General features: G+C 37.0%; 63 protein-coding genes (1 of these 63 running past the window's edge). 35 read left to right on the forward strand and 28 right to left on the reverse strand.

Translation table 11 applies throughout. The annotated features are described in order from the left end of the window. Positions 1-186: 186 nt before the first annotated feature. Together serS and ES948_RS05270 are read right to left on the reverse strand one after the other, a co-directional pair. The gene (gene serS / locus ES948_RS05265; protein WP_152183901.1) at positions 187-1,440 is read right to left on the reverse strand and encodes a serine--tRNA ligase; all 1,254 of its coding nucleotides are present in this window, start codon (positions 1,438-1,440) and stop codon (positions 187-189) included. Positions 1,441-1,456: 16 nt separating this feature from the next. Further along, entirely contained in the window at positions 1,457-2,368 is a 912-nt protein-coding gene (locus ES948_RS05270; protein WP_152183902.1) for a methylenetetrahydrofolate reductase, read from the reverse strand. A 54-nt stretch (positions 2,369-2,422) separates the two neighbouring features. On the opposite strand from ES948_RS05270, the gene serB reads away from it, so the two are divergent. From serB to ES948_RS05285, 3 genes are all read left to right on the forward strand, one after another. After that, entirely contained in the window at positions 2,423-3,046 is a 624-nt protein-coding gene (gene serB, locus ES948_RS05275) for a phosphoserine phosphatase SerB (protein WP_152183903.1), read from the forward strand. Continuing rightward, a complete protein-coding gene (locus ES948_RS05280) occupies positions 3,046-3,366 on the forward strand; it encodes a hypothetical protein (RefSeq protein WP_152183904.1) in 321 nt (106 codons plus the stop codon). Before serB ends, ES948_RS05280 begins: the two co-directional genes overlap by 1 nt. A 76-nt stretch (positions 3,367-3,442) precedes the next feature. Continuing rightward, complete coding sequence (locus tag ES948_RS05285; RefSeq protein WP_152183905.1) at positions 3,443-3,781, forward strand: cytochrome C; 339 nt, start codon at positions 3,443-3,445, stop codon at positions 3,779-3,781. Here ES948_RS05285 and ES948_RS05290 read toward each other — a convergent pair. The 4 genes from ES948_RS05290 to rpsF all read right to left on the reverse strand — a co-directional run bounded on the left by ES948_RS05290 (position 3,778) and on the right by rpsF (position 6,883). After that, positions 3,778-5,502, reverse strand: a complete 1,725-nt coding sequence (locus ES948_RS05290) for an OmpA family protein (protein ID WP_152183906.1) — start codon at positions 5,500-5,502, stop codon at positions 3,778-3,780. The two genes, ES948_RS05285 and ES948_RS05290, sit on opposite strands and share 4 nt — an antisense overlap. A gap of 76 nt (positions 5,503-5,578) precedes the next feature. Continuing rightward, the gene (rpsR, locus tag ES948_RS05295; RefSeq protein ID WP_152183907.1) at positions 5,579-5,842 is read right to left on the reverse strand and encodes a 30S ribosomal protein S18; all 264 of its coding nucleotides are present in this window, start codon (positions 5,840-5,842) and stop codon (positions 5,579-5,581) included. 27 nt (positions 5,843-5,869) lie between these two features. Further along, positions 5,870-6,433, reverse strand: coding sequence for a single-stranded DNA-binding protein (locus ES948_RS05300; protein ID WP_152183908.1), 564 nt, complete (start codon positions 6,431-6,433; stop codon positions 5,870-5,872). A gap of 30 nt (positions 6,434-6,463) precedes the next feature. Continuing rightward, complete coding sequence (gene rpsF, locus ES948_RS05305) at positions 6,464-6,883, reverse strand: 30S ribosomal protein S6 (protein WP_152183909.1); 420 nt, start codon at positions 6,881-6,883, stop codon at positions 6,464-6,466. Between the two features lie 231 nt (positions 6,884-7,114). Here rpsF and ES948_RS05310 point away from each other — a divergent pair, with 231 nt between their 5' ends. Together ES948_RS05310 and ES948_RS05315 are read left to right on the forward strand one after the other, a co-directional pair. Next, positions 7,115-8,098 (forward strand): divergent polysaccharide deacetylase family protein, encoded by a 984-nt coding sequence (locus tag ES948_RS05310; RefSeq protein WP_152183910.1) that lies wholly within the window; start codon positions 7,115-7,117, stop codon positions 8,096-8,098. 2 nt (positions 8,099-8,100) lie between these two features. Beyond that, entirely contained in the window at positions 8,101-8,889 is a 789-nt protein-coding gene (locus tag ES948_RS05315; RefSeq protein WP_152183911.1) for a DNA-processing protein DprA, read from the forward strand. Here the strand turns inward: ES948_RS05315 and queA are convergent. From queA to hemW, 4 genes are read right to left on the reverse strand one after another with little or no spacing between them, the layout of a single operon-like run. Further along, positions 8,873-9,904 (reverse strand): tRNA preQ1(34) S-adenosylmethionine ribosyltransferase-isomerase QueA, encoded by a 1,032-nt coding sequence (gene queA, locus ES948_RS05320; protein ID WP_152183912.1) that lies wholly within the window; start codon positions 9,902-9,904, stop codon positions 8,873-8,875. The two genes, ES948_RS05315 and queA, sit on opposite strands and share 17 nt — an antisense overlap. A gap of 2 nt (positions 9,905-9,906) precedes the next feature. Then, positions 9,907-10,722 carry a twin-arginine translocase subunit TatC gene (gene tatC / locus ES948_RS05325; protein ID WP_152183913.1) on the reverse strand — a complete coding sequence of 272 codons (816 nt, stop codon included), beginning with the start codon at positions 10,720-10,722 and terminating at the stop codon, positions 9,907-9,909. After that, complete coding sequence (tatB, locus tag ES948_RS05330) at positions 10,715-11,146, reverse strand: Sec-independent protein translocase protein TatB (RefSeq protein WP_152183914.1); 432 nt, start codon at positions 11,144-11,146, stop codon at positions 10,715-10,717. Before tatB ends, tatC begins: the two co-directional genes overlap by 8 nt. A gap of 60 nt (positions 11,147-11,206) precedes the next feature. Beyond that, positions 11,207-12,262: a radical SAM family heme chaperone HemW gene (gene hemW / locus ES948_RS05335; protein ID WP_152183915.1), complete on the reverse strand. Its 1,056-nt coding sequence runs from the start codon at positions 12,260-12,262 to the stop codon at positions 11,207-11,209. Positions 12,263-12,338: 76 nt separating this feature from the next. Here hemW and ES948_RS05340 point away from each other — a divergent pair, with 76 nt between their 5' ends. Genes ES948_RS05340 through folP form a run of 5 tightly spaced genes read left to right on the forward strand, consistent with a single transcriptional unit; the run spans position 12,339 to position 16,323 of the window. Then, a complete protein-coding gene (locus tag ES948_RS05340) occupies positions 12,339-12,809 on the forward strand; it encodes an RNA pyrophosphohydrolase (protein ID WP_152183916.1) in 471 nt (156 codons plus the stop codon). Beyond that, a complete protein-coding gene (locus ES948_RS05345) occupies positions 12,810-14,021 on the forward strand; it encodes an aspartate kinase (RefSeq protein ID WP_152183917.1) in 1,212 nt (403 codons plus the stop codon). A gap of 4 nt (positions 14,022-14,025) precedes the next feature. Next, positions 14,026-14,577 carry a HobA family DNA replication regulator gene (locus ES948_RS05350; RefSeq protein WP_152183918.1) on the forward strand — a complete coding sequence of 184 codons (552 nt, stop codon included), beginning with the start codon at positions 14,026-14,028 and terminating at the stop codon, positions 14,575-14,577. Continuing rightward, positions 14,564-15,184 (forward strand): DNA polymerase III subunit delta', encoded by a 621-nt coding sequence (locus ES948_RS05355; RefSeq protein WP_152183919.1) that lies wholly within the window; start codon positions 14,564-14,566, stop codon positions 15,182-15,184. The genes ES948_RS05350 and ES948_RS05355 overlap by 14 nt, the downstream gene beginning before the upstream one ends. Beyond that, complete coding sequence (gene folP / locus ES948_RS05360) at positions 15,181-16,323, forward strand: dihydropteroate synthase (RefSeq protein ID WP_152183920.1); 1,143 nt, start codon at positions 15,181-15,183, stop codon at positions 16,321-16,323. Before ES948_RS05355 ends, folP begins: the two co-directional genes overlap by 4 nt. On the opposite strand, the gene ES948_RS05365 is transcribed toward folP, so the two are convergent. The 10 genes from ES948_RS05365 to ES948_RS05410 form a co-directional block, all read right to left on the reverse strand. Continuing rightward, positions 16,318-17,961, reverse strand: coding sequence for an inorganic phosphate transporter (locus ES948_RS05365; protein WP_152183921.1), 1,644 nt, complete (start codon positions 17,959-17,961; stop codon positions 16,318-16,320). The two genes, folP and ES948_RS05365, sit on opposite strands and share 6 nt — an antisense overlap. 42 nt (positions 17,962-18,003) lie before the next feature. After that, the gene (locus ES948_RS05370) at positions 18,004-18,546 is read right to left on the reverse strand and encodes a peptidylprolyl isomerase (RefSeq protein ID WP_152183922.1); all 543 of its coding nucleotides are present in this window, start codon (positions 18,544-18,546) and stop codon (positions 18,004-18,006) included. Between the two features lie 5 nt (positions 18,547-18,551). Beyond that, entirely contained in the window at positions 18,552-18,941 is a 390-nt protein-coding gene (gene msrB / locus ES948_RS05375) for a peptide-methionine (R)-S-oxide reductase MsrB (protein WP_152183923.1), read from the reverse strand. Continuing rightward, positions 18,922-20,427, reverse strand: a complete 1,506-nt coding sequence (locus ES948_RS05380) for a hypothetical protein (RefSeq protein ID WP_152183924.1) — start codon at positions 20,425-20,427, stop codon at positions 18,922-18,924. Before ES948_RS05380 ends, msrB begins: the two co-directional genes overlap by 20 nt. A gap of 51 nt (positions 20,428-20,478) precedes the next feature. Then, positions 20,479-20,763, reverse strand: a complete 285-nt coding sequence (locus ES948_RS05385; RefSeq protein WP_152183925.1) for an HU family DNA-binding protein — start codon at positions 20,761-20,763, stop codon at positions 20,479-20,481. A 61-nt stretch (positions 20,764-20,824) separates the two neighbouring features. After that, a complete protein-coding gene (locus ES948_RS05390; RefSeq protein ID WP_152183926.1) occupies positions 20,825-21,055 on the reverse strand; it encodes a hypothetical protein in 231 nt (76 codons plus the stop codon). Further along, a complete protein-coding gene (locus ES948_RS05395; protein ID WP_152183927.1) occupies positions 21,055-21,297 on the reverse strand; it encodes a helix-turn-helix domain-containing protein in 243 nt (80 codons plus the stop codon). Before ES948_RS05395 ends, ES948_RS05390 begins: the two co-directional genes overlap by 1 nt. 209 nt (positions 21,298-21,506) lie before the next feature. Further along, entirely contained in the window at positions 21,507-23,171 is a 1,665-nt protein-coding gene (locus tag ES948_RS05400; protein ID WP_152183928.1) for a flagellar assembly protein A, read from the reverse strand. Between the two features lie 4 nt (positions 23,172-23,175). Beyond that, on the reverse strand, positions 23,176-23,880 hold the full coding sequence (locus tag ES948_RS05405) for a hypothetical protein (protein WP_152183929.1): 705 nt from the start codon (positions 23,878-23,880) through the stop codon (positions 23,176-23,178). Between the two features lie 27 nt (positions 23,881-23,907). Next, positions 23,908-24,558: a hypothetical protein gene (locus ES948_RS05410; protein ID WP_246153824.1), complete on the reverse strand. Its 651-nt coding sequence runs from the start codon at positions 24,556-24,558 to the stop codon at positions 23,908-23,910. A gap of 121 nt (positions 24,559-24,679) precedes the next feature. On the opposite strand from ES948_RS05410, the gene fbaA reads away from it, so the two are divergent. Beyond that, a complete protein-coding gene (fbaA, locus tag ES948_RS05415; protein ID WP_152183930.1) occupies positions 24,680-25,759 on the forward strand; it encodes a class II fructose-bisphosphate aldolase in 1,080 nt (359 codons plus the stop codon). 2 nt (positions 25,760-25,761) lie between these two features. Here fbaA and ES948_RS05420 read toward each other — a convergent pair whose 3' ends face one another. Then, positions 25,762-26,115 carry a hypothetical protein gene (locus ES948_RS05420; protein WP_152183931.1) on the reverse strand — a complete coding sequence of 118 codons (354 nt, stop codon included), beginning with the start codon at positions 26,113-26,115 and terminating at the stop codon, positions 25,762-25,764. A gap of 65 nt (positions 26,116-26,180) precedes the next feature. Here ES948_RS05420 and cmoA point away from each other — a divergent pair, with 65 nt between their 5' ends. Beyond that, positions 26,181-26,897, forward strand: coding sequence for a carboxy-S-adenosyl-L-methionine synthase CmoA (gene cmoA / locus ES948_RS05425; RefSeq protein ID WP_152183932.1), 717 nt, complete (start codon positions 26,181-26,183; stop codon positions 26,895-26,897). 8 nt (positions 26,898-26,905) lie between these two features. Next, positions 26,906-28,246 (forward strand): hypothetical protein, encoded by a 1,341-nt coding sequence (locus ES948_RS05430; protein WP_152183933.1) that lies wholly within the window; start codon positions 26,906-26,908, stop codon positions 28,244-28,246. Between the two features lie 11 nt (positions 28,247-28,257). Here the strand turns inward: ES948_RS05430 and ES948_RS05435 are convergent, their stop codons facing one another. Further along, on the reverse strand, positions 28,258-28,485 hold the full coding sequence (locus ES948_RS05435) for a hypothetical protein (RefSeq protein WP_152183934.1): 228 nt from the start codon (positions 28,483-28,485) through the stop codon (positions 28,258-28,260). A 25-nt stretch (positions 28,486-28,510) separates the two neighbouring features. Next, positions 28,511-29,152 carry an endonuclease III gene (gene nth / locus ES948_RS05440; protein ID WP_152183935.1) on the reverse strand — a complete coding sequence of 214 codons (642 nt, stop codon included), beginning with the start codon at positions 29,150-29,152 and terminating at the stop codon, positions 28,511-28,513. 66 nt (positions 29,153-29,218) lie between these two features. On the opposite strand from nth, the gene ES948_RS05445 reads away from it, so the two are divergent. The 4 genes from ES948_RS05445 to ES948_RS05460 all read left to right on the forward strand — a co-directional run bounded on the left by ES948_RS05445 (position 29,219) and on the right by ES948_RS05460 (position 35,648). Beyond that, positions 29,219-31,168: a response regulator gene (locus ES948_RS05445; protein WP_152183936.1), complete on the forward strand. Its 1,950-nt coding sequence runs from the start codon at positions 29,219-29,221 to the stop codon at positions 31,166-31,168. Positions 31,169-31,237: 69 nt separating this feature from the next. Continuing rightward, positions 31,238-32,068, forward strand: coding sequence for a peptidylprolyl isomerase (locus ES948_RS05450; RefSeq protein WP_152183937.1), 831 nt, complete (start codon positions 31,238-31,240; stop codon positions 32,066-32,068). Positions 32,069-32,074: 6 nt separating this feature from the next. Then, positions 32,075-32,938 carry a pyridoxal-phosphate dependent enzyme gene (locus ES948_RS05455; protein WP_152183938.1) on the forward strand — a complete coding sequence of 288 codons (864 nt, stop codon included), beginning with the start codon at positions 32,075-32,077 and terminating at the stop codon, positions 32,936-32,938. A gap of 130 nt (positions 32,939-33,068) precedes the next feature. Further along, positions 33,069-35,648: an ATP-dependent Clp protease ATP-binding subunit gene (locus ES948_RS05460; protein WP_152183939.1), complete on the forward strand. Its 2,580-nt coding sequence runs from the start codon at positions 33,069-33,071 to the stop codon at positions 35,646-35,648. Here ES948_RS05460 and ES948_RS05465 read toward each other — a convergent pair. The 3 genes from ES948_RS05465 to ES948_RS05475 are packed head-to-tail and all read right to left on the reverse strand — an operon-like array spanning position 35,645 to position 39,354. Then, positions 35,645-37,633 carry a bifunctional diguanylate cyclase/phosphodiesterase gene (locus ES948_RS05465; RefSeq protein WP_152183940.1) on the reverse strand — a complete coding sequence of 663 codons (1,989 nt, stop codon included), beginning with the start codon at positions 37,631-37,633 and terminating at the stop codon, positions 35,645-35,647. The two genes, ES948_RS05460 and ES948_RS05465, sit on opposite strands and share 4 nt — an antisense overlap. A gap of 8 nt (positions 37,634-37,641) precedes the next feature. Next, complete coding sequence (locus ES948_RS05470) at positions 37,642-39,084, reverse strand: DUF3373 family protein (RefSeq protein ID WP_152183941.1); 1,443 nt, start codon at positions 39,082-39,084, stop codon at positions 37,642-37,644. A gap of 3 nt (positions 39,085-39,087) precedes the next feature. Next, positions 39,088-39,354: a hypothetical protein gene (locus tag ES948_RS05475; protein ID WP_152183942.1), complete on the reverse strand. Its 267-nt coding sequence runs from the start codon at positions 39,352-39,354 to the stop codon at positions 39,088-39,090. 154 nt (positions 39,355-39,508) lie between these two features. Between ES948_RS05475 and rpmH the strand changes: the two genes are divergently transcribed. Genes rpmH through ruvX form a run of 7 tightly spaced genes read left to right on the forward strand, consistent with a single transcriptional unit; the run spans position 39,509 to position 44,472 of the window. Next, positions 39,509-39,643 (forward strand): 50S ribosomal protein L34, encoded by a 135-nt coding sequence (gene rpmH / locus ES948_RS05480; RefSeq protein ID WP_152183943.1) that lies wholly within the window; start codon positions 39,509-39,511, stop codon positions 39,641-39,643. A gap of 41 nt (positions 39,644-39,684) precedes the next feature. After that, positions 39,685-39,972 (forward strand): ribonuclease P protein component, encoded by a 288-nt coding sequence (gene rnpA / locus ES948_RS05485; RefSeq protein ID WP_246153829.1) that lies wholly within the window; start codon positions 39,685-39,687, stop codon positions 39,970-39,972. After that, entirely contained in the window at positions 39,926-40,276 is a 351-nt protein-coding gene (gene yidD, locus ES948_RS05490) for a membrane protein insertion efficiency factor YidD (protein WP_246153825.1), read from the forward strand. The genes rnpA and yidD overlap by 47 nt, the downstream gene beginning before the upstream one ends. Before the next feature lie 3 nt (positions 40,277-40,279). Next, positions 40,280-41,881 carry a membrane protein insertase YidC gene (gene yidC, locus ES948_RS05495; protein ID WP_152183946.1) on the forward strand — a complete coding sequence of 534 codons (1,602 nt, stop codon included), beginning with the start codon at positions 40,280-40,282 and terminating at the stop codon, positions 41,879-41,881. A 2-nt stretch (positions 41,882-41,883) separates the two neighbouring features. Next, positions 41,884-42,738 carry a Jag N-terminal domain-containing protein gene (locus ES948_RS05500; protein WP_152183947.1) on the forward strand — a complete coding sequence of 285 codons (855 nt, stop codon included), beginning with the start codon at positions 41,884-41,886 and terminating at the stop codon, positions 42,736-42,738. Continuing rightward, positions 42,738-44,081: a tRNA uridine-5-carboxymethylaminomethyl(34) synthesis GTPase MnmE gene (mnmE, locus tag ES948_RS05505; protein WP_188109461.1), complete on the forward strand. Its 1,344-nt coding sequence runs from the start codon at positions 42,738-42,740 to the stop codon at positions 44,079-44,081. Before ES948_RS05500 ends, mnmE begins: the two co-directional genes overlap by 1 nt. 1 nt (position 44,082) lies before the next feature. Next, a complete protein-coding gene (gene ruvX / locus ES948_RS05510; protein ID WP_152183949.1) occupies positions 44,083-44,472 on the forward strand; it encodes a Holliday junction resolvase RuvX in 390 nt (129 codons plus the stop codon). 1 nt (position 44,473) lies between these two features. Here ruvX and ES948_RS05515 read toward each other — a convergent pair whose 3' ends face one another. Beyond that, positions 44,474-45,211, reverse strand: coding sequence for a hypothetical protein (locus ES948_RS05515; protein ID WP_152183950.1), 738 nt, complete (start codon positions 45,209-45,211; stop codon positions 44,474-44,476). Next, positions 45,212-45,865 (reverse strand): hypothetical protein, encoded by a 654-nt coding sequence (locus ES948_RS05520; protein WP_152183951.1) that lies wholly within the window; start codon positions 45,863-45,865, stop codon positions 45,212-45,214. 295 nt (positions 45,866-46,160) lie between these two features. On the opposite strand from ES948_RS05520, the gene ilvC reads away from it, so the two are divergent. The 11 genes from ilvC to lysA form a co-directional block, all read left to right on the forward strand. Then, positions 46,161-47,183 carry a ketol-acid reductoisomerase gene (gene ilvC, locus ES948_RS05525; protein WP_152183952.1) on the forward strand — a complete coding sequence of 341 codons (1,023 nt, stop codon included), beginning with the start codon at positions 46,161-46,163 and terminating at the stop codon, positions 47,181-47,183. Between the two features lie 173 nt (positions 47,184-47,356). Next, positions 47,357-48,004: a dethiobiotin synthase gene (gene bioD / locus ES948_RS05530; RefSeq protein WP_152183953.1), complete on the forward strand. Its 648-nt coding sequence runs from the start codon at positions 47,357-47,359 to the stop codon at positions 48,002-48,004. Positions 48,005-48,024: 20 nt separating this feature from the next. After that, positions 48,025-48,894, forward strand: a complete 870-nt coding sequence (locus ES948_RS05535; RefSeq protein ID WP_152183954.1) for an aspartate carbamoyltransferase catalytic subunit — start codon at positions 48,025-48,027, stop codon at positions 48,892-48,894. A 6-nt stretch (positions 48,895-48,900) separates the two neighbouring features. Then, positions 48,901-49,839 carry an aminodeoxychorismate synthase component I gene (locus tag ES948_RS05540; RefSeq protein ID WP_152183955.1) on the forward strand — a complete coding sequence of 313 codons (939 nt, stop codon included), beginning with the start codon at positions 48,901-48,903 and terminating at the stop codon, positions 49,837-49,839. A gap of 14 nt (positions 49,840-49,853) precedes the next feature. After that, positions 49,854-51,161 (forward strand): sensor histidine kinase, encoded by a 1,308-nt coding sequence (locus tag ES948_RS05545; RefSeq protein WP_246153826.1) that lies wholly within the window; start codon positions 49,854-49,856, stop codon positions 51,159-51,161. Positions 51,162-51,213: 52 nt separating this feature from the next. Beyond that, positions 51,214-52,194 (forward strand): transaldolase, encoded by a 981-nt coding sequence (locus ES948_RS05550; RefSeq protein WP_152183956.1) that lies wholly within the window; start codon positions 51,214-51,216, stop codon positions 52,192-52,194. Further along, on the forward strand, positions 52,191-53,384 hold the full coding sequence (locus tag ES948_RS05555; protein ID WP_152183957.1) for a type IV pilus twitching motility protein PilT: 1,194 nt from the start codon (positions 52,191-52,193) through the stop codon (positions 53,382-53,384). The genes ES948_RS05550 and ES948_RS05555 overlap by 4 nt, the downstream gene beginning before the upstream one ends. Before the next feature lie 54 nt (positions 53,385-53,438). Then, positions 53,439-53,975, forward strand: a complete 537-nt coding sequence (locus ES948_RS05560; RefSeq protein ID WP_152183958.1) for a 50S ribosomal protein L25/general stress protein Ctc — start codon at positions 53,439-53,441, stop codon at positions 53,973-53,975. A gap of 2 nt (positions 53,976-53,977) precedes the next feature. After that, on the forward strand, positions 53,978-54,553 hold the full coding sequence (gene pth, locus ES948_RS05565) for an aminoacyl-tRNA hydrolase (protein WP_152183959.1): 576 nt from the start codon (positions 53,978-53,980) through the stop codon (positions 54,551-54,553). Then, positions 54,547-55,617 carry an LptF/LptG family permease gene (locus ES948_RS05570; RefSeq protein WP_152183960.1) on the forward strand — a complete coding sequence of 357 codons (1,071 nt, stop codon included), beginning with the start codon at positions 54,547-54,549 and terminating at the stop codon, positions 55,615-55,617. The genes pth and ES948_RS05570 overlap by 7 nt, the downstream gene beginning before the upstream one ends. A 53-nt stretch (positions 55,618-55,670) precedes the next feature. Next, on the forward strand, positions 55,671-56,501 hold the 5' portion of the coding sequence (lysA, locus tag ES948_RS05575; RefSeq protein ID WP_188109456.1) for a diaminopimelate decarboxylase. It continues 381 nt past the right edge of the window; 831 of the gene's 1,212 nt are visible here — the first part of the coding sequence; its start codon is at positions 55,671-55,673; its stop codon lies beyond the right edge, outside the window.

Below are 56,501 nucleotides of genomic sequence, written 5' to 3' on the forward strand. Positions count from 1 at the left end.
TTCTTCAAGAAAATTGCATTTATGATTTGAACTTAGGATGTTATAGAGCTTTGGCTTGAAAACAGAGTGATGATAGAACTGCTTACACCGGAGATGGCAGCTGACTACCTCAGAGCTTTTGCCAAAGAGAAAGAGGGAGTTTAATATATCCTCCCTTTCATATTTGAGTGTTTTGTACCATTTATGTTATTGTATACCTAGATATGGATGCAGAGCTTTAGGAATACTAATCGTTCCATCTTCATTTTGAAAATTCTCCATAATAGCGACCATCGTACGACCAACTGCCAGGCTTGAACCGTTAAGTGTATGAACAAGCGTGTTTTTTTTGCCATCCTTGTAGCGGATTTTTGCACGACGTGCTTGGAAGTCTCTTGTATTACTTACAGAAGAGATTTCACGGTATCTGTTTTGTCCTGGGAGCCATACTTCCAAGTCAACTGTTTTTGCAGCTGAGAAGCCTAGATCACCTGTACATAAAGTAACTAAACGGTGAGGAAGTTCAAGAGCTGTGAGTAGATCCGAAGCACATGCTACCATCTCATCAAAGACTCTGTCACTCTCCTCAGGTTTAGTGATACTTACAAGTTCAACTTTATGGAACTGGTGCTGGCGAATCATACCGCGAGTATCACGACCTGCTGCACCTGCCTCTTTTCTAAAGCATGAAGTATAGGCTGTCATCTTATGTGGAAGTTCATTTTCTGTCAAGATTTCATCTTGGTAGAGGTTTGTAACGGGAACTTCGGCAGTTGGGATTAAAAACATCTCTTGAGATTCTATTTTGTATAAGTCATCTTCAAACTTTGGAAGTTGTCCTGTTCCTTCTAGGGCACGTCTATTTACAAGTGCAGGAACACTTACCTCGTCAAATCCACGTTCACGGTTAAAGTCAAGCATGAAGTTAATCAGTGCACGCTCTAATCGTGCACCCATACCAAAGGCAACAGAGAATCTTGAAGTCGCAAGTTTTACACCACGTTCAAAATCTATCCAACCGTTTTGTTCTGCAAGTTCCCAGTGCTCTTTTGGTGTAAAGGTAAACTTAGGAGGAGTGAGCACTTTTTTAATCTCGATATTATCCTCTTCGTCCTCGCCGTCTGGTACATCATCATCTGGAATATTTGGAATTGCCATTGTAAGTGTTTCTAATTCTTCTTGGCGTAAACGTTGAATCTCTAACGCATCTGCAATACGGATTTTGTTTTCATCCACTTTTGCTTTAAGTTCTGAGATGTCTTTACCTTCGCGTTTGTAGATACCAAACTCTTTGCTCATAGCATTTTGTGCAGCTTGCAGTGTTTCATAAGCCGCTTTTGCCTCTTTGAGCTCCTCAAACTTGATTTTTACTTTTTCTAAGAGTTTTTCATCAACGCCTTTACGCTTTAACTTTACGCTGATACCGTCAAAATCTTTTTGTAGTTGTTTTAAATCTATCATACTTTTCCTCTTGTGTTTAAACTAATATCTCTTTGGCAATACTAAATTGGTTTGCTGTCATTAGGTGAATTTTTGGATGGAGAGCTTTTAGATCATCAAAGAGCTTTTTACTGAGCTCAAAACCTACTTTGTACTCCTCTTCAACCCCTTTTGCGTGAGCCTCACGCAACTTGTCAAGCCAGCATGGTGGGACATTTATTCCCGGCACATGCGATGATAAGAACTGTGCCGTACGGAGTTTTGTAATAGGAAACACACCTAAAATCAACTCTGCACTTTTATTTTCAGAGCAACACTCTTTGTTTGCCTGCTCTTTTAACTCTAAAAGTTGTTTTGCATTTTCAATGTCATAGACCGGTTGTGTGATGATGCCTATGGCACCGTGTTTTATCTTCTTTTGCATCTTTTTTTGCAATGTTTTTTGGTTTTTTGCATAGGAGTTTACAACTGCAAAAGGGTAGATATGCTTTGGTCTCTCATTAAAAGGTTTTGCTGCATAGTCCATACCTGCGTTAAATGCGGAGATAATGTCTAACAAAAGTGTAGAGTCTGCTTCAAAAACACCTTTTGCATTGGGTTGGTCTGAGATGTTTGCCGGGTCTCCTGTGAGTGCAAGGATTGCCCGTACATCGAACTCGTTTGCACCAAGCAGGTCTGATTGTAGTGCTATTTTGTTTCTATCTCGCATGCTCATTGTCGCAATTACTGGTTTGTTAAAGCGCTCTTGCAGCAGTCTCGCACCAAAAAGAGCATTGAATTTCAGTTTTGCAAGCGGATTGTCCGTTGTTGAGAAACCATCGACCATCTCATGCAAACCAAGTGCTTCTATCTTGTCAATAACCGGTGTAAACTTTGCGGAATGGCCGGGTGTCGTTTCAAGTGTAATATAAGTATCGTTTTTTAATTTATTTATGAGTGCATCAAACAAAAAAAGTCCTATTTCGCTATAATTTCGCAATTATAACAAATAAGAAGGTATTTAATGCTAAAACTTGCAGTATTTGACTTTGATTCTACACTGATGGATGGTGAGACCATAGACTTTTTTGCTGAGGAATTGGGAATAGGTGATGAGGTAGCCCGTATTACAGAAGAGGCGATGAGCGGGAGACTTGATTTTTTTGAATCTTTGCAGCAAAGAGTAGGACTGCTCAAAGGGCTTGATTTTAAAGTTGTTAAAAAGATATCTCATAATCTACCATATATGTCAGGTGCACGTGAGACGATAGCAGAGTTGAAAAGTCGTGGTATCAAGGTAGTCTGTTTTTCAGGTGGATTTAGAACGGCAACATCTTATGCTAAAGATATCTTGGGTTATGATGCAGATTTTTCAAATGTACTGCATGAAAAAGATGGAAAATTGACAGGACTTGTGGGAGGAGATATGATGTTTAACTTCTCAAAGGGTGATATGTTGGTACGTCTGCAGTCGGTTTTAGGTGTGCGTGAAGAAGAGACACTTGTTTGTGGTGATGGTGCAAATGACCTTTCAATGTTTGCTCACGCAGGTACTCGTGTGGCATTTTGCGCAAGAAAGATATTAGAAAAAGAGGCAAATATAATTATCAAAGAAAAAGACCTCTCACTCATTTTAAAGGAGATTTAGTGTTAGAAAATACAGTCTGGAGACAGTATCATAATGAAAATAATTTTAGAGACAAAATAGCAGAATTTTGTAAGTTGGAGAGTATAGATCTGATTGAAGATGACAAACTGCTTTACTCTGTTCTCAAGTCAAAACTGACAAAAAAAGAGCTCAAACTTTTTGCAATGGATTGTGCAAATGTGAGTGATGAAGAGCTAAAAAATGAGTTTTCTTATGATGATGAAGCGTTACAAAAGGCAAAGTTCAAGCTTTATAAAAAACTCAAGCAGGATAAAACACGTCTGGATTTCAGAGAGACAAGTGCAACTGAAATCGAATAACTGATTATAAGATTAATCTATAATTTATCAAGATATGAGTAAGATATCATAGCATAAAACTAAGGAAAATTATATTATGAAAAAAATGACTTCACTTTTACTTGCAGCTCTCTTTGCAGGCTCTCTTTTTACAACTGCAGCTATGGCTGATGCATCCAAAGGTCAAAGATTTTATCTCAAAAAACTCAAAATCTGCAAAAAAGATGGTCTGAAAAATGGTGCTGTTTTTGCAATCAAGCATGATCGTCGCGGTTGGCAATCTTTGAAAGAAGATGGAAAGTTACAACAAGAGTGGATAAAAATCTGTCCACACGGTGAGAAGAAAATCAAAAAGATGAGAGAAAAAGATATCAAAAATCTTTATGACTTTGTATGGAAATACGCATCAGACGGAGAGACACCTACTTGTGGTTAATTCAGTAACACTTTTAGTGTTACTCTTCTAGACCTTTTTTTATTTTCTATCCCATTTTGCATAACAGTTTTTGAAAAACTGTAAGCACTTCCTCTTAGGATTTTACTCAACCATTTTTGTTTTCTTGCATCTTGTGTTGTAAATATCTCACGCAGGACTGAAAAAGAGCGTTTCATAGAGAGGTCTTCATTCTTAAGATAACGATTCTCAAAGTTTACATTTTTCCATTCACTTGAAGTATGCCCATTGATTTGAAGAGTACTGACAAGGTCCTTATTTGCATATAGAAAACTTCCAAGTTTTTTCGCTATTTGTGATAGAAATCTCTTTTGTTCTTGCGTGAGCTTATACGCACCGACTTTGAAGTAGAGTGCTTTGTCACTAAACTCTATGGTTAAATCCTCTTGAATTGTGAGTTGTCCGTTTTTTATCTCTTTTGCAAAGAGTTTGCAAAGTGCATCATAAAAATTTCCGGCTTTTGTAGAGACCTGTGCGATTGTCGCATCATGATTGAGCTTTAATATCCACATATTTCCCTCTTGGGAATAGTCATCGGTATGAATGCCCGCAACTGCGACTTGGGAGTTGTGAAGAATATCAAGTGCATAAAAGATATCAAAATTATCTCCACCATAATGCTCTTGTTTGAGCATGGAGAGGTCCGAGTCTAAAAGCATAGCAAGACCGTCAGTATTATACTTGTCTTTGACATAACCGACACCCATCAGCATACCGTTTGAGAACTCTTTTATATCTAAGAGTCCGGAAGGATAGGTTGTACTTATCTCTTTATCTGCAAGGATGTTATTGTAAAGGTCAAACTTTACAAGTCGGATATGCTCTTTTTGGACTTGATTGTACTGAATAAGAGTAACGACAAAAGAGTTATCACGTAGACGAATGATTTTTTTGGGAATAACCAGATTTTCATTATGAGAGTTTTTGATAAACTGGTTGAGCCAGATTCTATTTCCATTCTCTGTCAGACGCATAAAAGTCACTTCTCTTTGTCTTTGCGATGCCATCGTACTTACTACTAGTAAAGAGCCATCCTGTGCTTCAACAGCATCTATACCGTTGTCATCAAAACGAGTACCATACTTTTTACTCCAAAGTATATGACCATCTTTTGAAAATCGTGTAATGAAGATATCATTATTGCCAAGACCGGTTTGAAACATATTGTCCGTTGTTGCACGTGAGGTAAAGGAAGAGCCAACGGCAAGTACACCGCCGTCACTTAAAAGGATAAGACTACTCATTCTGTCATAGTTTTTGGTACCAAAGATTTTACTATAGAGGATGTTGGCATTTGCATCAAGTTTGGCGACTAAAAGGGAGCCATCCATTGTATATCCACCGATAAAGTAACCATTTGTAGGTGTTTTTACAACTGCTACTGCTTTGTTGAAACGGCTTAGTTTTGCCGCTTTTTGTAAGATTATCTTTGCCTGATTGTCAACCTTGACAAGACTCATTTGTGCGCCATATTTGTTTGAGACACTTGCTAGATAGTCAAATGCATTCGTGTATGCTTTAGATGGATTGGCATTTTGTTTAAACTCATTGGAAAATCCGACGGCAGTGATTGTTCTGTCATGATCTTCGGTTATATCAAAAAGTGCTGCGTTAAATGGTTTGTGAACGATTACAGAGAAGTCTGTTGTTGTCTTTGCAAAAGAGAGTGTAAAAAGGGTGAAAAAGAGTAGGAGTAGTTTCATATTATTGCTTTTTTAAAACATTTAAAGCAATAAATATTCCTAATTTATAAGTGGTGCCAAGGCACCGAAGAAAACCTTATTTTAGGTTTTCAAAAGGTGCTGTTACAACTTTTTTACGAGTTACAACGTATGGTACGAACGCTGCTGCACGAGCACGTTTGATTACAGTAGAGATCATGTCTTGGTGACGTTTACAGTTACCTGTTAAACGACGTGGCATGATTTTATATCTCTCTGAAAGTGAAAAACGTAGGTTTGCTACATCTTTATAATCCATGAAGTCAACTTTAGCTTCACAATATTTACAGTATCTTTTTTTGTATTTTCTTTTTTCTGACATGTTATTACCTTTTGTATCTATTTTTTTCTAAAATGGAATTTCATCTTCATCAATGTCAATCACAGGTACATCAGCTGGGCTTGGCATTTGACGGCTTTGCTCCTGTGCTGGTGATGCGTATGACGACTGCTGCTGTTGTTGCGGTGCAGGTTGTCCATAGCTTGGCTGTTGCTGTGGTGCTTGATAGCTTTGTGGCTCACCTTGCGTTGGTGCTCCATAGGAGTCTCCGCCATTCATCGGTGCATTGTTATATCCACCTTGAGAGTCACTGCGTGAGTCAAGCATCTGCATTGTTTCAACGATTACAGAGTGTTTTGATCTTTTTTGTCCATTTTGGTCAACCCATTGTTCAAAGTTTAATCTTCCCTCTACAAGGATTTTACTTCCCTTGCGCAGGTATTGGTTCGCAACTTCAGCACTTCTTCCAAAGAAAGTGATATCTACAAAACATACTTCCTCTTTTTTTTCACCATTGCTAGTAAACTTACGGCTTGTTGCGATTGCAGTTTTTGCAATCCCCATACCGCTTTGAGAGTAGCGTAGTTCAATATCGCGTGTTAAGTTGCCAACTAAAATTATCTTGTTAAACATAGGTTTTCCTTCTTTTTATAGCTTACGCTATTACTCAGCTGCTGCTTCTGTAGCTGCTTCTTCTGCTTTTGGAGCTTCCTCTGCAGGAGTCTCTTCTTTTGCCGGAGTTGCTGCTGCTTTTTTCGCTTTTTCAACTAAACCGTTCCATGCAGTTACCTCACGATTTGTGCTATACTTGATAGTTACAAAACGAAGTAGGTCTTCATTGATACGGAAACGTCTTTCAATTTCAGCGATTGCAGATGGTTCTACTGAGTAGTAGATTACATGGTAATAACCACGTTCGCTTTTTTCGATTGGGTATGCAAGTTTTCTCATTCCCATTGCGTCTGTAGCTGCGATTTCGCCGCCATTAGAAGTTATTATCTCTTCAACATTTTTTACAGCTGCTTGAATCTCTTCAGCAGTAAATGTAGGTTTTACGATTACTAGGTTTTCGTAGTTTCTCATATAGTATGATCTCCTCTTGGTATGCCTGTTTGCAGGCTTTTGTTTCCCTTTCGGATCTAAATATAGCTTCTAAATGAAGTTACAAAGAGAAAGGAACGCGCAATTATACAGAACTATTGCTTAAAATAAGCACATAAAATTTATCTGTCAATAATGAATGACAAAATGCAATAAAATTATTTATTTAATATTTTTAAGGTATAGTTTCAAAAATTTGATAAAAGTTTTAAGATGGCAAAACGAAAAAGAAGTAAGAAAAAACATAGTAGTTCTAAACTACTGAGCTATATTGCATGGGCACTTGCACTTATTGCATTAGCTTTAAGTTCTCTGTTGATTGGATATTATTTTGGTTTTAGCAGTGCAAAAGAGAAGATAGAAGCTAGTGCTGAAAAAGAGCGGGTATTGCGGAAACTGCCGGAAAAACAAGCAAAAAAGAGTGTTCAAAAGCGTTTAAAAGAGGTACTCAAAAAAGAGTCGAAAATTTATAACTCTGCTTCTCATGAGATAGAGAATGAAGCTTTGGCAAATCCACCAAAAATACCAATAGAGAAACCAAAACTTTATGTCTCTAAACCAAAGCTTGCAATCATCATTGATGATGTAAGTACAAAGTCACAAGTGCGTGCTATCAAAAGTTTGGCTATTCCTTTGACAATGTCTTTTCTGCCACCAAGTCCGGCACGTCCTAACTCTGCAAAGTTAGCTGCTCATGAGCGTTTTTATATGGTGCACCTTCCGATGGAAGCGATGAATTTTAATAAAGAAGAGCCCTATACTATGCGTGTTAGAGATTCTCAGCAGACAATACTGAAGCGTGTTCATGACATAAAGGAGCTTTTCCCTAAAGTGGCTTATATCAATAACCACACAGGAAGCAAGTTCACTTCAAATGAAGTGGCGATGAACAGATTGATTTTTGCATTTAACAAAAACCATATTCATTTTGTAGATAGTCGAACAACTGCACAGACACAAGCGCCTAGGGTGTTGAAAAATTTTGGACTCAAGTATGTTGCGCGAGATGTCTTTTTGGATCATCATAATGATAAAGCATATATAAAAAAGCAGATCAAAAAGGCTATCAGTGTAGCAAAAGCACATGGACATGCCATAGCCATTGGACATCCGCATAAAAATACACTCCAAGCGCTTTATGAATCAAAAAAACTCTTTAGAGATGTGGATTTGGTTTTAATCAACGAGATATATTAGCTATGATAGAGAAGATAGATTTTCAGATAGAGGCTTTAGAGTCTATGAAAAGTTATCCAAATGAACTGTTTTATCTTGGCAATGTAGGCTTGTTAAAGAAGCAAAAGATCGCTATAGTAGGCTCACGCAAACCAAATCAGTATGCACGTGAGAGAACAACGCAACTTGTGAAGAAGTTAGTCCAAGCCAAAAGATGTATAGTCAGTGGCGGAGCCATAGGCATCGATGCCATTGCTCATAAAGCAGCAGGTGCAAAAAACACCATAATGGTAGCAGCAACAGGATTAGATAAACGCTATCCCACAATCAATAAAAATCTTATCTGTGATATTGAACAAGAGGGACTAATCCTCAGTCAGTTTCAAGCAGGTACACCCTCAAACAGGTATAACTTTGTACTTAGAAACGAACTGGTCGTTGCTCTTGGAGAGATTTTGATAGTGGCTTATGCAGATGAGAATTCCGGAACGATGCGAAGTGTTGAGTATGCTCTTAAGATGGGAAAGAAAATCTATGTTCTTCCTCATAGAATTGGAGAGAGTGAAGGAACAAACAGACTTTTGGCAGAAAAAAAAGCAGAGGCTATCTATGATATAGATGCTTTTGTAACAAAAATCTGTGGCCAAAAAAATATAGAACACAGCAGTGTAAAAAGTGATGATTTTTTAGAGTTTTGCCGAACAAATCCAGCGTATGAGGAAGTTTTACAACAATTTGCATCACGTCTTTTTGAAGCAGAACTCTCTGGTGAAGTCGAGATAAAAAACGGGCGTGTCAGAGTATTAACATAGCATCGCCATAAGAGTAGAAGCGATACTTTTCTTTTATGGCCTCTGCATAAAGCTCTTGTGTTTTTTCTAAACCTACAAAAGAAGCAACGAGCATCAGCAGTGTTGATTTTGGCAGGTGGAAATTTGTCAGCAGATGGTTGACACGGCTTGGTTTGTTGTGCGGATGTAAAAAAAGATTTGCTTCTCCTGAAGTTTTCTGTCCGTGTTTTGCATAATATTCTACCGTACGGGTCGATGTTGTTCCCACACATAAAATTGGCGTCTCTGAGTCAAGAAGCTCTTTAGCCTCTTTTGAAATAGCGTAATATTCAGAGTGCATAGGGTGCTCAGTAATGACCTCTGCTTCAACAGGTTTAAAAGTACCGCTTCCGACATGGAGTGTTACATAGGCGTGTTTATAGTTTTGCGTGATTCTTTGGTGCTGCTCATCTGTAAAGTGCAGGGATGCAGTCGGTGCTGCGACGGCACCCTCTTCTTTGGCAAATACACTCTGGTACTCATTGGCATCCTCTTCATTGTCTTCTCTATTTATGTATGGTGGAAGAGGGATATGACCGATAGTATCGATGATTGGAAGCAGGTTTTCGAAACGTAGAAGTGTATCATCTTGATAAAAGTTTACAATACGACTGCCATCTTCACGCAGCTCTTTGACAATTGCCTTTAAATCTGCATCAAAGTAAATCTCGCTTCCTGCCTTTACACGTCCCCGAATATAAACATTAATATCATGTGCATTTAGGGCTCTATTTATAAGCAGTTCGATTTTTCCGCCGCTTGATTTTTTACCAAAAAGACGAGCTTTAATGACTTTGGTGTCATTAAAGATAAGTGCACACTTTTTTGGTAGATACTTTTCAAGTTCATAGAAGTAGGTATGTGTAATTGTATCGCTTGTTCTGTCATAGACTAGAAGTTTTGCATGGTCACGTGGATGCGCAGGGTGGGTTGCTATGAGTTCATCAGGAAGTGTGAAGTCATAGCTCTGCGTGAGGAGTTCTTTTTGTGTTGACACTTTTACTCTTGTTTTGGCTCTTCTAGCTCAGCTGCTTCGTCCTCTACTTCTTCTTCCTCGTCTTCATCCTCATCATCTTCCGGTTTTGCAGGATTGACAATCTTAACGATTATGATTGAAAATCCATAAAGAATGATAAGCGGTCCTGCCATAAGAAGCTGCGTGAGAACATCCGGTGGTGTAAGTAGTGCTGCTACAACAAAGATAATAACAATAGCATACTTGAAAAATGCTGCCATCTGTTTGTCATCTACAAGCCCAAGCAGTGCTAAAAAGTATGCAAAGATTGGTAACTCAAAAGCCAGACCAAAACCAAACATAATCTTTGTAAAAAAGCCTACATAATCTTCAATGTTGATAAGCGGTGTAAATTTAAAAGAACCAAAGGTAATGAGAAAATCAAAACCAAACGGTGTTACGACATAGTAGGCAAAGAGTACACCTACTAAGAACATAAATGTTCCACCGACGATAAAAGGGATAATCATCTTTTTCTCATGTGCATACAGCCCTGGTGCTATAAAGAGCCAGATTTGTGAGAGAATGATAGGAAGTGCACCGACAATAGCAGCGAAAAATGAGACTTTTAGAGCGACAAAGAATGCTCCCCCGACTTGTGAAGTGGTAATCATCCCGTCTGCTGCATGAATAGACTTTTTACCTACTTCAATGAGTGCTGTATTTAAAGGCTCGACCATCCAGTTGAGTATTGGTTCATGAAAGAAAAACATAACAAAGAACATAACGATAAGGCTTCCTGCAGATATTGCAAGCCTTTTTCTAAGTTCTACTAAGTGAGGACGCAGTTCATCAAACATCAGTATTGCCTTCTTTATCTTCTAATTTTTGTACTTTTTTCTTTTTCTTTTTTTTGAAGGTAACCTCTTGAGGCTCTTTTGGGGCTTTTTTTGTTTTTGGAGCTTCTACCTCTTTTTTTGCAGGCTCGTCATCATCGTTTAAAATATTGTCTATCTCTGCTCCAAGTGCTGCCTGAACATTTGTTGCTTTATGCAGACCTTCACTTGCTTTTAAAAGTTCTTCTTTATATGCAAGTGCCTCTTGTTTGATGCCTGTAACATTCATCTCCTCTTCAAGAGACTCTTTTACGGAACCTATAGTGTTCTTAACACTTCTGAAAAATTTTGCAATCTCTACCATTGTGCTTGGCAGCTTGTCTGGACCTAAAAAAAGAATCGCAATAACGGCGATAAGAAGTATCTCGGTAAACCCCATACCAAACATAGTTAGCCTTCATATTTATTTTTAATGTTGAATTTTATCCAAAGAATGATTAAATAATCTTCAAGAACTCAAAAAGAGAGCAAGTTCATCTGCCAAAAGATAGTCTGGATTATAAAAAACCCCCTCTTTATAGAGTAGTTTTTTTTCTTCTTCCAAAAAAGAGGCCTTGATTTTCTCGTCATCTGTGAGTAACTCTTTATTTACGCCTATACAAGAACGAAAACCTAAGAAGATCTTTTCAAGTCGTATATCTTCATCTCCCAAACTCTCTACACGCATTTTTAGGGGATTATCGATATAGTTTTCAATATCAGGGTTTGGATAGAAACGATGCTTATCTAGTTTCCCGACAGCTCCAGCACCTGCACCGATATAATCTTTATATTTCCAGTAGCCTAGATTGTGGCGTGATTTGTATTTTCCGAAGTTACTTATCTCATACTGTTCAAATCCATGCTCCCCAATTGTTTGAAAAATCCATTCAGTAATCTCTAGATGCTCCTGGACCATTTGCGGTTTTTTTTCAAAAGCTGTTCCTTCTTCAATTGTTAATGCATAGGCACTCAAATGATTGATAGGCAGGGAAAAGGCTTTTTGAATGTCGTAGGCAAGAAGCTCTTTTGTATCTCCCTGTGTTGCATATATCAAATCAAGTGAGATGTTTTTAAATCCAACATCCTTTGCATACGCTATGGCATCTTCTGCCATTTTTGGGGAATGGGCACGATTTAGCAGTTTGAGTTTTTCTTCATGAAAACTCTGTACTCCAAAACTGATACGATTGACACCAAGCTCACGCATCCCTTTTAGCCACTCTTTTGTCGCAGAGTTTGGGTTTGCTTCACTTGTTATCTCTGCATCCTCACGCAGATATGGTTTGACAAGTTGAAAAATAGAGGTGTAGAGTTGCGGTGCAATGGTTGAAGGTGTACCACCACCGATAAACAGCGTTTCAATAGATTTTTCTTTTGCTTCAAAACGTTCAAGTTCAAAAGAGAGCTGTTTTTCTAAGGCTATCATATAGTCACGTTTGAGATGAAACTTGTCCACATAGGAGTTAAAGGCACAGTAGGAGCATTTTGAGTCACAAAAAGGGATATGAATGTATAAAAGCATAAGAAAATTATAGCACTCTAAACTTATATTAATTGCATTTTCTGTATAATCGCATCAATTTAAAATAGGTGTTGGTATGAGTAAAAAAGAGCAATATCGTCCTAATGTAGCAATGATCATTCTGTCGGAGAACTATCCTGAAAAAAAAGAGATATTTATTGCACAACGTAACGACTTGACCGACATCTGGCAATTTCCACAAGGTGGGATTGATGAGGGTGAAGAGGTAAAAGAGGCACTTTTCCGAGAGATGGAAGAGGAGATAGGTACTGCAGAAGCAAAGATAATTGCTGAGTATCCGGAGTGGATATCGTATGACTTTCCAGATAAGATAGCAAAGAAGATGAAGCCTTACAAAGGCCAGAAACAGCGGTATTTTTTAATACAGTTGAGTAAAGATGCAAAGATTGATCTAGATACCAAACATCCGGAATTTATAAACTATAAGTTTGTAGATATTGACAAAGTGTTGGGGTATACTGCACATTTTAAAAAACCTGTGTATGAGACGGTGATAAATTATTTTAAAAAAGAGGGATTACTGTAGATGTTAATTGTTCAAAAATTTGGTGGGACAAGTGTTGGTGATTTGGAACGCATCCAAAATGTCGCAAATCGTGTAGCTGCAACAAAAAAAGCAGGCAATGATGTGGTAGTGGTAGTATCAGCCATGAGTGGAGAGACAAATAAACTTGTAGGATATGCAGAACATTTTTCAAAAAATCCTGCACGCGCAGAGATGGATATGCTACTAAGCTCCGGTGAGCGTGTAACGGCTTCGCTGTTATCTATTGCTCTGCAAGAGATGGGTTTTGAAGCAGAGGCTATGACAGGAAGAAAAGCAGGTATTGTAACAGATACACACCATACAAAAGCACGTATCGAAGAGATTAACCCAAAAACAATGCAAAATGCTCTTAAAGAGGGGAAAATCATTGTTGTTGCAGGTTTCCAGGGTGTGAATGTCAAAGGAGATGTAACTACTCTTGGACGAGGGGGAAGTGACTTGTCTGCGGTTGCGATTGCCGGAGCACTGAAAGCTGATCTGTGTGAGATATATACAGATGTAACGGGGATTTTCACAACGGACCCGCGTATTGAACCAAAAGCAAAAAAACTTGAGCGTATCTCTTATGATGAGATGCTTGAACTGGCTTCACTTGGTGCGAAAGTTCTTCAAAACCGTTCTGTAGAACTTGCAAAAAAGCTCAATGTAAATTTAGTAACAAGAAGTAGCTTCTCAGATGAAGAGGGGACATTAATTACAAAGGAAGAAAATATTATGGAAAAACCACTCGTAAGCGGAATTGCACTTGACCGTAATCAGGCACGTATCTCTTTGATGGGTGTAAAAGACAGACCAGGCATTGCAAGTGATATCTTTAATGCATTAGCAGGTGCTGAGGTTAATGTTGATATGATAATCCAGAACAAAGCGCATGACGGTGCTACAAATATTGACTTTACTGTTGCTGTTGGTGATCTGCATGATGCAAAAGCAGTTGTAGATACTTTTGTTCAAAGCGGTGAGATTGAAGATGATTCATACAATGAAGATATATGTAAAGTCTCTGTCGTAGGTGTTGGGATGAAATCTCACGCAGGTGTTGCAGCAAAAGCTTTCTCAACAATGGCACAAGAGAACATCAATATCAATATGATCTCAACATCAGAGATAAAAGTATCGATGGTAATCGATGAGAAATATGCAGAGCTAGCTGTGAGAAGTCTGCATAATGCATATGAGTTAGATAAGTAAGTTTATGCTTCCTGATTTTGCCCAATGGAGTCTTGATGCAATTCGTGCGGAGGGTGGGAGTCTTTCGTGGCTTGAAGAGTACCGTTTTGAATGGTCCAAAACTACCGCTTTTGCATTAGAACAGATTCTTAACGGTAAAACCGTAATTTTAATTACCGATGAGAAGCGAAAATGGTTGGAGCACTACATCTTAAGTGCTATCAACTCTATCTCTTTTGATCGTCCACTCATTCCTATCATCAGTATAGAGAGTATCTATCCGCATTACAATAATATCAGTGGTGGAGAGATGATTGATATGCTTGATGATATGATAGCACTCTCTTACAAAAATGACTACTTTTTTTGGTACATTGGTAAAGGGGATGACAAAAGAAGTGACATCGCAAAAAGAAAAGATGAGAGTTATTTTTGGATATTTGACGAAGATTTTAACAATGCTTTTACATTGAAATCGTATGATCCTGTCTTGGACATCAAGCTTTTACAGCTCTATCGTCTTTTTGATGCATCTCTGAGTGCAACGATGTTTGGAGAGGTAGATGCAAGCTCCTAATCTTCTCAAGGGACATATCCTTATCACAAGCGAGATTGAGAGTGAGATAGAGAGATTAGAGCAGGAGTTAAAACCGCTGCGGGTTGTGAAGTTCTTTGAAGAGAACTTTAAAATCGAACATGCAAAGCTTGTGACTGGGGAGGCATATATCAGTGAGTCACAAACAAAATATATCATTATTGCTGCTATCGAATTCACTGCAGTTGCACAAAATGCACTGCTCAAACTCTTAGAAGAGCCTCCAAAAAACATTGAATTCATCATTATCTCTCCGACAAAATCAAATCTACTTCCTACCGTACGTTCACGTTTACCTATTTTAAAACAGTCTGGGGACCATACGCAAGAAGTTTTAGATATTAATCTTGCAAAGTTGGATTATAAAGAGGTCTTTCGTTTTTTAAAAGAGCATAGCAGAGTCTCTAAAAACGAAGCAAAAGCATTAGTTGAAGCACTTTTTTATAGAGCAACTGTAGTAGATATGTTAATACTCACAGAAAAACAGTTGGAAAATTTTGATATGGCATATCGTCTACTAGATTTAAATGCAAGAGCGCAAAGTGTTTTTGCAATGCTTTTGATGAGCTTTGCGGGAGAGAGAGGATGATAGTAAAGCAGCTTTCAAATGAGATCGATATCAAAAGATATCTGAAAAACTTAGGTGTTGATGGCGGCGGTATCCATATTTTGGCATCAAAGGCAAAGATACATCTCATAGAGATAAAAGATCTGCATGTAGGTGCGGCAAATATCTTGAAACAGGATGCGCTCTCAATAGGGGCAGACTTGGCAGTACCTCGCGGGACAGTAATAGCAAAAGAGCCAAAAGTTGACTGCCTACTTATAGCAAGTACAAAAGCACTTGAAGTTTTGGCTAGAAAAGAGCTTGCTCAGCCATTTGGACTCAAAGATTTAGCAGGAAGGCTAAAGGTCATTGCCAAAACAAAGAAGCCGTATCAGACAAAAATCATGGGTGTGATAAATGCCAATGATGACAGTTTTTTCGCCGGGAGTAGATTTCAAAGCTCTGATGCGATTAGAAGTATTGAGAAGATGATCGAAGAGGGTGCGGATATTATTGATATCGGTGCGGTCTCTTCTCGTCCAAATGCAGCAGAGGTTTCGGTAGAAGAAGAACTTTCGCGTCTGAAACCTATTGTGGATTTGATACAAGAGCAGAAACTTTATGAAAAAGTAACTTTTAGTATAGACAGCTATGAGCCTAAAGCTATTTTTTATGCACTAGAGAGAGGTTTTAGCATTGTCAATGACATTACAGGTCTGCAAAATGATGCTGTATGCAGACTTGCTGCAGAGTATCAAGCTGAAGTTGTCATCATGCATATGCAGGGAAATCCGCAGACAATGCAGAAAAACCCCTCTTATGTCGATGTCATTGATGATATTTATCAGTTTTTTACGAAGCGTATAGAAAAAGCACAGGGCTTTGGAATTGATAATATTGTTTTGGATGTTGGTATCGGTTTTGGGAAAACCTTAGAGCATAATCTCTTACTGCTTAAGCACTTAGAGCATTTTTTAACGTTGCAAAAACCACTGCTGGTCGGTGCCTCACGCAAGTCAATGATAGATAAGATTTTTCCTTCAAGCGTAGAAGAGAGACTGCCTGGAACATTGACACTTCATCTTGAAGCTATAAGAAACGGAGCATCTGTTTTACGTGTGCATGATGTTTATGAACATGCACAGGCTTTAAAAGTGCAAGAGGCACTTTTAAAGTTATAGCATTATTCCTCTAATTGTAAAGAATAAAAGTGCGGCTAAAACAGCAGCTGCAGGCACTGTAATTACCCATGCTGCAACAATTTTTTTAATGGCATCACGTTTTACGTATTGAACTTTTTGTACCCGTTTAATGTGTTTTTTCGCAGATTTTATGACTTTTTCTTCTTTTTCTATCAGTCTGTAAAGCTCTACGATTCTTTTATAATCTTCTACCTCTTTCTCTTTTTTCCCAATAAGAGATTTCAGTTCAGTTTTGAGTTTATTGAGATTATGTTTCTCATCTTGAATGAGTTCTTTATCTTCTTCTATAGTTGTTGTAGTTTCAGTGAGATGCAGATACTCACGTAAGAAGCCAACACCAAAAACACCACCGATAGCGATATGAGTCGAGCTTACAGGAAGACCAAGCTGAGAAGCGATGATAACAGTAATAGAAGCTGCCATAGCAATAGAAAATGCACGTACCTGATCAAGTTCGGTAATCTCTGAACCAACTGTTTTGATGAGTTTCGGCCCATAGAGTGCCAGACCTATAGCAATACCAAAAGCACCAACACCCATAACCCACAGTGGAATACTCGCTTTTGAAGAGATACCGCCATTAACAACAGCATCATTGATAGCCGCTAGTGGACCGATTGCATTTGCAACATCATTGGCACCGTGAGCGAAGCTTAGAAGTGCTGCAGCAAAGACAAGAGGGATAGTAAAGAGTGTATTGACCGCTTCTTTAGAGTTTTTGATATTTGTCTGTGCAGCAAGTTTGCCTTTGAGGATAACATAGACAATAACACCTACGATGGCACCAATAATGAGTGCTGTTAGAAAAGATGGTTTTTTTGTCATTTCAATAGAGATCAAAGGAAGAAAGTTAAGGATTTCTACGACTTGAGGCCAGATCTTTTTGAGTCCTTTTAAAACAAGGTAAGTGACAAATGCCCAAGACATGAGAGCAACAAAAACAGGGACATACTGTTTTGCAGCTTTGATTTTATCATCTTTAAAGATGATGGTCTTTTTGATAGAGAATAAAAAAGCAGCTGCAATGACACCACCTAAAAGTGGTGAAATCACCCATGAGGCAGCGATTTTTGCCATAGTTGACCATGAAACGATGCTAAAGCCAGCAGCTGCAATACCAGCCCCCATAACACCACCGACAATCGAATGGGTAGTAGATACTGGGGCTTTCATAGCTGTTGCAAAATTAAGCCAAAGTGCAGCAGCTAGGAGTGCTGCCATCATTGCCCAGATAAACGGGTCTGCATTGCCACCAAAAGCGGAGATGTCAATAATGCCTTTTTTAATGGTCTTTACAACTTCACCACCGGCAATCAGTGCTCCACTTGCTTCAAATACAGCTGCAATCACAATGGCCATTGTCAGTGTCATTGCACGACTACCAACGGCAGGACCAACATTGTTAGCAACATCATTTGCACCAATGTTCATAGCCATATAAGCACCGATAAGTGCTGCAATCGCTAAAAACATGTTGTTAGAGATACCGCCATTACTTAAAAAAGTGTAGGTAAGAACACCTATCATAAAAAAGAGAGCGAGCCCTAAACGCGCTAAATCTGTTCCACTCTTCTTGAGAGCTTCTTTTTCAAGTTTGCTTATTGTTTCTATTTCCATGCTTGCTCCGCATTTTTTTTATAAGCAAAGTATAGTCTTTTTTTACTTGATATATGCTTTTATAATCTCTTGACGCTCTAGTGGTCTGTCTCCTCCAGATCTTCCTGTTGTCGCGACATCGCCCAGTTTCATCAAAGTTTTCATGGAAGCTTGGTCTACTACTTTTCCAAAGATAGTATAGCCGCCATTGAGCCAAGGAGTGGGTGCAGTTGTAATGAAGAATTGGCTGCCATTTGTATTTGGTCCATGGTTTGCCATAGCAAGAATACCGGCTTTATCAAAGATAAGGTTTGGTTTGAACTCATCTTTGAACTCTTTGTGCCAGATACTCTCTCCACCTCGTCCTGTCTCAGTTGGATCTCCACCTTGAATCATAAAGTTATGAATGATTCTGTGAAATGCAATACCATTGTAATAGCCCTCTTTTATATGGGTAACAAAGTTCTCGACTGCCAAAGGTGCTACATCAGGAAAAAGTTCAAGCTCAATTTTTCCCTGCGTCGTCTCTAAGACTACATGTGGGTTTTCTGTTGCAAGAAGATTGATATTGAGCACTAAAAGCAGTGCAAACAAGATTTTCTTCATTGGTATTACTCCTCTTCTTCAAAATCTAAACATACAGAGTTTATGCAGTAACGCAGACCCGTTGGTTCAGGTCCGTCCGGAAAGACATGTCCTAAGTGTGCGTCACACGTTGCACAACGCACTTCAATACGAATCATTCCGTGGCTCATATCTTTTACTTCAGTAACAGCATCCTCAATAGCTTCATAATAACTTGGCCAACCAGTTCCTGAGTCAAACTTTGTACTGGATTCAAAGAGAGGTGTCTTGCAGCAGATGCACTTGTAAGTGCCTTTATCTTTATTGTCATAATATTTTCCAGAAAATGGTGCTTCTGTACCATGTTGACGGCATACATAAAAAGCTTCAGGGGAGAGTTGCTCTCTCCATTCCTGTTCAGTCTTGATTACTTTCATATTTTTCCTTTAAGTTTTCTATTTCTTGAGACTCTTCTTCGTAAAGTATATGGAGTGTTTGGTTTGCAATATTGCATGCATACAAGAGCCGTTGTATATCGTCAAAACAGAGGTCCATCAAAATGGCATGTTTTGCTTCCAACTCTACAATATCATCATAAGTTGTAAGGAGTATGGAGTCTAATTTTTGTTCAGTGAGATGTTTAGATGCATCAAGTAGGAGAGTTTCATCTTCGATAAATGAATCTAAATCCTCTTGGAGCTTTTCTCTACTCTCTTGGCTACAAACAACGACTATATCAGCTGGATCTGCACTTTTGAGTAGTGAAGAGATCAGGTGTAAGGCTTTTGCGTGAGGGTTCGTTTGATAAAAATGAACCTCTCTCTCTGTTGGCAGGTAACTTTGTGTAAATGTAGATGTTGCCTCTTGAGAGCTGTCATTCACAAGTAATAAGTCGGACCTTTTTTGTATATGTTTAAGATATGCAAGAAAGTGAGAAGGCATGATATCTGCATCATCACAGATGATCAAATCTGCAGCATTAAAACTCTTTTGCATTAGTTTTTCATCAATATAAAGCGTATCTTCGAGTGATGGCATCTTTAATTTCATAAGATGTCTGTTGACAAGTTCAACAGGGGTTAAAATTTCAAAAGCCATCAAATCAATGTCAATAATTGCATGCTCTATTAACTCCAAGAAACGTTTGTGTAAGATCTCTTTAGAGAGGATAGTCGGTTTTATAAGAATGATCTTTTTTCGTTCTTCTTTAAAGAGTTCTTTTATGGATTTCAGCAGCAGTGTATAACTTTTACCGCTTTTTGGTGCTGCTGTAAGATTTTCTAACCTAGAGATTTTTCTATCGATAAACTCTCTTTGTTCTTCATTGCAGAGAGATACTGTATCTGCCTTTACAATAGCATATTGAACAAAGAGCGTTCCTAAAATAACATCTTTTGGAGGAAGGGTGTGATCCTCCGGTGCTGCACTTTGCAGTTTTTTAAATATCTCGGAAGTATCAGAGTCACTAAAGATGATCTTCTCTTTAGGCAGTATCTCCTGTAATGAATCATTTAAGTGCTCATATTCATCAGAACTTAAATTTTCCATTAAAAGATAGTTGAAAATTTCTACACCGTCATTATGTAAAAGCTCATTAAACTTCTTTTTGATGATAGCGTGCGTTTTGTCAAAAGCGAGTGTATTTTTCGAGTTTTCTACACTCTTTGCTTTGCTTGCTGTAGCATTTTTTAGATCATCATAAGACCACTCTTTTATCTCAAATATATAGATACCACGCAGGTCATCATATATCATCAAAGCAATTGGATAGCTCTCTTTATGGTGAAAAATCTCTTTGTGAGAGAAGACAACTAAGTTACTGTTTTGAGAAAGTGATTTTATTTTTTTTAATAACAAAGAATCAGGGACAATAAGTGCCTCTTCTTTTGTTTTAAAAAAGGAAGGTAGGAATGATAGTTTCATAGTAAGAATAAAATACCACCATTAAAGGTAGTAACGGTGGTATTTCAACAATTATTTACCAGCTGCAACGCGGTCTTTAAGACCTTTTCCAGCTTTAAATTTAGGAACCATTTTATCTTGAGTAGTGTACGTCTTGTCAGTACCAGGTACTTTACCACTTTTACCTTTTTGTAAAGCAGCAGTGAAGCTACCAAAACCAACTAAAGAAACATCTTCTTTTTTAACTAATGCAGATGTTACTGCGTCTGTGAATGCTTTGATTGCTGCTTCAGCCTCTACTTTAGTTTTGTAGTTACCGCACTCTTGTACTAATTCAACGAATTGCGCTTTATTCATAGATTTACCCTTGGATTAAAATTTTCCGAATTAAATAATTCAGCTAGAGATACTTTATAGTTTATTTGCTTAAATTTTTCTTCTTTTTGGCATATTTGAGTAAAAAATGTGATATTTTTGTTTCTTTTAGTCCATATCGTGCCTGTTTAAGGAGTTTTTTGAAGTTGAGTGTTGTAGGCTTAGAGATAATTAAAGCTGATAAATCTTTGAGCTTTTCATACTTTCCGACACTCTGAATTGATAAAAATACATCCTCTAAACCATCTCTTTCATTCTTTGTAAGCGCACCCATTATTTTTCCTCTAGTCTGTTGATTTTTCTCACTGCTCTAATGATCTCATCGTCATCCAACTTCCCCAACATCTTCATAACAACTGCAGCTGCCTGTGGTTTTGCACGGCCGAGTTTCCAGTCCTGATATGTACGCATAGAGACACCCAACTCATTAGCCATATCTTTGAGTGATATTTTCTTGCCGTTGTTTTGAGACTCTATCGAGTTATGAAGAATATTAAACAGATCATCAATTTGCATAAAAAAGATTATACGGTTTTAATACTTAAATATATATTTTATTTAAGATAAAATAGTTTAAATTGTATTAAAAAGTATAAATATAGAATAATAAACAAATAATAATGTGTTAAATATATAATAAAATATATATATTATACGGAAAACCGTATTCCAATAAGAAAAAAAAGTAAGAAAAAAATAGCCTTCAAAAAAGAAGGCTGAAAAAATTATTCGATTGTCAGAGAAATTGCGGGAGGAAGTAGGGTGATTTTATTCTCTTCGATTTTTAGGTGAAATGGAAGATAGGCTTTGGCATCTGTTTTATAGTGCAGTTCATGCTCTTTATCAATAGTAAAGACTATGTGATTGAGGCCTCGAAAAGGTTGCTCTACAGAAATAGTTGCGTTCTTGTAGGAGTTCTTAATACTTTTTTCTTCTGCTTTGAGCGAGGCTATCTCATCTTCTAAAAGTTTGAGATTGTCGTACTTGAAACGTTTTGCCTGCTCTAACTTGTATTTTAAATCATCCAACTCTTGTTTGATGTACTCTATTTTTGCTTTGAGCACAGGAATGTCTTGATAGCTGATCTTAAAAAGATTGTCCTCTCCACTTGCCAAACGAACAGTAATCGAGTTTGATGCATAAACCTTGAGGTTGTTCTTTGTATGCCCAATCGTTACATCTTGTGCATAAACCTGTCCGCCCAAAGAGGATTCGATATTGACTTTTGTTGCATGGATAATACCACCTTCAAGCAGACCTATTTCTGCCTTATGACAACGCAGGGTTCCTTTGTGCCGGTTTATCTTTGCAAATTTTGCATACTGTTTGGAGTCTTGGTGTGTCGCGCCTTTGATTTCAAGCTGCATGGCTTCAAGCCTTGAGTTCGCACCGACAAATCCTTCAACATGAATGGACTCTGAGACAAGCTCTACACCTTCACCGATAGAATCTTTGGTCGTGTCGTGCTGTGCTACGATAATATCAATATTGTTCCCCTCGTCTTCCGTGTCAATAATATGCTTATTACGTGATATCTCATGTAGTCGGAGTCTATTATCTACGGAGAGTTTTACTCCATCATAGTGTACATAACCACGATTGATACTGATGTAGCGTTTTGAATTGTTGTCCTCTTCAATACGTACAGATTTTGGGTCAATCTCTACATGGATATCAGAGTTTTGGGCATAGACAGTATCAATGTTTTTACCATAAGCATTAAGACCGTTTCGCCCATACAGCGGTTTTTTGTACTCGATAAGTATCTCATCTTTGTCAACCTCGATGATCATACTGTCATGTTCTTTCTCTTTAAACCAGAATATAACTTTGCTCTCACGTGAGATAATAGGCTCAATTCCTTCAAAAAGAGGAATCTTTACTTTTTTTGTAAATTTACTGGCATAGAGATATTTCACAAAATTTTTGAGTGTTTTTTTCATTTTCTCATCAAAGAGTTGGATGAGGATCTTATTGGAGGCTTTGATTTTATTTATCTCAATGTAAAGAAGTCGTAACAACTCTACAGGTTTGTAAAGTTTGTAGGGTATTTTTGATTTAGGAGAGAGAATCAGTTTAGGGTGTGTTGCATACCTGCCATAGTCAATGCTATAGAGCAACTCTACTTCCTGCTTCTCTTTTTGCATAGCTGTAATTGTATATATCTGAGCAAACTCGACATGTTCATTGATTATTTTGTCTCTATCAAGGTATTCAAGAAGGCGCTCTTTTGTATAGTGCTCAAACTCATGGCTTCTGTTGTTCTGAACAAGTGTTTCTACTTTGTTTATTGTAAAATCACACTCTGAAATAGGAAGGAGATTATCTGTAGCATAGCGACTCAGCGCATCTTTTATATGCTTTGTTTTGATAAGCTCTTTTGTCGGCATCTGCTTAATACTCTAAAAGATCACTGTAGTCATATTTTGAAAAGTTCAGATAGAGTTTGCCGTTTTGTTTGATGATGCGTACATCTTTGTCATAGACAGCAAGAAATCTTTTTTTGATGATTTTTCGCTGATAAGGTTCAAGATCAAGTCTTTTGAGGTACTCTTTTAACTCTACAATCTCATCTTCTGTTTTTTTCTCTTTTTTACTTATTTTTGTATCGACCACAGTGTCCACATCGTGGATAGTCTGTGAGTTTTGCGTAAGCAGTTGTCTGTTCATTAGCTCTAGGATATTTTTTAATTGCTCATCTTTTTTAGAGTAAACCTGTTCTATCTTATTCATCTCATCACGTAGCATTTGCTCTTTGTCATCAATGAGCTTGTCGATTTTTGCTTCAAGTTGAATGATTTTTTCTTTAAGTTGCTGATTCTCTTTTTGATAGAGTGAGAGTACCATGGCAACTGTTGTTTTTGGTTTTTGTGGCATCTGTTTCACCTCTTTGTCTTGCTGTTTTGCTTCTTGTGTCTGTTCTTTTTTCTCTTTATGAATTGCTTCTCTTTTTTCTTTATCAAGTGAGCTTCTTGTAACAATGATGTAAGTTACTCCATCTTCTATGATATAGTTGAGTTTTTTTGCACGCAGCTTGGAGTTTATCATCTCTTTGGACATTTTAAAGTGTTTGGAATACTCATCTAAAGTCAGTCTCATCTTGTTTGCTCCTTTATGCTGCAGCTTTTAAAATTTATATTTTGGAGGAGTAATTATACCTGATTTTCTCATCCATACTAAATAGCCTCGTTTTGTTAAGTTATGTTTGTCTTTAAAGACATAGGCTTCAGAGTGTTTAAACTCCCTTCTTTGTAAAAGTTCATTGTAATCTTCTCTTTTTTTGAGAAATTTTTTAAGATGTTCATATGCGATGTCAGAGACCATAACCGTTGAGATGGTAAAATCTTTTAACTCTAAATATCTCGCACAGTCGTTAAGACCGTCTCCTATAAAGTTTTTATGTCCTAAAATGTCACGAAACTGCTTGACTCCACCGGTATGAACTGCAATGCGAATACCATGAAAGTAAGGGAACATCTTTGCAATCTGGTCTGAGAAGTGGTTGAAACTCAGTCCAAGAATTACACCGTAGCCTTTGTACTTTGGATTGAGTATGCAGTAAAAACCGTCTCCTGTCGGAATAAAACCCATGATAAAACTCTCTAAAACTATCTCAGAATGAGAGAGCATCTTCTCAATAACCTTACGGTAACTGCGTGTTAAAAACGAGATGATTTCAAGCTGCTGTTGTGAATCAAGTTTGGAAAAGTCAATGATGTCTATTAAAACAATATCGGTAGTGATCTCTCTTTTTGTTGTCATAATCAATTCTAACATAAAGTTGTTTTAAATGAACTATAGATTATAATTCCAAAAATAGACTTCTTGCACAATTTTTATTAGTTTCAAAGAACTAAAAAACGGTAAGATAATGTAAAATAAATTTTTAGGGAATAAAATGAGCAAAGGTATCTTAGATATTGTAAAACCGGGTGTACTTTTTGGTGAAGATGTTTTAAAAGTTTATAATCACGCAAAAGAGAATGGGTATGCACTTCCAGCAGTGAACGTAGTAAATACAGAATCATTGAATGGTGTGTTAGAAGCTGCAAAAAAAGCAAATTCGCCTGTTATTGTACAGTTTAGTAACGGCGGAGCACAATTTTATGCAGGTAAAGGGCTAAGCAATGAGAATGAAAGAGCTGCCATTTTAGGTGCTGTCAGTGGTGCTATTCATACACATATGATGGCAGAAGCTTACGGTGTACCTGTCATTTTACATACAGACCATGCTGCAAAAAAACTCCTACCGTGGATAAATGCACTCTTAGAAGCTGGTGAGAACTATTATAAAACTCAAGGAAAACCTCTCTTCTCATCACATATGTTAGACCTCTCTGAAGAGCCTTTGGCAGAGAACATTGGTATCTCCAAAGCTTACTTGGAGCGAATGAGTAAAATCGGTATGCATATTGAGATAGAACTTGGTGTAACAGGCGGAGAAGAAGATGGTGTTGACAATACAAACATTGATAATGCACTGCTTTATACACAGCCAGAAGAAGTAGCACTTGCATATAAAGAGCTCAGTGAGATCTCTCCTAATTTTACAATTGCTGCATCATTTGGAAATGTGCATGGTGTTTATAAGCCGGGGAATGTTCAGCTGACTCCTAAGATATTAGATAACTCTCAAAAGTACATTGAAGAGAAGATGTCAACTGAGAAAAAACCTGTAAACTTTGTTTTCCATGGCGGTTCGGGTTCACTTCCTTCAGAGATCTCAGAAGCTATTTCTTACGGTGTTATTAAAATGAACATCGATACTGATACACAATGGGCAACATGGAATGGCGTGAAAAACTATGTTGAGAAATATCATGACTACCTTCAAGCGCAAATCGGGAACCCAGAGGGTGAAGATAAACCAAATAAAAAATACTACGATCCTAGAAAATGGCTGCGTGCAGGTCAAGAGTCTTTAGTAGAGCGTGTTCTTCAAGCCTACAAAGATCTCAATGCAATGGATAGAAACTAAGCTTAGTTTCTCTCTTTAGCTTCTTGATGGATATTCTCAAGAGAATTGAGGTGAGGGTTTTCTCCGTAGTGTCTAAAGAGAAGCTGTCTTAATTTATTAAGGTTAAATCTCCAAAATCTTTCTTTATCAAAGGCTTCATGATTTGTCATTAACTCATGAAGTACTTTTTCATCAGGGGTCTCCTCTAAATCTTTTAAAACTCTGTGCATATGTTCTATAAGATAGTTGTGTGAATCCTCTCCGGTATCATCATCTTCGAGAGTTCGGTTGATTAAAAAAGGGTACATCTTCCAAATACTAAATATCAGTGCGATGATAAAAGCTATCATCATCCATGTTGAAGTACTTATCTCCATTAAAAACCTTTTGTCAGTATTGCTAAAATCTTAATTATAGAACAATTTTGATAAAATAGCGTACTATGAATGAAAAGAATGATAAAGTATTTACAAAACCGATAAAAAAACAGTTTGAATTTGATGAAGAGGTAGCCGCTGTCTTTGATGATATGCTAGAGCGCAGTGTTCCTTTTTATAAAGAGAGCCAGAAAATCACAAAGTTTTTTGCACTAAAAGCACTGCGTGAGAATGGGGTCTTATATGACCTAGGATGCTCAACTGCATCACTGCTTATTGATATTCACAGAGATTTAAACACTCCTGCAACACTCATAGGTCTTGATAACTCAGAAGCAATGTTAGAGCGTGCACAAAGAAAGATAGAAGCCTTTGGTGCTAATGTGCATGTCGCAAATGCGGATATTTTGGAGTATGATTATAAAAAGGCAGATGTTTTTATTTCAAACTATACACTGCAGTTTATAAGACCGCTCGTGCGAGAAGAACTTGTTACAAAAATTGCGGATGCACTTACAGAAACAGGAGTTTTTATCTTTAGTGAGAAAATCATTTCACATCACGCTAAATTAAATAAAGATTTGATAGAGTGTTATTATGACTTTAAAAAAGATCAAGGCTACTCGGAGTATGAGATAATGCAAAAACGGGAAGCCTTGGAGAATGTTTTAGTTCCTTACAGTGAAGAGGAAAATATCATTATGGTGAAAAATGCTGGTTTTTCACATTGTGAAGTGATTTTTCGATGGGCAAATTTTGCTACATTTATAGCGATAAAGTAGAAATAAATATGAGATTTTTTATACCACTACTAATAATTTTACTCTCTTGTTTTAGCGGATGTATGCAAGAAGAGCCTGCTCCAAAAATTCTAACAGATACTCCTGTTGCTAAAAATATAGAAACGAATAATTCTCTATCAGAAGATACAAAGCCTGCAAAAGCAAAAGAGCATACACTTACAGTTCAGAGTGTCGAAGGTGCCCGTGTGAGAATTTTGAATATAAAACCGAAATATCATGATGGTATGCAACTAAAAAGTGGTAAGTACCTTATAGAGGTTACAAAAAGAGGATATAAAAAGTATAAGAAATGGATTAACCTTGAAGATGATTTGGTTTTACATATCTCCTTATCGAAAAACAAAAATCCTTACGATACTCAATACTTCAAGTATGTAACAAAGATAGAGTGGGAAAGCCATCATGATCTCTTTACTTTGGAGTATGACAGTAAAAACAAGCTTATATGGGCATTACAAAGTGCATATGTCGATTATGTAAAGCAGAAATATCCAAAGAGAATTCTCAAAAATACACTCTATGCAAAAGGCACACCTTGGCCGAAAATCTATGAAACAAAGATAGATACCTTAATATATACAGGGTACTTCAGATACAGAGGAAGGAACTTTCTTTTTAAAAATAAAAACAGTATAACACTTTACAAGGCAGGGAAAAAAGAGCAAAAAGCAAAGCGTGTGGCACATTTAAGTAAACTGGAAGTCAATTCAATGGTGCAATATTGGAGACTTCCAAAAGAAAAAGAGCTACTGCGTGCAAACCCTTTTGCAAAATATCAGAAGTACTTTCAGGTAAGCTACAGTCGTTATAAAAATGTTACTTTCAATCTGCCAATTTTGTGTACAAAACTTAAAAAAGGCTCGTACTACTCAAACTGTAGCGTTGTCTATACCTACAATGAAAAAACAGGATTGTATGATGGGAAGAGAATTAATCAGGCTAAGCATATTGATGCAAAGGATGGACTCTACTTTGCACTCAACCATGCAAAAAATTTCGCACTTGTGACACCGGTGAGAGCTATTAGTACAAGGTATGACAAGATTATTTTTGACACTAGAATCAATGGCGAACAAAAACTTGCTGCTTTGACAACACTGTTGATTCAAGAGAGTCTGCAGAAGAAGAAACAGAAAGTGAAAAACATTGCAAATATGATGGCATCAAAAGCAATGCATATGATTTTTGGAGATCCTAAAGTAAGTGGCAGAAAGCTTTATGCTTCATCAAATGATTTTAGCAGAGTTTTAAAAAGAAAGAGAAAAACGGTTGCAAAAGCCATCTTTCGTGTGAAAAATCAAAAGCTTTATCTCTCTGCCCTGAAATAAGAGGAGATAAATTACCAAACATTGGAAGTAGGCTCAGGCTCTTTTTTCTTAATGGCTTCCTTCATCTCTTTGTAGGTAATGATATCATCTTCACCACACTCTTTATGATAGTATCCTTGCAGGTCATAGTACTCTTTACAATCACTGTAGTATTTCATAGATATACCGTGTTTGTTCACACAGGCAGAGAAAAAGAGTGTCGTTAATAAGAGTGTTAATAGTAGGATGCTTTTTTTCATATCACTTATAAAGCAAGGTTTATACCTAAACTTTAAAACTCTCTTTTGTTTTGCAGAGGTCTGTTAAAAAACACTCATCGCATTTTGGATTTTTGGCTCTGCAGATATAGCGTCCAAAGAGTACCATTCCCTGATGTAGAGCATGCAAGTCATTTTTAAATTTTTTAACCAAAGTTGCTTCTGTGGCTTTGGCAGTTTTGTCATCACTAAGACCTAAACGGTGTGAGACACGAAAAACATGAGTATCGACTGCCATAAGATTGGCTCCTGTATATTCAATCATCACGACATTTGCTGTTTTTTGTCCGACACCTGCAAGTGTTTGGAGGTCTTTTTCATTCATCGGAATCTCTCCGCCATAGACTTCGACAACACGTTGCGCCATCTTAATGATATTCTTTGCTTTGTTATTAAAAAAAGAACAAGTGTTAATGAGTGCTTTGACATCTTCAATATCGGCCTCTGCCAATGCTTCTGGAGTGGGGTATTTTTCAAAAAGTGCAGGTGTTATCAGGTTTACCCGTTTATCTGTACACTGTGCAGAGAGGGCGACAGCAATAACAAGCTCATAGGCATTTTTATATTCCAGCTCTGTTACAGCGTCACTGTATCTTTCGACAAATCTTTTATGTATTTCTGTTATCTCTTTTTTTGTTGCTTTTTTCATAAAATGGATTTTAGCACTTTTTTGTGTTATAATCAAAATTACGACATTTTTTTTGGGGATAAACTTATGGGTATTTTTTCAATCTTTTTTGGCTTAAAAGAGAAGAGCTGTGAGCCGGTCATTGTAGAAGATGATGTGTCAGAATATTTAGATAACAACTTTTTTCGACATATCGTTGATACAAATGAGAGTATGACACTCTGCTTTTTAGGAGGCGAAGGATGGATATGGGCCAACAAACACTTTTTAGAAGCGATGTCCTACCACGATATCAATGACTTTAAAAGAGAAAATGAGAGTATCAGAGATATCTTTTTAAATGAGAGTGAAGAGATATTTACAGAGTCAGATAAAAGCTGGCTTGACTATATCAAAAAATACAAGAGTGATGGATACCGTGTCAGTATAACTTCAAAAGAGACAAATGAAGTACTTGTCATCGATGCATTTTGTAGTATCTACCCGCACAATAAAAATCTTTATATTTTAGAGCTGAAAGATATGACAGCACTGCATAAGGCACAGCTAAAAATAAAAGAGGTCGAGAAGCTTAAAACGAAATTTTTGGCAAATATCGGACATGAGTTTAGAACACCGATGAATGGTATTTTAGGCTTTGTAGAACTTTTAAAAGAGACAAACTTAGATCAAAAACAGCTTGAATATATCAATATGATCTCCAAATCATCAAAAAGCCTAATGTCCAATATTGAAATACTTTTAGATCTCTCTCAGCTTCAAGGTGGCCGTCTCACTTTACAAAATGAAGAGTTCAATATTCTACCAGAGATGGAAGAACTTATATACAATTTTTATAAAATGGGAGAGGAAAAAGGGGTTAAAGTTCTCTCTTTTATTGACCCGAAACTTCCTAAAGTACTCACAGGTGATATGAAGAAAATCTTACAGATTATGAGTGCCATTACACAAAATGCTGTCAAGTTCACACCACGTGGAGCTAAAGTAATCATAGAAGTGAAACTGCTCAAACGTGCACAAAATGGAGACTGCAGTATAGGCTTTGGTGTTAAAGATAACGGCAAGGGTATCTCAGAAAAACAGATAGCATTTATGTATGAGCCGTTTACTGCAGGAAATCATGCAGACCAGAGAATGGGAGTAGGGCTTAGCCTCTCCTACGGACTTGCAAAACTTATGGGCTCAGAGCTTCGTATCAACAGTGAAAAAGAGAGCGGTACCTATGTAAACTTTGTGCTTAATTTTAAACGTTCTGAGGGGCAGAATTTTAAAATGATGCCAAAAAGAAAAGTAAAAGTGCTGCTACTTGATAAAAGTAGGGTGGATGAGGCAAACTTTTTGACAATTTATCTGCGTGCATTTGCTATTGATGTTATCAAGTCAAACTTATTAGATGAATCGCTCTATGATGATATAGATGCACTCTATATAGTGGCAAATCAGAACGATTCATCCTGGATGCTGGAGCTTGGGACATATTCGAAAAAGGCGCCTATCATACTTCTTTTAGATGAAGGTGAGAGATTACAGACAAAACTGACACACATTGTTGATGAGACGGTTCATAAACCGCTTTTACCAAGCAGTATGGCAAAACACCTTTATGCGATTCATAAATTTGAAACAGTTTCAGAAGAAGTGCCAGAGTTGAATCTAAAACAGAAAATCAAAGCATTGGTTGTCGAAGACAACTTGATTAACCAGCGCCTCATTCAGTTGTTATTGCAGGAGTATGATATTATGGTTGCAACAGCGGCAAATGGCTTGGAAGCAGTTGATATGACAAAGAAAAATAAGTTTGATATTATCTTTATGGATATTGATATGCCTGAGATGAATGGTATTGTTGCAACAAAACAGATAAAGGATCAACTCTCAAGAAAAACGAAACTTCCAATTGTTGCACTTACAGCAATGGCGATGGAGGGTGACCGTGAGATGTTACTGAGTGAAGGTTTGGATGATTATCTCTCCAAACCATTAACGCGTGAAAAGTTAGAGTCTATCTTAGATAAATATCTGAAAGTTCCTGTATAAATGAGAGTTGTTTAATAACCGTTAATATAAACTTATTAAACTTTTCATAACTAATTACAAGGAACTAGAATGAATAAAGTTACGATTTTACTTGCAGCACTACTCTTAACTGGTGTAGTGGCATCAGCAAAAACTTTAGTAAGTGTTAACGGAAAACCAATCACTCAAGAGGAAGTTGACCAAGAGTTAATGCAGGCTACACAGGGTAGATTTAATCAGGTGCCGGCTGATCGTCAGGCAGCATTCAGACAGCAGGTTCTTCAACAGCTTATAGGTAAAGAGCTTATTTATGATGATGCCAAAAAATCCGGTATCACGAAATCTGCAGAGTATAAAGCAGAGTACAAAAAACTTGAACAGAGAATGAAAAAAGAGCTTGCTATCCAAGTTTGGCAAAAAAAGCTGCTTGATGGTATTAAAATCTCAAACAAAGAACTAAAAGATTATTACAATAAAAATATTGATGAGTTTAGAGAAAAAGAGTCTGTTCATGCACGTCATATTTTAGTAAAAACAGAAGATGAAGCGAAAAAAATCATTGCACAGTTGAAATCTTTAAGCGGTAATAAACTCAAAGAGAAGTTTATAGAACTTGCGAAGAAAGAGTCAACTGGACCAAGTGGCCCAAATGGTGGAGATTTAGGTTATTTTTCAAAAGGGCAAATGGTACCTGCATTTAATGATAAAGTATTTTCTATGAAAAAAGGTACAGTTACAAAAGAACCTGTAAAGACTCAGTTCGGGTATCATGTAATCTATTTAGAAGATAAAAAACCATCAATGACAAGAAGTTTCAATGAAGTAAAAGCATTTATTGAACAACGTCTGAAAATGGAAAAGTTTAAAGAAGTTATGAAGAAAAAAATGGATGAACTTCAAAAAAAAGCTACTATCAAGTAAGCAGCCATGCAAACTTCTCCTCTGTCTAAAATCTTTTTAGATGGAAGAGAGTTCCTTGTCAAACGAGATGATTTGATCGACCCTTATTTGGCAGGAAACAAATACAGAAAACTCTATACACTTTTACAAACTCCAAAAGAAAAATATACTACAGTCATCTCTTACGGTGGAACACAATCCAATGCCATGCTTGCAATCGCTGCTTTATGTAAACACAAAGAGTGGCAGTTTATCTATTATACAAAAGAGCTTTCACACAGACAAAAAGAAAATCCGCTTGGAAACTATGCTGAGGCACTTCGTCTTGGAATGCAGCACAAAGAGATAAGCAGTGAACTCTATAGAGATTTTATTGTTTCACTGCGCTTGAACTTAGATGAGAAGAGTTTTGTAATAGACCAAGGCGGTGCAGTGCAAGAAGCAAAAGCAGGTCTTGATGTTTTAGCTACTGAGTTGCGTGAGCAATTACAGAAACTCCCTCATATAAAAGCAGTGGCTACTCCATCAGGAACAGGAACAACTGCTCTTTTTTTAGCTAAAGCATTGCCTGAGTATAGAATTTATACTACACCTTGTGTTGGAGATATCGTGTATCTGAAAGAACAGATGCTGGCACTTTCTGAAATACCAGATAATCTAATGATTTTAAAGCCAAAAAAGAAGTATCATTTTGCAAAACCCTATAAAGAATTTTATGAAATATATAAAAAACTGCTAGCAGCAGGAGTTGCATTTGATCTGCTCTATGCACCTGCTATGTGGCTGAGCCTTTTGGAACATACTGATGAAGCAATTCTCTATATTCATAGTGGTGGCGTGAGTGGGAACAGCTCTATGTTAGAACGCTATAGAAAATTTGACAAAGAGTGACTCAAGGAGTATAATAGTTAGGCTTCTTACAAAACTTCTAAGAAGTCTAGTGACTTTTGCAACTAAAGTAGCAAAGCAAAAAGTGAAAAAATTCTATACTTATGCCAGAAAAAAATAAAAGGATTTACAAATGAGCAATAATATTTTTGAAAAACTAACACATAATATGACAGAAGCAATTGAAAGTGCGGTATCTTTAGCACTTCATAATAAAAATCAAGAAGTTACACCAATACACTTTTTATGGGCACTTTTAACAAACTCTGAGTCAGTTTTGAATCAGATGTTTAACAAAATGGGTGTTGATAAAGTGGCAATGGAGCTTGACATCAAATCCCAAGCTGAGAAGCTGCCAAAATCTTCATCTGTGACAAAAGAGAATATTAAACTCTCTCACGAATTTGTAAGAACATTACAAAATGGTGAAGGTCTAATGGCTAAAAATGGTGATGCATATTTAGCAGTTGACACATATATCTTAGCGAACTTACAAACAGTGCCATTTTCAGAGATTTTACCGAAGTATGTTGATGTAATGGAACTTGCAAAAGAGCTTGAAGCTGCTCGTGGCGGAGCAAAGATTGATTCCCAAACAGCAGATGAAACGCTTGAAGCGCTCTCAAAATATGGTATTGACCTTACAAAAGAGGCAGCAGAAGGAAAGCTTCCACCAGTAATCGGGCGTGATGAAGAGATTGCTCGTACGATGCAGATTTTAATTCGTAAAACAAAAAACAACCCGATGTTACTTGGTGAACCAGGGGTTGGTAAAACTGCACTCGTTGAAGGTCTTGCACAGAGAATTCATAATGGAGATGTGCCAACATCACTCCAGAACAAACGTCTGGTTGCACTTGATATGTCTGCACTTATTGCGGGTGCAAAGTATCGAGGAGAGTTTGAGGACAGACTCAAAGCAGTAATTGACGAAGTAAAAGAGAATGGGAATATCATTCTTTTTATCGATGAAATTCATACAATCGTAGGGGCTGGAGCAAGTGAGGGTTCAATGGATGCAGCAAACATCCTAAAACCGGCACTTGCCCGTGGTGAGTTGCATACTATTGGAGCAACGACACTCAAAGAGTATAGAAAATACTTTGAAAAAGATGCGGCACTGCAACGTCGTTTCTTACCAATCAGTGTTGATGAGCCGACAGTAAATCAGTCTCTGCAAATCCTTCGTGGAATTAAAGAGAGACTCGAAGCGCACCATAATGTTAACATTACAGACTCTGCGCTTGTTGCAGCTGCAAAACTGTCTGACAGATATATTGCAGACAGATTCCTACCGGATAAAGCGATTGACCTTATCGATGAGGCAGCAGCTGAGCTCAAGATGCAGATAGAGTCTGAGCCAAATGAGCTCAGTGCTGCAAAACGTAAATTATCTGAGCTCATGGTTGAAAAAGAGGCGCTTAAGATGGAGAAAACTCCTTCAAATGAGAAGCGTCTTGAAGAGATAGAAAAAGAACTCGCTGACATTGAAGAGAAAGTAAGAACTTTAGAGTCTCAGTTCCAGACTGAAAAAGAGGTCTTTGAGAAAATCTCTTCAATAAAAGGTGAAGTAGAACAAAAACGTCGTGAAGCAGAGCTTGCAAAAGCGCAGTCTGATTTTAACCGTGCTGCAGAGATTGAGTATGGTGAGATTCCAAAGCTCCTTGAAGAAGAGAAATCACTTAATGAGCAGTGGGCAAGAATGCAAGAGGCTGGAACACTGCTTAAAAACTCAGTGGATGAAGAGTCTATTGCATCTATTGTAAGTCGTTGGACAGGAATTCCTGTAAACAAAATGCTTCAAAGTGAGAAAGATAAAATCTTACATGTTGAAGATGAGTTAAATAAAACTGTTGTAGGTCAAGAGCGAGCTACTCACGCAGTATCACGTGCTATTAAACGTAACAAAGCGGGTCTTAGTGATAAAAACAGACCGATTGGTAGCTTCTTATTCTTAGGACCAACGGGTGTTGGTAAAACACAAACAGCTAAGACACTTGCGAAGTTCCTGTTTGACTCTGAAGATGCAATGATTCGTATTGACATGAGTGAGTATATGGAGAAACATGCAGTATCCCGTTTAGTGGGTGCAGCTCCAGGATATATAGGATATGAAGAGGGTGGACAGCTTACTGAAGCGGTAAGACGTAAACCATATTCTGTAATTTTATTTGATGAGGTGGAAAAAGCGCATCCAGATGTATTTAACATCCTCTTGCAAGTACTGGATGATGGACGCTTGACTGATAATAAAGGTGTGACAGTAGATTTTACGAACACTATTATTATCTTAACGTCTAACATTGCAAGTGATAAGATTATTAACAACCCTCAAGGTGAGGAACTTGACAATATGGTTATGGCTGAATTGAAACAGGCATTTAAACCAGAGTTCTTGAATAGACTTGATGATGTTGTAATCTTTAATGCACTTGGTGCTGAACAAATTAAAGGAATCGTTGAGATATTCTTTAATGATATTAAAAATAAAGTTAAAGAGCGTGATATTGAACTCTCTCTTTCTGAAGAGGCAAAAGCGTATATCGCAGAAGCTGGATTTGATCCTGTTTATGGGGCTCGTCCACTAAAACGTGCACTTTATGAAATCGTGGAGGATCGTTTAGCAGACTTGATCCTTGAGGGCACTGTAAAAGAGGGTTCTAAAGTAGAGTTTACAGTGGAAAATGGAGAGGTAGCAGTTAAAGTCTCTTAAGACTCTAGATACTCTTCTATTTGTAGAGGCTTTCCTAAGTGGAAGCCTTGTCCATAATCTACGCCAATCTCTTTTATCACCTCTAAAATCTCCTCTGAAGAGACAAACTCTGCAATAGTAAGTACATTTAATCGTTTTGCAAGAGAGACAATCGTCTCCACCATAAGTCTTGAGTTATAATCTCTATCAATATTTGAGATAAGAGAAGCATCAATTTTGATGAAATCAACAGGAAGCTTTAAGATATGTGAAAAGTTGGAATACCCTGCTCCAAAATCATCAAGTGCAATTTTGACTCCATAAGAACGAACTTTCATACAAAAATCATATGCCACAGCATAATCCTGAAAATCTTCAGTCTCGAGAAGTTCAACAGTTAAGAGTTCATTGTATGCAAAGAGATTGAGTGTTTGAAAAAAGTTTTGCATTGTTCGTTCATTTTGAATATCAGTAAGTGATAGGTTAAGGGAGCAGTGAATCTTATACTTCTCAATTGTTGCAAGTGTATTTTTAAGAACACTTTTGGTAATCTTGTAATAGATACGATTGGCTTTTGCAACCTCTAAAAAATGCAAGGGAGGAATGAATTTGCCATCTTCATCTTTAAGACGAACCAAAGATTCATATTTGACACCTAAAGAGTCATCTGTAAGAGGAATGATCGGCTGGTAAAAAGAGATGATAGCATCTCTTTCAAATGCTGATTTTAGTTTTTTATGGCACTCGATATCATTTTTGTATTTTTTCTCAAGTGTTTTATCCTCATGGAATATTGCAAATTGAATATTTTTCTTTTTAGCATCTTTAAGCGCCATATCCGCATAGGCAAGCATCTTGTTTTTTCCTGTAAAGGTGATACCACAACTCATCATAAATTGGAAAGTTTTATTTTTATAGGTGAATTTTGTATTTTTATAGTTTTTCAAAATAGTATTTATTATGTCTGTAAATATCTGATTGTTCTGCTGTGTTGCATTGATACAGACAATGACAAATTCATCGCCTCCGATATGATACAGGAGAACCGGCATATCTTGGATCTCTTTTTGAAGAAATTCAGCAGTTAGTTTCAGAGCTGTATTCCCGGCCTCTTCTCCATAGACATCATTAAAGGACTGGAATTTGTCAATGTTAAGCAGAGCCATTCTTGTAAAATTATAGAGGGATGTGTCTTCTCGAAGTTTATTTCTGTTTGAAAGCCCACTAATAGGGTGTGTATATATTTTGTTATGGAGTTCAGCTGTTTTTTTACTGATCTCTTTTTCCAGGTTTTCGTTATAGTGTAAAAGTTCTTTTTGTGCAATACGTAGTTGTTCTTCAGCAGTATGGGCGCGTTTTAATTGTGACTTTAAGTCATAACGGAGTTTATTAAACTTGTAAATAGAGAAAATAATGAGTAAAAAAGCTGTAAAAAATGAGAAAAGAAGAGTTATTGAACTTTTTTCATTGTTTTTTTCCAGGGTGTTTATTTTATTGTATAAAAGAGTATTTGCAAGATTCGTTAGTATTTCTGTGTCATGGGAGAATTTTGTTGTGACATCATTAAAACCGATGATAGCATCATAGATATCTTCCTTATCATTGGCTTTAATAGCTTCAATAACTGAGCGTTCAACTATTTTATAGGCAAAAACTCTTTTCTCAACAGTTTTGAGTAATTTGTTAAATTCTAAAGGAAGATCACTATGTGTTTTTGTAAACTCTTTTAATTGTGTAATACTTTTGTCTATATCTTTAAAGTAGTAAGATATCTTATTGTCAGAAAGTTTCTCTTTTAAGAGCAGATATTGTAATAAAATAGCTTGATTGTTTTTAAGGTCATAATTAAGTTTGTTTGTTATATCTGTCAGTTGTATATGCTCTTTATTTAAATAATCAAGAACTTTGTTATTGTCCTGAATATTCGTATAACTAATACTAAGTGAAAATATCAGCAGTGTAAAACTGATAAAAAGAGCAGTATAGACCTTATGTTGAAATTTCATAATTTTTCCTAAAATCTAGCTTCTAAACTCAGTGATAAGATACTTTGCGTAGCATCTTTTTTGGCAGGTTCACCAAAATGCCATCCACTTCCGGTATAGTTTTCATGAATATAAAGGTAGGAGAGTTTTGCATTAAGATATCTATGGAATTTCCATGTTGTATAGAGTTCACCTACATATCCTCTTACGGCCAGTTTGTTAAAAGTATCTTCAGCTCCCTGTGTGGCACTAAACCAATATTTACTTCCATAGTTGAACTCTGCACCGAAGTTGAAATCTCTGTTGCTGTCATACTTCATTCCTGTAAAGAGTGAGTAACCATTTTTTTGCAGCATTGTACCACTTGCATAATCTGCTTCTGTAAATCCAGTATATCCTCCGGTTGTAAGACCTGTGGACCCATTATATGTAACTATTTTGTAATCATCTTCAGTACTGTTTGGATGTGGATTTGAAAGTGCTGCGTGTAAAAAAAGAGTTGCCGGTGATTGTAAAAACTTTTCTATATCCATGCCGAGTCCAAATGTTGCCATTAGCCCAAGATTGTGTGCATTGGAAGAGTCTATATCCGCTCCAAGATAAGGGTGTGCTTTGAAATTTGCAAGCACATTGACACCATATGAGAGCAGAGCATTTCCAAAAAAATGCAGTTTTGTATCACTATAAAGACCGATAATGTCTGCATTGTCAATGTTTTCTCGGTTACATTGATAGGGGTAAAATTGTGGTCTTAGTGTATATGGTTTGGCTAAAACAAGACGTATGTAGCTCTGCGTGGCAAATTTTTGTGTTGCAATCATTCCGTAGGTATTCATATTAAAAACCAAGGCAGGAAAGAGAGAGTTTCTTTTTTTATTTTGTGCATACTGCATTGGTGTTCCGGCAGTAGTTGGTAAGATACCAAAAGAGAATGTAAACTCCGGTGTGGCTTTATAGTCAATGTATGCACGATCCGTATCAAAAGCACTACCTGCTATTCCTGTTTTAATATCATGGGAGAGAATACATAACCTTTGATTTGATTGAGAAGAGTTCATGTAGAGTAGTCTTCCGTGAAACTTCACATTATCAAAATTCGCACTCATATTTAAACGAAAACGAATAGATGTTGCAATATTGTAGTGTTTGGAGAACTCATCACGTCTTTGTATACCTGTTGGAGCTCCTGTGGAGTCATGAACTTCTGTATTCTCTCCTTCTATTTTACCTGTCGTATAATCAAATTTATCAAAACGTAAAAGAAGCTCAGGTGCAAAGTTTACTTTATCTAAAATGGTTTTTGTCTCAACTGTACTGAGAATTTCACTGTTCTCTAGAGTGTCTTGTGTATTGAGTGTTGTCTGTTCTTTGAGAGTTTTGACTTCTTGTTCAAGTTGTTGAATCCTTTGATAAAGTTCTTCATTGGAAGCGTACAAAAGTAAAGGGAGTGTCAGTAAAAGTGTTTTTTTCATTGTTTATAGTCCTGGTACTATGGGTTGGTCTGAATCGGCTGCATGCTCAATAAGATAAGCTTGTAATTTTGTTCTTGTCTCTTGAGACAAGGTATCAAGCTTATATCTTTTGAGATGACGAGGTGAAGAAAAAACGTGTTTCCATTGAATAGTTGCTTTTTGTCCACCATATAAATTGAACTTTTTTGCAGTTTCTGCAATATCTTCTGCAAAGAGAGAAGTAGATATAACAGTGAGTCCAATTAGAGTAGATAGTAAATAAAAATGCATTTGTGCTCTTTGCTTTTATTATATTATTTAATATTATAGCATATTTAATAGCGTAGGAAGAAAGAAATAGCGTAGGAAGAAAGAAAAACCTTAACCGCTCTTTAAGCAAAGTTGGGATAGACTTCCGGACTTAAATCAGATAAGGATATGTCAAATGAAAAGAACATACCAACCACATAATACACCTAGAAAAAGAACTCACGGTTTCAGAGCTAGAATGGCTACTGCTAATGGTCGTAACGTACTTAACCGTCGTCGTGCTAAAGGTCGTAAAAAATTGTCAGTATAGGCGGATTTGATATAGTAAAGACTCATAAAGAGTTTAGCTATATCTATAACAAAGGAAAAAACCAGCACTCAGGTAGTGTTGTCCTTTTTTACCTTCCTCAAGATGGAATTCACAAAGTAGGTTTTACCGCAACGAAAAAAATAGGTAATGCCGTTAAGCGTAATCGTGCAAAACGCAGGATGCGTGCAATGTTTCGTGAATTTTCAAAATCTCTCAAAGATGGCTCTTATATTTTTGTAGCAAAAGCAGGACTCTTTGAGAGTTCTCATGAAAAACTTCACAATGATTTTAAAAAAATTCTCTCACGTGCTAAAACAATTACTGCTTAAGCTTTTATGGTTATATCAGAAGTTTTTTACACTCATTGGCTTTGGGTCGTGTCGATATTACCCAACTTGTAGTGAATATGCACGATTAAATTTTGAAAATAACTCAATTTCAAGTGCTTTTTACCACTCTTTTATTAGAATACTACGTTGCAATCAACTTTTTGATGGGGGAATAGATTATCCAATCCTAGATAAACTCTGTCATAGACCCGCAAAACTTGATGTTGATTCTATAAAATATTGGTTGGTTCCAAATAAAAAAAACCGTTATTACATTATAAAAAATTTTTCATATAAAGGGTAGTTTGTGTTAGACAAAATGTCACCAAATCAAAGATTGATAGTCGCTGTACTGTTATCTGTTATTTTTTTCGTAGGTTATACTGCAATTTTTCCACCGGCTGAGCCAAATGTGCCAAATGAGACTGCTGCAAAACAAGAAGCAGTACAAGATAATACAAAAGATATTAGTAAAAAAGTTGAAGAAGTTTCCGGTCATGCCATTGCTGCTGAGGAGAAGGCTTCTAGCAGCAGTTCATCAAACATAGTAACTGTTACAAACGAGAAGTTTATTTTAAAAATAGATACTTTAGGTCGTATAGCTTCCAAAGAGCTCTTAGAAGATAAATTTAGAAATGATGAAGACCTACACGCGCAAGTTATTCCAGCACAAGGAACAAAACCATTATATATTCGTTTTTCAGATGATGCAATCAATGATGAAGCGATTCGCACACCATATAGTGCAAGTGTCAGTGAAGTAACGCTTAAAGATGAGCCAGTAACAGTAACACTGACACAAAAGCTTTCTGCCGTTACAGTGACAAAAGTTCTTACTTTTTATGCTGATGGGCATTATGATGTCAAAATTTCACTCTCTAAAGATGTTCGTCACTATGTTTACTTAGGCGATCGTCCACAGGTGTCTAAAAAACTTATGGCCGTTGCGGGAGCACTTATCTATACAGGTGATGATGTGGCGCATATCATTGAAGATGGTGATGCAGAAGGGCGTCAGATTTTTTCTGATGTAAAACTTGCTTCGTCATTTGATCAATATACAGCGATCATCTTTTATGGATTTAAAAAAGATACAAACGTAATTGTTGAGCGTGGACGTAATGATAATCCGATTGTATATTTTGATGCTGCACAAAATGAATCACTGCATGGCTACATCGGGCCAAAAGAGCATAAGATCTTACATGCAATTGACCCTGTCCTTACAAATGCAATAGAGTATGGATGGTTTACTTTCGCTGCAAAACCACTCTTTGCACTTCTTTCATGGCTACACGGTATCTTTGGAAACTGGGGTTGGGCTATCATCGCACTCACTGCTATTATCCGTGCGGTACTTTATCCTTTGACATACAAAGGTATGGTGTCAATGCAGAAGATGAAAGAACTTGCTCCTAAGCTCAAAGAGCTTAAAGAGAAGTATGGAAAAGATCCGCAAAAACTCAATGCTATGACGATGGAGATGTACAAAAAACACGGGGCAAATCCACTTGGTGGTTGTCTGCCGATGTTACTGCAGATTCCTGTTTTCTTCGCGCTTTACCGTACACTTTTAAATGCAGTTGAACTCCAAGGAGCTCCATGGATTTTATGGATCAATGACCTTTCACGTATGGATCCGTACTATGTGCTTCCAATTTTAATGGGTGCATCGATGTTCTTACAACAAAAGATGACACCGAACAACTTTACAGATCCAATGCAAGAGAAAGTATTTAAATACCTTCCTATTATTTTTACATTTTTCTTTGTAACATTCCCGTCAGGATTGGTACTCTACTGGTTTGTGAACAACCTTTTCTCAATCGCACAGCAGTATATTGTAAATCAGCAGTTTAGAAATGCAAAAGATGCAAAGGCTGCTTTAGAGAAGAAAAGCGAGAACTAGTTATGATCAAGATAGAAGCTGTAACACTTGAAGAAGCGTACAAAGATGCAGCGGCTACTCTAAAATGCTCTGTTACAGAGATGGCTGTTGAGGTAGTTCAGGCTCCAAGCAGCGGTTTTTTAGGTCTGTTTAAAAAGCCGGCTATTATTGTTGCAACGATAGATAAATCAAAGGTTGCAACAAAAAAACAAGAGAGTGTAAAAAAAGAGCAAACAACTACAGAAGCAGAGACAGTAGAGCAGACTTTTTTAAATGATACTATTTTGCCTGCATCTTTTGTCAGTGATCAGGATGAAGAGCTGCAAGAAGATTTGGCAAGCGGACTGGATTATACTGCTGATTATGATGATGCATACGATGAAGATTCGTTAACTGCAGAAGAGAAGAACATTGATATTTATGCTGTAGCTAAAGAGGTACAAAAAGAGATTAATGAACTTTTTACGCATATATGTTTTGAGATTGACCCTATTGAAGTGAGTGTCTATGATGAGCAAACGCTACTTATAGAGTTTAAAGGTGAAGATGCAGCACTACTTATCGGAAAAGAGGGGTATAGATATAAAGCACTCTCTTATATGCTTTTTAACTGGATAAATGCAAAGTATGATCTACAGCTACGTTTAGAGATAGCAGAGTTTCTGCAAAATCAAGAAGAGTCAGTAGGTCGTTACTTGGAAGGTGTTTGTGAAAGTATAGACAGAGATGGACGTGCACAGACAAAAATTCTTGATGGAGTACTGGTACAAATCGCACTCAAAGAGCTGCGTGAGCGTTATCCCCAAAAGTATGTCGTTATCCGCTCAACGCGTGACGGACTCAAATATATCCTGGTAAATGATTACCACACAAATTAATTATGAAAAATGATACAATAGTAGCCATTGCCACTGCAAACGGCATTGGCTCTATCGCAATAATCCGATTAAGTGGTGATGATGCACTCTTAATAGCAAAAAAACTCTCCAAAAAAGAAAATTTCAAAAACAGATATGCAACCCTGACAAATATTTATGATAGTGGTGGCACGCTTATTGATGAGTCTATCGTTATCTATTTTCAAGGACCACACTCTTTTACGGCTGAAGATGTTGTAGAGATTCAGTGTCATGGCGGTTACATTGTTGCACAATCTGTTTTAAAAGCCTGTTTGGAAGCAGGGGCGAGACTTGCAAATGCCGGAGAGTTTTCCAAACGTGCCTTTTTTAACGGCCGTATAGACTTGAGTGAGGCAGAAGCCATCGCACAGCTCATAGAGGCAAAGAGTGAAGATGCTGCAAAGATTTTAGCTTCACAGATGAAAGGCTCACTCAAAGAGTTTATAGAAGAGGTACGTGATGAAATCATCCATATCTTGGCATATTCTGAAGTAACTATTGATTATGCAGAAGAGGATTTGCCAGAGGATTTGGTTGAACAAATACGTGCAAAACTTGACGGGCTCTATAAACTGCTTAAAAAGACACTTATCGCTTCAGAATCACGAGCAGGGCTTATGCAAGGATTTCGTGTTGCGATTGTTGGCAAGCCAAATGTTGGTAAAAGTTCGCTTTTAAATGCCCTCTTAAACTATAACCGAGCGATAGTGAGTGATATAGCAGGAACTACCCGTGATACGATAGAAGAACAGGTGAAAATCGGTACACACTTGATTCGAATCGTAGATACTGCAGGAATTCGTGAGGCAGAAGATGCCATAGAGAAGATCGGGATTGAGAGAAGTTTAGAGGCAATTAAGCAGAGCGATATCGTAATAGCTCTTTTTGACGGTTCACGTGAGGCAGATGAAGAGGACAGAGAGATACTTGCACTTCTAAAGGCTCACGCAGAAGATAAAGCCAAGATTATTATTAAAAACAAAGTTGACCTGCCACAGAAATTTACTATGGAAGGTCTGCCTTTTGATATGGAACTTAACTCAAAAGAAGATGTAAGTGGGCTTATAACTGCACTTCAAGAAATAATGGATGCAAATAATCTCAGTGATGAGATTATGCTTATCTCTGAGCGTCAAATTACAGCAGTGAAAGAGACAATGCAAAATATTGAAGAGTCTTACGAGCCATTAGAGATGCAAGAGTTAGAGATCTTCTCTTTTCACTTGAATGAAGCTGTAAAAGCGATGGCAAGTATTACCCGACCTTTTGAGAATGATGAGATGCTGGATAAGATGTTTGGCTCTTTTTGCTTGGGAAAATAGTTTGAAATATATTGCTATTGATTTGGGACTCAAACGTATCGGCTTGGCATACTCTGCGCATAAAGATATAGTTACTCCACTTCCTGCAGTTTTGCGTAAAAACCGTGATCAAGCCTCACGTGAGGTTAAAAAAGTTTTAGAAGAGTGGGAAGCAGATACCGTTGTTGTCGGACTTCCTCTTGGTGGTAGTAGCGAAGATGAGATGCGTCGCAGAATCACACACTTTATGAATCTTGTAGATTTTAGCGGTGAGATAGTTTTTCAGGATGAAGCAGGGAGTTCTAAAGAGGCTGAAAACCTGATGAAAGGGGAGATAAAACAGATTCGTGACGGACGAATTGACTCCCTCTCTGCTATGATAATCTTGCAGCGTTATCTGGCACGCAAATAGACTATTTTCCTAAAATATAAAGGTTATTACTCTTATCTACTGCCTGCGTAAAACGCTCTTTTAGCTCTCTGTCAAATGTTAATATAAAAATATTGGTATTTTTGAGCTTGAGTTTTTGCATCTCTTGCAGCAGCATATCATCTGCTACATCTTTTCCATGCCCGCATTTTATAAAATTAAATGAGTGGAGTGTTTTTCCATAATCATAAAGATTTGCTTCCCACTCTGCACGTTTTAAGTAAAGTGAATCAGGATTTGCTCCAAGGTAGATATGGGAATCTTCTATCTCATAAGGCTCTATAACATCACTGAAAATCGAAGCGATGGAAGAGAAGTTCTCAATATCCCAAAAAAGATAGCTCTGTTTTGCTTTTGAAGGTTTCTTTTTATTGATAAGCTGCAATCTTTTTGTAATATTAAAGCTGCTGTGAGCTGTATCATTAATAAGTAGTATGGAAGCTTTTAATTTTTTGGCATCGTTTGTATTAAAACCTAAAATTTCTCCAAGTTCTATATAAAAATCAAGATGTAATAACTCCTCTTGGGCTGCACCTTTTGTATATTTTTTAAGGCGTGCGAGCTTTGCTTTTGAAAAAAGCAGGTGTACTCCCATCTTTTCATGATTGGCATAAGCCTGCTTGATACGGAAGAATATATCTTTTGCATCTTTTGTATCAGGTATGGCAATGGAGCCTCGATATTTGTACTCTATAGTAATTTTTTGTTTGTGGTGTGCCATCTATATTACTGCAAAAAACTCTGCAGCTTCTTCTTCATCGTCGCTGAGCTTCTCTTTTGCATAGAGTGGGTCCTCTTGCATGATTTTTTTGATCTTCTCCTGACAATAGTTAAAGAGTGTCTCTTTTGCTTCTTTGTCATCTGCTAAAAATCCAAGTCCGCTAAATTGATATGAGGGCTCTTCTTGCTCGATACATAGCAGTGTGCCCTCACATTTCTCTTCTAAAACTTCAACAAGTTCACGGTAAGTGATGTTGAATTCCGTCGCATTCCAGCCAATATCTTCGAGTTCAGTGTTTGAAAATTCACTTACACCGTCTCCAGTCGTGTCATCATAAGAAGCACGAGGGGTATTTATTTTTATAAGTGCCTGCCAGTTTGAAAAAGCCTTAATTAAAACTCTCTCATCATCTTCAACTATTTGATATTTATCTCCAAGTATTTCTGTAAGTGATGGTGCTTTGCTCGGCATGAGAGCATTTGTTTGAGCTGGTGTGTGTTTCCCTTGGTAGATCAGTATCTCTTTGTTTGTGAATGGCGGAGTGACAATCTCTCCTTTAATGTTGATACCAAACTCTTTTTGGGTATTGATAGCACTTAGTAACTCTTTTTTATTGACGATAATTATCTCATTAAACAGGTTAAACTTTTTCATAATTGCCTCTAAATTTTTTTCATATTATACATGTTTGCAGATTAAGCAAAAAGTTTTTTGCTTTGTTATAAGCTATCTCTAATAAAAGTTTTACAATATTTTGAGTATAATGCGACAAATTTTTTAGCTTTTGTGAAGTTGATCTTTATGAAAGCTATATAAAATTGCACTAGTGCAATGAGCTTTCTGCTAAAGAAAACCAAGCGTTAGCGTAAGCAAAGGGATTACTCCCTTTGGTGTGATAAATAGATGAAGGGTTGCCTTCATTTTATGAAATAAAATTAAGGAATATACAATGGCATTAAATGTTTATTATGACAAAGACACTAGTTTAGACCTAATTCAGAGCAAAGTAGTTGCGATGATTGGTTTTGGTTCTCAAGGACACGCTCACGCAGAAAACTTAAGAGACAGTGGTGTAAAAGTTGTTGTTGGTTTAAGAAAAGGTGGTTCATCTTGGAAAAAAGCTGAAGCAAAAGGTTTTGAAGTTTATACTGTAGCTGAAGCAAGTGCTAAAGCTGATGTTGTAATGATTCTTTTACCGGATGAAAATCAAGCAGAAATTTACAAAAATGAAATCGAGCCAAATCTTAAAGAGGGTGCAACTATCGCATTTGGTCATGGTTTTAACATTCATTATGGTCGTATCCAACCACGTAAAGACATCAATGTTACTATGATTGCTCCAAAAGCTCCAGGTCACACAGTACGTTCTGAGTTTGTTCGTGGTGGTGGTATTCCTGATTTAATCGCTGTTGGTCAAAACCCTTCAGGAAATACAAAAGAGTTAGCACTTTCATATGCATCTGCAATCGGTGGTGGACGTACTGCAATTATCGAGACAACATTCAAAGATGAGACTGAAACTGACCTTTTCGGTGAGCAAGCGGTTCTTTGTGGTGGTACAGCAGCACTCGTTCAAGCTGGTTTTGAAACTTTAACAGAAGCTGGTTATGCTCCGGAACTTGCATACTTCGAGTGTCTTCATGAACTTAAACTTATCGTAGACCTAATGTTTGAGGGTGGAATCGCAGATATGAGATACTCAATCTCAAATACTGCTGAATATGGTGACTATGTTTCTGGTAAACGTGTTATCAATGCTGAATCTAAAGCTGCAATGAAAGAGATCTTAAAAGAGATTCAAGATGGTAGATTTGCAAAAGACTTCATCTTAGAAGGTCAAGCAGGTTACCCTCGTATGAACGCTGAGCGTGCAAACGATAAAGAGATGTTAATCACGAAAACTGGTGAGAAACTTCGTGCAATGATGCCGTGGATTTCAGCAAACAAAATCGTTAATCAAGACGAAAACTAAAATTGCGACGCAACTTCTGCGTCGTTACGTTCGTCACGTACTGTAGTACGCTTCCTCTCTAGACTCCTTGAATTTACATCGCTCTTTTAGTTTTCGTAAAGTTCTTTATGCCTAAAATCTAATAGTTTTTAAATTATCTTCTTAAACTCTTTAAAATCCGTTATAATCATCTTATGAAAAAACGAATCTTTATTACTGCAACAAACACAGATATTGGCAAGACCTATACAACAAAACTGCTCTTGCGTGAGTATGCTTCTCGAGGTTTAAAAGTTGGTGTGATTAAACCTGTTGAGACGGGTGTTATTGATGGTGTTTATCCTGATGGGGATGCTCTTTTAGCGCTTGTTCATGAGTTGAATCCTGCGATGAAAGATTTGTCTGTTTGTGATATAGTTCCCATCTCTTACGGGCTTCCTGCTGCACCTTTTATCGCCTCTGGTGGAGAAAAATTTGATACAGAGAAAGTTTTAAAAGCTATAGAAAAACTAGAAACTTACTGTGATGTCTTACTTATTGAGGGTGCTGGTGGGCTTTATGTACCACTTGATGAAGAGTTGATGATTTTGGATTTGATAAAGCTCACGCAGGCTTCAACCTTACTTATAACGCACTGCTCACTTGGTTGTATTAACGATACACTGCTTTCAAAAAAAGCACTTGAAGATGCAGGGATAGCTCACGCTGTTGTTTTTAACCCTAAAGAGAGTGAGGGGAGTTTTGAAGAAGTAAGCGCACCCTATTTTCAAGCAAAAGATTTCTCCATCCTAAAAACATCTTCGGACATTGACACACTCTGCGATGTCTTGTATAATTTGTAAATTAAAAAAAGAGAGTAAGTATGCAGCATTTAATACGAACAGATGATTTTACAAAAGCTGAGATTGAAGCACTTTTGGCTGATGCAAAAAGCTTTAGTGACGGACGATTTGAGAGAATCTTACAAGACAAACTTATTATTACTCTCTTTTTTGAAAACTCTACACGGACTAAAAGCTCTTTTGAGATCGCAGCAAAACGTCTTGGTGCTGAGATAGTCCATCTTGATGTGGCAAAAAGCTCTACAAAAAAGGGTGAAACCTTAGTTGATACTGCAATGAACCTTGATGCTATGGGACCTCATGCAATCATTGTACGTCATCAAAATGCAGGTGTTCCAAAGATACTCTCCAATCATACAAAAGCAGCAATTTTAAATGCCGGTGATGGTGCACATGCCCATCCATCACAGGCACTTCTTGATTTGTATACTTTACAAGAGCATTTTGGAGATGTCAGTGGGAAAAAGATAGCCATTATTGGAGATATCAAAAACTCGCGTGTGGCAAACTCAAATATTGAACTTCTTACTCGTTTTGGAATGGAAGTTATTTTAGTCGCGCCTCCGCACTTCTTACCAAAAACAGACCTGCGTTCTACACATTATCTGCGTGAGATTATCGATGAGGTTGATGCTATTATGAGTCTGCGAACACAGACAGAACGTCATTCATCGCAGAGTTATGCAAGTCTCAAAGATTATGCAAGTGACTTTTGTATTACCGAAGAGTTGATAGGTGATAGAGATATCATCCTCTTACATCCCGGACCGGTCCATAGAAATATTGACATTACCGATGCTATGCTTGAAGATGAACGTTGTAAAGTGCTACAGCAGGTCAGTAACGGTGTTAATATCCGAATGGCAATTCTTAAGAAGTTAATCGTTTAGGCATTGATGGGTTTTAACAAAGCAAATGCTCTTGCAAAAGAGGGAAGACCTTTTTTAATTATCAGTGACTTTAAAGCGGACAATGTCGAAGTAATACCACTAAGTGAGCTTGAAGCACATGATATTGAGTATTGTATCTGCGAAGATTACAGTTATAAAGAGCATGAACACTTTTTACAAAAATCTCCTCTTGATTTTTCTGAGTATAAAAAAAAATTTGATGCTGTAATTGAGAAAATAAAAGCGGGCGAGACCTACATTTTAAACCTCACGCAGGCAACACCTATTGAGACAGAGCTCTCTCTTGATGAGATATACAGCCTTGCAAATGCACACTATAAACTGCGTTATAAAGATCAATTTGTCTGTTTTTCTCCAGAAAAATTCATCCAGATAAAAGAGAATAAGATTCATACTTTTCCGATGAAAGGTACTATTGATGCAGCAACTCCAAATGCAAAAGAGAAGATTTTGGCAAATCAAAAAGAGATGGCAGAGCATGTAATGATAGTTGACCTGTTGCGTAATGACCTCTCTATAGTTGCAACAAATGTAGAGGTTGAAGAGTTTCGCTATATCAAAAAGATTAATGCAGGTGCAAAAGAGCTGCTGCAGGTAAGTTCACATATCAGTGGCATTTTAGATAGTTCTTGGCGAGAGCATTTAGGAGATATCTTACAAGTAATGCTGCCTGCAGGTAGCATCAGCGGTGCTCCAAAAAGATCTACTTTGGATATAATAGAGAGAGTAGAAGCGTATGAGAGAGGATTTTTCAGTGGAATTTTTGGTGTTTTTGATGGTCAGAGTTTTGACAGCGGTGTTATGATTCGTTTTATTGAAAAGTCTTCGGATGGATATCTTTACAAAAGTGGTGGAGGTATCACGCTTGACAGTAATGTCCGTATGGAATATGAAGAGTTGCAAGATAAGATATATCTACCTTAAATGAGAAGAGAGAGATGTTGATAAAAGATTTTTTTACAAGTAGCTGGAGTTTTAATGAACAAGAGAGGGAGCTGCGCAGTAAATTTCAGATGATGAATATAGCTATTGTCCTCTCATCAACAGCTGTTGTTTATGGGACTGTGCTTAATCTTTATAAAGAGTTTTTTTCTCTGGCAATATTTGAATTTTTGCTTTTTCTTGCAAATATTGTTTTATGGTATATGTTACGACGATCAAAAAAATTTTATGATTTTGTCTCTATTGCTGTTACTGCACAATTTACCTTTTTGCTTATTTTGCTTATTTATATAAGTTCACCAGAGGAGATGAAGCATACTTGGTACTTTACTTATCCAATTATTATATTATATTTTAAAAATGAGAAATATGCGATTCCTTGGTTTGTATTTTTAATTTCCATGCTTTTAATAGCGCCGTTTCAACCTTTTTTTGAAACACAATACAGTTTTTTTCAACTTTTTTATATCTCCTTTGTTCTGAGTATTGTAAGTATTATTGTATATTTTTACAAAGTAAAGATGGATGAAGCAACACAGATTATTTCTACTCAAGAGAAAATACTCTCAAAAAAAGTTGTTGAATTGACACAAAAAGATAAGATGCTTACTGTGCAGTCTAAGCAAGCTGTTATGGGTGAGATGATAAGTATGATAGCACATCAGTGGCGACAACCACTCTCTACTGTTACATTAAGCATTTCAAACCTTCAAGTAAAAAAACTTTTAGGAGAAGAGATAGAAGAGGAAGAGTTTGATCAAGCTTTGGAAAATATCAGCAATACCGTTGTTTACCTCTCTCAAACTATAGATGATTTTCAAACTTACTTTCGTCCAGATAAAGAGTTTAGTTCTGTTGATATTAATGAGTTGATAGAAAAAGCAATAGGATTTGTAGAACCAAGGCTCAAAAAAACGGCTATTGAAATAAAGTTTTTTCCACAGCAGCGTCTTGTGGTTAATACATATGCAAATGAAATTATTCAAGTATTGCTAAATATTATAAATAATGCTGTTGATGAACTGATTTCACGAAATATAAAATATCCTAAAGTAGTAATAAATGTTTTTAACAGAGATAAAGAGGTTGTTATTAGTATCGCAGATAATGCAGGAGGAATCGCTCCTGAGTATATTGATTCAATTTTCGAACCATACTTTAGTACGAAAGGAAAAAATGGAACAGGCTTGGGACTTTATATGTCTCAGATGATTATGCAAAAACAGTTTCAGACGGCAATAGAAGTTAAAAGCACAAATTATGGTTCTATTTTTACAATAGTAGTTCCAAAGAAACTAGCTTAGTTTCAGATTTATTGGGTTATAATAGAGTCAAATTAATTGAGGATGAGTAAGAATGTATATTGAAGATTTGAAGTTTTCACTGTGGGCTGATTTTATTGAGAGAGAGTATCTTGACAATGAATTTAAAGCATTGATAACAAAAAAAATAATCAATGGAGCAACTTCAAATCCGGCTATATTTAAAAATGCTATTTTAAATTCAGATGCATATATCTCTCAGCTTGAATCACTCGAAGATATGAGTGCAAAAGAGAAGTATGAAGCAGTAGCTATCTATGACATAAAAAAAGCAGCAGATATTTTAAGACCACTTTATGATGCAGATGATGATGGATATGTAAGTATCGAGGTTGATCCTTTTTACTGTGATGATGCAGAAGCTACGATAGCTGAAGGTAAAAGACTTTTTTCTACAATAAATAGACCAAATGTTATGATAAAAGTACCTGCAACCGAGGCAGGATATGAGGCGATGGAAGCCTTGAGTGCAGAGGGAATACCTGTAAATGCTACACTTATCTTTAAGAAATCACAAGCAGTTGCATGTGCAGAGGCTTTTAAAAGAGGGACTGATAAGTATGGAAAAAAAGTAGATACGGTCATTAGTATCTTTGTCTCACGTGTTGATCGTGCTTTAGACAAGATGCTCTCTGAACATAACATCGAAGTGGCTTTGACAGGGATTTATAACTCTTCCGTTATATATGAAGCGATTGAAGAGATGAAAGTCTCTGGCTGTCGTGCACTCTTTGCGAGTACAGGAGTCAAAGATGACTCTCTTCCTGCACACTATTATGTAGAAAAACTTTTAGCATACAACAGTGTAAATACAGCTCCAATAGATACTATTAAAGCATTTGATGCAGATGGCAAAAAAGAAAAAGCACTCCCAATCAATCAAGATCTTGTAACAACACATTTTGCAAAACTCAAATCTATTGGTATTAATCTTGATGATATTTTGCAAAAGCAGATAGATGATGGTCTACTCGCATTTAAAGAAGCATTTCAAGAGATATTGGAGGCGTTATGAATGTAGATGTAGATGTTAGTAAATTAACTTTTGAGCAGCTTAAAAGGGTAAGAATCCATCTTAAAAAGATGATTGAAGTAGGTGGTTCTGACCTTCATATCAAAGCCAATTCTGTTATACGGGCACGTATAAACGGAAAAATTGTACAATTTTCAGGTGGGATTTTTGCAAAAGAGGATGCACTGACTTTTGCAAAAGAGCTATTAAAAGGTCGTTTTGCTGAGTTTGTTGAGAAAAAAGAACTTGACTTGGTCTATCCTTTTGATGAAAACAACCGTTTTCGTGTCAATATCTTTTTTCAGATGGATGGCGTCTCAGCAGTATTTCGTGTTATTCCTATAAAAATCCCATCACTTGAAGAGCTTCACCTTCCAGAGATTGTAAAAAGTTTTGCCTATAAAGAGAGAGGGCTTGTACTGGTAACGGGTGTTACGGGATCTGGTAAATCAACGACTTTAGCAGCCTTGATTAATGAGATAAATATAAATCGTAAGAAACACATCATTACAATTGAGGACCCGATTGAATTTGTTCATAAAGATAGAGGGTGTATTATAAATCAGCGCTCAGTGGGGCAAGATACGCTCTCTTTTGGTACGGCACTGCGTGCGGCACTGCGTGAGGATCCGGATATTATTTTAGTTGGAGAGATGCGTGACCGCGAGACGATTAACTTGGCTCTTCATGCGGCAGATACCGGACACTTGGTATTCTCAACGCTGCATACAGTTGATGCAAAAGAGACAATTAACCGTATTATTGCGCAGTTTCCAACAGAGGAGCAAAACCGTGTAAGACTTTCAGTTGCAGGAGTACTTCAAGGTGTCATCTCACAAAGGCTTGTTCCTACTATTGATGGTGGACGTCGTGCTGCACTCGAGATTCTTGTTCGAACACCTACAATCGAGAAGCTTATTATGGAGAATCGAGACTACGAGATTCGTGATGCGATTGAAGCAGGGAAAGAGCATTATAAATCACAGAGTTTTGACCAGGCGATTTTTGACCTTTATAATGAAAAAATCATCTCAAAAGAACAAGCACTTGACAATGCAACAAGTGCGTCTGACCTGGAGCTTAAGATCTCTGGTCTTACATCTGGAAAAATTACAAGTAATCCAAATGAAAAGGTCGAAGCACCAAAAGCAGTAGATATTTCACAAGATGACGATATCTTCGATTTAAAGTAAAGTTTAAATCAAAAATAGATATAATTGCGCCCATTTTAAAATTAAGGACTTCATATGTTAGAAGGTATAGTTAGAGAGAGTACTGGCAAACAAGCTACAAAAGCTTTACGCCGCGATGGTTATCTAATTGCAAATATTTACGGAAAAGGGCTTGAAAATATCAATGCTGCATTCAAAGAGAATGAATATATCCGTACTGTGCGCAACAAAGATACATTAGCATTCCCAGTAAAAGTTGGGGGCAAAGAAATGAATGTTGTGGTTCAATCATATGAGTCTCATCCAGTAACTGGTAAACTTTTACACGTTGATTTAATGGTAGCACAACCAGGTGTTCTTACACATTTTATGGTCCCTGTAGAAGCAGTTGGTGAAGCAATCGGTCTTAAAAACAAAGGTCTTGTAAACATTGCAAAAAGACGTTTACGTGTGAAAGCAAAAATCGAAGATCTTCCAAAAGCAATCGTTATCGATGTAACTGAGATGGATTTAGGTGATTCTAAACTTATCCGTGACATCGAAGCACCAGCTGGTGTTACATTCACAGATGCTGATCGTGTATCAGTACTAAGTATCATTAAAGCTAAGTAATTATGCTCATAGTCGGACTGGGTAATCCAGGATCTGATTATGAAAAAACACGTCATAATATAGGCTTTATGGTTATTGATGAGCTTTGTGCTCGTCATAACGCTTCAAAGCTCTCTTCTTCATCATTTCAAGGTGAACTCTATAAATTTCAAAACAGTTCTGTTTCTTTAGAAAATCATTTTTTATTAAAACCGCTGACCTATATGAATCTCTCAGGTGATTCTGTTGTAAAGGTAAAAAACTTTTACAAACTTGAAGATGTTGTTGTAATACATGATGATTTAGACCTCCCTTTTGGAGCACTTCGCTTTAAAAAAGGTGGTGGACATGGCGGTCATAATGGACTGAAATCTATAGACAGTAAAATAGGTCGAGAGTATATCCGTGTTCGAATGGGCATAGGAAAACCAACACACAAAGGGGAAGTGGCTTCTTATGTTTTAAGCGAGTTTTGTGATGAGAATAAAAAATGCTTAGATAAGTTTATAAAGAGTGCTGCTGATGCGGTGGATTTTTTACTAGAGCACTCTTTGGATGAAACGCGTTGTAAATATTCTAAAAAAGGGATGGAGTGTTAGCATTTAGATATATAGCGATGCACTATTTGAAGTATTTTTTTATAATACTTGGTGCATTGGTCCTTTTTGTTGTTGGTTTTGACTATATGGAGCATGCTTCAGAACTTTCAAAATCAGCGAATTTACTCCTAATATACCTTGTATATCAGGCTTTTTATGCCATCGATCTGCTTCTACCGCTCTCTTTGGTCTTTGCTATGATATCGACAAAAATCTTTCTTATTCGTTCCAATGCACTTGTCTCATTTTTCTCACTAGGGTACTCACGTGTAGACATTCTCAAGCCTTTTGTTCTTATTGCAACGACTATTATTGTACTTTTTATATCACTTCATACATGGTCAAGTTTTGCACGTGCTCAGGAGTTCTCGCGTAATATTCGAAAGCATGCGCAGTATCTTAATCCAACAAGGGACCTCTTTTTTACATACAAAGGAAAATATGTCTATTTTTCCAAGCTTTTACCACTGCAAGAGAGAGCTGAGGGGGTACGTGTTTTTAGTGTGAAAAACAACTCTTTAAAAGAGGTTGTAACTGCAAAATCTGCGGAATACAGAGATGATTTTTGGCATATTAAAAAGGGTGATTTAATTACAAAGCCAGATGACCTTTCTTTGGCATCTCCCGGTATTTCTGTGCGTGAAGCAGATGATTTGAAGATTTTAGAGGGCTTTCGACCACGTATGCTTGATCAGGTTTATGAAGGGAAAGTGAACTTTACAATTATCGATGGTTTAGAGGCGATATCACTTTTGGAGAGTCAGGGGATTGATACACGAACGATACGGGGAGCCTTATATAAAATCTTTATCTATCCGTTTTTTGTACCTTGTCTGATTGTCATTATCTTCTTCTTTGTTCCTATGAGTGTACGTTTCTTAAATGTATCACTTTTTAGCTTTGGTGCAATATTGGTAACACTGCTTGTTTGGGGAATCATTATGATGTTAATCGAGCTCTCAAATAATAAAACCATCCCGAGTGAAGTCGGAATTATTGGTCCTGTAATCATTCTTCTTTTAATTGCCCTGCGACAGTGGAGAAAGTATAGACTTGCAACTTAGCCACTTATAAGCACTATTAGGGTAAAATCATCTAAAAAATATTTGGAATTTTTATGATTGATTTTAAAGAATTGGCAAAAGAGTATGGTACACCTCTTTATGTTTATGATTTTGACTATATGGCTACGCAGTATGAAGAGCTCAAGAGTGCTTTTCGCGGTAGAAAATCCATTATTGCGTACGCTGTAAAAGCAAACTCAAACCTAAGTGTCATTAAACACTTTGCAAAGCTTGGAAGCGGAGCTGATTGTGTAAGTATCGGTGAAGTCCGTCGTGCTTTTTTAGCAGGTATTCCAGCTTACAAAATCATTTTCTCAGGTGTTGGTAAGAGTGATGATGAGATTCGTGAAGCGATAGAACGCGATATTCTCTATATCAATGTGGAGAGCGAAGCAGAACTTGGTCGTGTTGAGCTTATCGCAAAAGAGTTAGGTAAAGCTGCACGTATCAGTATACGAGTAAACCCAAATATTGATCCAAAAACGCACCCATATATCTCAACAGGACTGCATGACAATAAGTTTGGAGTAGATCTCTCCACTGCAAAGAGAATGTACATCAGAGCGAACAACTCTGAAAATTTAGACCCTGTCGGTATCCATTTTCATATCGGCTCACAACTTACAGAACTTGAACCTATCCGTGAGGCTGCTGTTATCGTTGCTGACTTGGTTCGCTCACTTGAAGCGATTGATATTGAGTTGAAATTCTTTGATGTTGGTGGTGGTCTTGGTATCAAGTATGATGATGAGACAACGATTCAGCCATACGATTATGCACAGGCGATTTTAAGTACACTTACTGGTCTTGATATGACGATTCTTTGTGAACCGGGGCGTTTTCTAACAGCAAATGCAGGCTATTTTGTAACAAAAGTGCTGTAT

This window comes from Sulfurimonas indica, from assembly GCF_009192995.1.
Classification (GTDB): domain Bacteria; phylum Campylobacterota; class Campylobacteria; order Campylobacterales; family Sulfurimonadaceae; genus Sulfurimonas; species Sulfurimonas indica.

Bases quoted from the DNA above. Each gene is read 5' to 3' on its own strand.
- serS (WP_152183901.1), bottom strand. From the start codon at position 1,440: ATGATAGATTTAAAACAACTACAAAAAGATTTTGACGGTATCAGCGTA.
- serB (WP_152183903.1), top strand. From the start codon at position 2,423: ATGCTAAAACTTGCAGTATTTGACTTTGATTCTACACTGATGGATGGT.
- ES948_RS05285 (WP_152183905.1), top strand. From the start codon at position 3,443: ATGAAAAAAATGACTTCACTTTTACTTGCAGCTCTCTTTGCAGGCTCT.
- ES948_RS05290 (WP_152183906.1), bottom strand. From the start codon at position 5,502: ATGAAACTACTCCTACTCTTTTTCACCCTTTTTACACTCTCTTTTGCA.
- rpsR (WP_152183907.1), bottom strand. From the start codon at position 5,842: ATGTCAGAAAAAAGAAAATACAAAAAAAGATACTGTAAATATTGTGAA.
- ES948_RS05300 (WP_152183908.1), bottom strand. From the start codon at position 6,433: ATGTTTAACAAGATAATTTTAGTTGGCAACTTAACACGCGATATTGAA.
- rpsF (WP_152183909.1), bottom strand. From the start codon at position 6,883: ATGAGAAACTACGAAAACCTAGTAATCGTAAAACCTACATTTACTGCT.
- ES948_RS05310 (WP_152183910.1), top strand. From the start codon at position 7,115: ATGGCAAAACGAAAAAGAAGTAAGAAAAAACATAGTAGTTCTAAACTA.
- ES948_RS05315 (WP_152183911.1), top strand. From the start codon at position 8,101: ATGATAGAGAAGATAGATTTTCAGATAGAGGCTTTAGAGTCTATGAAA.
- tatC (WP_152183913.1), bottom strand. From the start codon at position 10,722: ATGTTTGATGAACTGCGTCCTCACTTAGTAGAACTTAGAAAAAGGCTT.
- tatB (WP_152183914.1), bottom strand. From the start codon at position 11,146: ATGTTTGGTATGGGGTTTACCGAGATACTTCTTATCGCCGTTATTGCG.
- hemW (WP_152183915.1), bottom strand. From the start codon at position 12,262: ATGCTTTTATACATTCATATCCCTTTTTGTGACTCAAAATGCTCCTAC.
- ES948_RS05340 (WP_152183916.1), top strand. From the start codon at position 12,339: ATGAGTAAAAAAGAGCAATATCGTCCTAATGTAGCAATGATCATTCTG.
- ES948_RS05345 (WP_152183917.1), top strand. From the start codon at position 12,810: ATGTTAATTGTTCAAAAATTTGGTGGGACAAGTGTTGGTGATTTGGAA.
- ES948_RS05350 (WP_152183918.1), top strand. From the start codon at position 14,026: ATGCTTCCTGATTTTGCCCAATGGAGTCTTGATGCAATTCGTGCGGAG.
- ES948_RS05355 (WP_152183919.1), top strand. From the start codon at position 14,564: ATGCAAGCTCCTAATCTTCTCAAGGGACATATCCTTATCACAAGCGAG.
- folP (WP_152183920.1), top strand. From the start codon at position 15,181: ATGATAGTAAAGCAGCTTTCAAATGAGATCGATATCAAAAGATATCTG.
- ES948_RS05365 (WP_152183921.1), bottom strand. From the start codon at position 17,961: ATGGAAATAGAAACAATAAGCAAACTTGAAAAAGAAGCTCTCAAGAAG.
- ES948_RS05370 (WP_152183922.1), bottom strand. From the start codon at position 18,546: ATGAAGAAAATCTTGTTTGCACTGCTTTTAGTGCTCAATATCAATCTT.
- msrB (WP_152183923.1), bottom strand. From the start codon at position 18,941: ATGAAAGTAATCAAGACTGAACAGGAATGGAGAGAGCAACTCTCCCCT.
- ES948_RS05380 (WP_152183924.1), bottom strand. From the start codon at position 20,427: ATGAAACTATCATTCCTACCTTCCTTTTTTAAAACAAAAGAAGAGGCA.
- ES948_RS05385 (WP_152183925.1), bottom strand. From the start codon at position 20,763: ATGAATAAAGCGCAATTCGTTGAATTAGTACAAGAGTGCGGTAACTAC.
- ES948_RS05390 (WP_152183926.1), bottom strand. From the start codon at position 21,055: ATGGGTGCGCTTACAAAGAATGAAAGAGATGGTTTAGAGGATGTATTT.
- ES948_RS05395 (WP_152183927.1), bottom strand. From the start codon at position 21,297: ATGCAAATTGATGATCTGTTTAATATTCTTCATAACTCGATAGAGTCT.
- ES948_RS05400 (WP_152183928.1), bottom strand. From the start codon at position 23,171: ATGCCGACAAAAGAGCTTATCAAAACAAAGCATATAAAAGATGCGCTG.
- ES948_RS05405 (WP_152183929.1), bottom strand. From the start codon at position 23,880: ATGAGACTGACTTTAGATGAGTATTCCAAACACTTTAAAATGTCCAAA.
- ES948_RS05410 (WP_246153824.1), bottom strand. From the start codon at position 24,558: ATGTTAGAATTGATTATGACAACAAAAAGAGAGATCACTACCGATATT.
- fbaA (WP_152183930.1), top strand. From the start codon at position 24,680: ATGAGCAAAGGTATCTTAGATATTGTAAAACCGGGTGTACTTTTTGGT.
- ES948_RS05420 (WP_152183931.1), bottom strand. From the start codon at position 26,115: ATGGAGATAAGTACTTCAACATGGATGATGATAGCTTTTATCATCGCA.
- cmoA (WP_152183932.1), top strand. From the start codon at position 26,181: ATGAATGAAAAGAATGATAAAGTATTTACAAAACCGATAAAAAAACAG.
- ES948_RS05430 (WP_152183933.1), top strand. From the start codon at position 26,906: ATGAGATTTTTTATACCACTACTAATAATTTTACTCTCTTGTTTTAGC.
- ES948_RS05435 (WP_152183934.1), bottom strand. From the start codon at position 28,485: ATGAAAAAAAGCATCCTACTATTAACACTCTTATTAACGACACTCTTT.
- nth (WP_152183935.1), bottom strand. From the start codon at position 29,152: ATGAAAAAAGCAACAAAAAAAGAGATAACAGAAATACATAAAAGATTT.
- ES948_RS05445 (WP_152183936.1), top strand. From the start codon at position 29,219: ATGGGTATTTTTTCAATCTTTTTTGGCTTAAAAGAGAAGAGCTGTGAG.
- ES948_RS05450 (WP_152183937.1), top strand. From the start codon at position 31,238: ATGAATAAAGTTACGATTTTACTTGCAGCACTACTCTTAACTGGTGTA.
- ES948_RS05455 (WP_152183938.1), top strand. From the start codon at position 32,075: ATGCAAACTTCTCCTCTGTCTAAAATCTTTTTAGATGGAAGAGAGTTC.
- ES948_RS05460 (WP_152183939.1), top strand. From the start codon at position 33,069: ATGAGCAATAATATTTTTGAAAAACTAACACATAATATGACAGAAGCA.
- ES948_RS05465 (WP_152183940.1), bottom strand. From the start codon at position 37,633: ATGAAATTTCAACATAAGGTCTATACTGCTCTTTTTATCAGTTTTACA.
- ES948_RS05470 (WP_152183941.1), bottom strand. From the start codon at position 39,084: ATGAAAAAAACACTTTTACTGACACTCCCTTTACTTTTGTACGCTTCC.
- ES948_RS05475 (WP_152183942.1), bottom strand. From the start codon at position 39,354: ATGCATTTTTATTTACTATCTACTCTAATTGGACTCACTGTTATATCT.
- rpmH (WP_152183943.1), top strand. From the start codon at position 39,509: ATGAAAAGAACATACCAACCACATAATACACCTAGAAAAAGAACTCAC.
- yidD (WP_246153825.1), top strand. From the start codon at position 39,926: ATGATTTTAAAAAAATTCTCTCACGTGCTAAAACAATTACTGCTTAAG.
- ES948_RS05500 (WP_152183947.1), top strand. From the start codon at position 41,884: ATGATCAAGATAGAAGCTGTAACACTTGAAGAAGCGTACAAAGATGCA.
- ES948_RS05515 (WP_152183950.1), bottom strand. From the start codon at position 45,211: ATGGCACACCACAAACAAAAAATTACTATAGAGTACAAATATCGAGGC.
- ES948_RS05520 (WP_152183951.1), bottom strand. From the start codon at position 45,865: ATGAAAAAGTTTAACCTGTTTAATGAGATAATTATCGTCAATAAAAAA.
- ilvC (WP_152183952.1), top strand. From the start codon at position 46,161: ATGGCATTAAATGTTTATTATGACAAAGACACTAGTTTAGACCTAATT.
- bioD (WP_152183953.1), top strand. From the start codon at position 47,357: ATGAAAAAACGAATCTTTATTACTGCAACAAACACAGATATTGGCAAG.
- ES948_RS05535 (WP_152183954.1), top strand. From the start codon at position 48,025: ATGCAGCATTTAATACGAACAGATGATTTTACAAAAGCTGAGATTGAA.
- ES948_RS05540 (WP_152183955.1), top strand. From the start codon at position 48,901: ATGGGTTTTAACAAAGCAAATGCTCTTGCAAAAGAGGGAAGACCTTTT.
- ES948_RS05545 (WP_246153826.1), top strand. From the start codon at position 49,854: ATGTTGATAAAAGATTTTTTTACAAGTAGCTGGAGTTTTAATGAACAA.
- ES948_RS05550 (WP_152183956.1), top strand. From the start codon at position 51,214: ATGTATATTGAAGATTTGAAGTTTTCACTGTGGGCTGATTTTATTGAG.
- ES948_RS05555 (WP_152183957.1), top strand. From the start codon at position 52,191: ATGAATGTAGATGTAGATGTTAGTAAATTAACTTTTGAGCAGCTTAAA.
- ES948_RS05560 (WP_152183958.1), top strand. From the start codon at position 53,439: ATGTTAGAAGGTATAGTTAGAGAGAGTACTGGCAAACAAGCTACAAAA.
- pth (WP_152183959.1), top strand. From the start codon at position 53,978: ATGCTCATAGTCGGACTGGGTAATCCAGGATCTGATTATGAAAAAACA.